Source organism: Bacteroides sp. 3_1_23, from assembly GCF_000162555.1.
Taxonomy (GTDB): domain Bacteria; phylum Bacteroidota; class Bacteroidia; order Bacteroidales; family Bacteroidaceae; genus Bacteroides; species Bacteroides ovatus.
The window spans coordinates 453862-511532 of the sequence record NZ_GG774949.1; the positions used below are offsets into that span (position 1 = coordinate 453862).

The following is a 57671-nucleotide window of genomic DNA, read 5'->3' on the forward strand; positions in this document are numbered from 1 at the left end:
ATTCCAATTATATTGATATATTAATCAACGACTTATAAAATTATTTCTGCGATAATTTGCGTTAATCTGCGTTTTATTATTCATTATGACACACCTCCGTTCTTCTTTTTATATGAAGCTACTTCTACCCGTATCTCTGTATCTATCACTGAATATGTCAATACAAAAATAAAACTCCGGCGATATCAATATAGTATCAGAATGAGTTAAAATAATATTTGTTTCCTTACCACTTTCCGCCTACCTTTGCGACAAAGATCATAACATATAAATCGGTTCAAACCTATAGTATGAAATTACACACTACCGACCTTCTCATCATTTGCGCTTACCTGATCGCTATGATTGTCATCGGACTTATTCTAAAAAAACGAGCTGCCCAAAATATGGACTCCTATTTTCTAGGAGGAAAATCACTGCCTTTTTATATGCTCGGACTGTCCAATGCTTCCGGAATGTTCGACATCACAGGCACGATGCTAATGGTATATTGGGCATTCGCCTACGGATTCAAGAGCCTCTGGATTCCCTGGTTATGGCCGGTATTCAATCAGATATTTCTAATGGTGTATCTGTCCGTGTGGCTCCGCCGTTCCAATGTACTTACCGGAGCGGAATGGATCAAGACGCGTTTCGGAAAAGGTAAAGGGTCCACCCTTTCACATACGATTGTTATCATCTTCGCACTATTGAGTGTCTTAGGTTTTCTAAGTTACGGTTTCATAGGTATTGGCAAGTTTATGGAGATATTCATCCCCTGGGAAGTAGTATCTCCTTACATTCCTTTCAATGTTCCGGCAGAATACGTCCCCCACGTATATGGAATCTTCTTTACCGCCATCGCCACATTCTACGTTATGCTCGGAGGTATGTTGAGTATTGTATGGACAGACGTGGTGCAATTCCTGATTATGACAATAGCAGGTATCGTGATCGTTGTTATCGGAATGCAAATGGTAGCGCCGGATATGATTCACTCCTTCGTTCCCGCCGGATGGGACTCCCCTTTCTTCGGATGGACACTGGACGTTGACTGGAGCAGCCGAATGAACCTCCTGACGGAACGCATGGCGAATGAACCATATAGCCTGATTAGTATCTTCGTCATGATGGCTTTACTCAAAGGTATATTTATGAGTATGGCAGGACCTGCGCCCAACTATGACATGCAGAAAATTCTATCCTGTAAATCCCCTAAAGAAGCGGCTATGATGAGCGGCTCCGTGTCGGTCGTACTGTTAATTCCCCGCTACCTGATGATTATGGGGTTTGCCCTGCTGGCTATCTACTTCTTTAAGGAAGATGGCGGCCTGACACAAATGGAAGTGACACGGACCGATTTTGAGACCATTCTCCCCCACCTAATCACACGTTACGTACCGGCAGGATTGGCAGGAATCTTATTAGCCGGACTACTGGCGGCTTTCATGTCAACCTTTGCATCCACAGTCAATGCCGCACCAGCCTATATCGTGAATGATATTTATTTGAAATATATCAATCCGAAAGCGAGTGTGAAAACACAGATACGCAGCAGCTATATCATTTCTGTTGCAGTGGTAGTTGTCAGCACTATCATCGGATTCTTCCTGAAAGACATCAATGAAATATTCCAATGGATTGTAGGCGCACTCTTCGGAGGATACATCGCAGCCAATGTATTGAAATGGCATTGGTGGCGCTTCAATGGCGAAGGTTACTTCTGGGGAATGACTGCCGGAGTCATAGCAGCCATTGTCATGAAGTTTACCGTTCCCGACGCATGGGTGCTCTACTTCTTCCCGGTACTGTTCGGTATCTCTCTGATAGGATGTATTGCCGGAACGTACAGTGCACCTCCGACAGACGAAGAAACATTAATCAGCTTCTACACCCGTGTACGTCCATGGGGATGGTGGAAACCTATTGAAGAAAAAGCATTGGCCCGTTACCCCCATATACAGCCCAACAAGAACTTCAAAAGAGATGCATTCAACGTGGTTATCGGTATTATCTGGCAATGCAGTCTCACCATCATTCCGATGTATCTCGTTGTCCGCGAACAACTGGGACTATGGAGTTCTATCGCGCTACTTCTGGTTACGACACTGATACTAAGAAAAACCTGGTATAAACCCTTGTGTAAAGAAGAAGTAAGGTATAATGAAGAAATGAAACAACTAAAATAAGGAAAAAAGATTATTAGCTTAACACACTAAAAAACAGAGAACCGATCATGAAAAAACTATCCGTCATACTATTGTCATTGATGCTATGTCTCCCACTATGCGCTCAATTTAAAGGGACAGTCTATATCGACAGCAACCAATCGGGCATATTGGATAAAAGCGATAAGCCGCTGATGGGAGTCATGGTAACAGATGGATTGAATGTGGTAAAAACAGATAAAAAAGGTCGGTTCTCTTTACCCGGATTCGCAAAAACAAGATTTATCACTATTACCACCCCTGCCGGATTCGAAACGCAACAATTCTATTTGCCTACCCAGGAAAACAGAGAAACCTATGACTTCCTGCTGACAGAAAGTGAACGGACTCAATCCAAAGAGCACTCTTTCATCCAAATCACTGATACTGAAGCTACCGGAGGACTAGGCAGATGGGTGACAGATTTAAAAAATTACATCAACAGCGAAAAGCCCGCCTTTCTGATTCACACCGGAGATATTTGTTACGAACCGGGCTTGCAAATGCACAACCGGATAGTAAATGCACAGACCATGGACTGCCCTGTTTACTACTGCATAGGTAATCATGACCTTGTAAAAGGCAACTACGGCGAAGAACTTTATGAATCCATCTACGGTCCGACCTGGTATTCATTTGATATCGGAAATATCCATTATGTAGTCACCCCCATCGACCACGGCGACAACCCGACCGATTACACTCTGCAAGATGTATATAACTGGCTGAAAAATGACCTCTCTTCCATGAAGAAAGATCAGGCCCTGATTATTTTCAATCATGACCTGCTCACCCCCAATGACACTTTCGTATTCAAAGCGGACGATCAGCACGTGCTCGATTTTCGCCCGTTCAACGCCAAAGCCCAAATATACGGGCACATGCATTACAACTATGTGCGCAATCAAAACGGAATCTACACCATTTGTACCGGCACACTGGACAAAGGCGGTATTGACCACTCCCCCTCCTCTTTCCGCGACATTAAAGTAGACGCAAACGACAACATCACTACACAGCTACGATATGCTTTCGTCGCCCCACAAACCACCATCGTTTTTCCAATGAAACAACAAAAAGTGGGGACCAATACTAACAGACAACTTACCATTTCTGTAAATGCATACAATTCGCAAGCAAAGACCCAACAAATCTCATATATATTGACTACTCCGGAAAGTAACGAAGAAGTAGCACAAGGCACTCTCGCACCGCTCACCGACTGGAATTGGACTGCTAATATTTCAATCCCCTCCGATAAAAACGGGAAAGAACTCAAACTGACGGTCACCTCCTCTTTCAATGACGGAAAGAAAGCGACAGACTCCTGTTCATTCATTTATGAGAATGACTTCAAACCATCCATCATTCCCGGAGAGAACTGGAATACCTTGCTCCAAAATGCCGCCCATACCGGAGGAATCAATCATTCCAACCTCCATCTCCCTCTGCAACTGGCTTGGACCTCCAATACCGGAAGCAACATTTTTATGACTTCCCCCCTCATAGCGGACGGTCAAGTATTTACAGCTACCACAGACGATAATGTTTCGCTAAACACCTATATTTGCGCATTCGACCTCAACTCCGGGAAGCCCGTATGGAAATACCGGACAGAAAACTCGATAAAGAACACCATTGCTTATGAAGATGGAATTATTGTAGCACAGGATGCCGCCTGCCATCTATATGCCATTGATGGAAAAACAGGTCAGCTGCTATGGAAACAACGAATCAACCTGGACAGCTATCCATATCTCACCGAGGGACTGACAACAGATAACGGAGTAGTCTACGCCGGAATCGGTGTAGGTTTATCTGCCTATGACCTGAAAACCGGACGCATTCTATGGACCAACAAAGACTGGCGCCAACGTGAAGGCTCCACCACCACATTAACCATTGCCGATGGCGTACTTATCAGTGGAACTCAATGGGGAGGACTATACGGCAACGACATCCATACAGGAAAACAACTTTGGAAACTCTCGGACAACGGGCTCAGCAATCGTGGCACGTCTCCGGTTTACAAAGACGGCAAATTATGGATTATCTCTTCCAAAAGCCTGTTTACCATCGAGCCTAAAACCGGAACTGTACTTCAACAAAAAGATTTATCAATCAATCTGGATGCCACCTCTACCCCTCTGGTCACTGAAAACGAAATCATTTTCGGAACCGTAGAGCGCGGAGTGATGGCACTGGACAAGTCGACCCTTTTCAACAAATGGAAAGCTGAAACATTACCGTCTCTGGTGTACACTGCGCCTTACTCCACCACACCGCAAGCCGGAGTAGAAACCAGCCCTGTCGCTTCGCAAGGAACCGTGTTTATCGGTGCTTCCGACGGCTACCTTTACGCCATCGACCAGTCAACCGGTATCATAAAAGAAAAACTAAATCTTGGAGCACCCATATTCTCAACAGTTGCCGTATCCGGAAATTGTATGATTGTTTGCGATTATTCCGGCAATGTGCATTGTTTTACCCTCGCGCAGTTTTTGCCACCCTACGCGTTGTAATTTAAAGATTATCACGTATCTTTGCCTCCTCAAATCATAAATACGAGATATGGCTATTACAATCAAGAAAGTCTCCACAAAGAGAGAGCTTAAGAAATTTATCCGTTTCAATTACAGAATGTACAAGGGCAACCCTTACTCTGTGCCCGACCTCTATGACGACATGCTCAACACCTTCAACAAGAAGAAAAACGCAGCATTCGAATTCTGTGAAGCAGATTATTTCCTCGCATACCGGGACGATAAAATTGTAGGACGTGTAGCTGCAATTATCAATAATCAAGCGAACGAAAAGTGGGAAAGTAAGAACGTTCGTTTCGGATGGATAGACTTTATCGACGATCCCGAAGTATCGTCCGCACTCATCAAAGCAGTGGAAGACTGGGGAAAAGAACGGGGCATGACTCATATTGCCGGCCCTCTCGGATTTACCGATTTCGATGCGGAAGGAATGCTGATCGAAGGATTCGATCAACTTAGCACCATGGCCACTATCTACAACTACCCGTACTATCCGGTACACATGGAAAAGTTGGGCTTCGAGAAAGACGCCGACTGGGTGGAATACAAAATCTACATACCGGATGCCATTCCCGACAAACATAAGCGTATCTCCGAACTAATCCAACGAAAATACAACCTCAAGATAAAAAAATACTCCTCCGGAAGAAAGATAGCCAAAGACTACGGACAGAAGATTTTCGAACTGATGAATGAAGCATACAGCCCACTCTACGGCTATTCTCCATTGACACAGCGACAGATCGACCAGTACGTAAAAATGTATCTGCCGATCCTCGACTTACGGATGGTTACCCTTATCACTGACGCCAACGATGAACTGGTCTGCGTAGGCATCTCCATGCCCTCACTGGCCGAGGCTTTACAGAAATCAAACGGACGTTTGTTGCCGCTCGGATGGTTCTATCTATTAAAGGCACTATTCATGAAACGCCGTGCCAAAATGCTTGATCTACTACTCGTTGCAGTGAAGCCGGAATATCAGAATAAAGGTGTTAACGCTTTGTTATTTTCCGATTTAATTCCAGTTTATCAAAAATTAGGTTTTATATTTGCAGAAAGCAATCCCGAACTGGAATTGAACGGTAAAGTTCAGGCACAATGGGATTACTTTGAGACTCAACAACATAAGCGCCGCCGTGCGTTCATCAAAGAGATAAAATAAAAAACAGCTATGGAAGAGAACGAATTGATACCTGTAGACAACAACAATGCAGTAGAGTACACTGACGACAACATCCGCCACTTGAGTGACATGGAACATGTACGCACACGCCCCGGTATGTATATCGGAAGGCTGGGCGACGGTGCACATGCCGAAGATGGAATCTATGTCCTCCTGAAAGAAGTAATTGACAACAGTATTGACGAGTTCAAAATGCAAGCCGGTAAGAAAATCGAGATTACCGTTGAAGAAAACCTTCGTGTCAGTGTACGCGACTACGGACGAGGCATCCCGCAAGGAAAACTCATCGAGGCCGTCAGCATGCTGAATACCGGTGGTAAATATGACAGCAAGGCATTTAAGAAAAGTGTCGGGCTGAATGGTGTCGGTGTGAAAGCCGTCAACGCTTTAAGCTCCCGTTTCGAGGTACGCAGTTACCGCGACGGCAAAGTGCGTATCGCCACTTTCTCAAAAGGAAACTTGCTGACCGATGAGACGAAGAATACCGAAGAAGAAAACGGAACTTACATCTTCTTCGAACCGGATAATACACTATTCCTGAATTACTGTTTCAAGCCCGAATTTATTGAGACAATGCTACGTAACTACACGTATCTCAATACGGGGCTTGCTATCATCTATAACGGACACCGTATCTTGTCGCGCAACGGTCTGGTAGACCTTTTGAACGACAACATGACGGCAACCGGACTTTACCCGATCATCCATCTGAAAGGGGAAGATATTGAAATCGCCTTCACACATACAGGGCAGTACGGAGAAGAATATTATTCTTTCGTTAACGGTCAGCATACTACCCAGGGAGGTACTCATCAGAGTGCTTTCAAGGAGCACATCGCCCGCACCATCAAAGAGTTCTTCAACAAGAACATGGACTACACCGATATCCGTAACGGATTGGTTGCCGCCATTGCCGTAAATGTGGAAGAACCGATCTTCGAAAGCCAGACGAAGACCAAGCTGGGTTCTACCAATATGGTTCCCGGTGGCGTAACGGTCAATAAATATGTAGGCGACTTTATCAAACAGGAAGTGGACAACTTCCTGCACAAGAATGCAGACATAGCCGAAGCAATACAACAAAAAATACAAGAATCCGAGAAAGAACGTAAAGCGATTGCAGGGGTAACAAAGCTTGCCCGTGAGCGTGCAAAGAAAGCCAACCTGCACAACCGTAAATTGCGTGACTGCCGCATACACCTCAACGACCCGAAAGGGAAAGGGCTGGAAGAAGACTCCTGCATCTTTATCACCGAGGGAGACTCTGCAAGCGGTTCCATCACCAAAAGTCGTGATGTCAACACCCAAGCAGTATTCAGTCTCCGTGGTAAACCGTTGAACTCTTTCGGACTGACCAAAAAGGTGGTTTACGAGAACGAGGAATTCAACCTGCTTCAAGCAGCCCTGAATATAGAAGATGGTATTGAAGGATTACGCTACAACAAAGTAATCGTAGCAACCGATGCCGATGTGGACGGTATGCATATCCGCCTGTTGCTGATTACTTTCTTCCTGCAATTCTTCCCTGATCTCATCAAGAAAGGACATGTATATATCCTGCAAACGCCTTTATTCCGTGTACGCAACAAGAAAAAGACAAATTACTGCTACAGCGAGGAAGAACGTATCAATGCCATTAATGAGCTAGGACCGAATCCGGAGATCACCCGATTTAAAGGTTTGGGAGAAATCTCACCGGATGAGTTCAAACATTTCATCGGTAAAGATATGCGTCTGGAGCAGGTGACACTGCGCAAAACGGACGCGGTAAAAGAACTACTCGAATTCTACATGGGCAAAAATACCATGGAACGACAGAACTTTATTATAGACAATCTGGTTATAGAAGAAGACTTGGCATCATGAGAAAAGCAATATTCCCGGGTACTTTCGACCCTTTCACCATCGGACATTACTCGGTAGTGGAACGTGCACTTACCTTTATGGACGAAATCGTGATAGGAATCGGCATTAATGAGAACAAGAATACCTACTTCCCCATTGAGAAAAGAGAAGAAATGATTCGGGAACTTTATAAAGACGAACCTCGTATCCAGGTGATGTCCTACGACTGTCTGACAATTGATTTTGCGCAGGAAGTAGAGGCCAGGTTCATTGTCCGCGGTATCCGTACGGTGAAGGATTTCGAGTACGAAGAGACCATTGCAGACATTAACCGCAAACTGGCAGGGATTGAAACCATCCTGCTCTTCACAGAACCGGAACTGACTTGCGTCAGCTCTACAATTGTACGCGAGTTATTAACCTATAATAAAGATATCAGCCTGTTTATTCCCAAAGGAATGAAAATGAATGAATAACACTCGTTAGGGAATAGGCGGTGAGTCAGAAAAGATGATGAAGAAACTAACGATTATACTATCCGTTTGCTTGTGGGCAGTTGCCACACAAGCCCAGAACTTCGGTTCCGAAGCCATGCGAAAGTTACAAATGGCAGAGTTTGCAATCTCCAATTTCTATGTGGACAAAGTAGATGAAGACAAGTTGGTAGAAGAAGCCATCATCAAAATGCTGGCACAACTTGATCCGCACTCTACTTATTCGGATGCAGAGGAAGTGAAGAAGATGAACGAACCACTTCAAGGTAACTTCGAGGGTATCGGAGTGCAATTCCAGATGATAGAAGACACCCTGTTGGTGGTGCAACCTGTCAGCAACGGACCTTCCGAGAAAGTCGGCATCCTTGCCGGTGACCGTATCGTTGCGGTCAATGACAGCGCCATTGCCGGAGTGAAAATGAGTACGGAAGATATTATGAAGCGCCTTCGTGGTCCGAAAGGTTCGAAAGTCAATCTGACAATCGTTCGTCGTGGCGTGCAAGACCCTTTATTGTTTACAGTGAAAAGAGACAAGATACCTATCCTTAGCCTCGATGCCTCCTATATGATTCAACCTAAAACGGGTTATATCCGCATCAACCGTTTTGGAGCAACCACTGCCGAAGAATTCAAAAAAGCAATGACAAGTCTTCAGAAGCAAGGTATGAAGGATATGATTCTCGACCTGCAAGGAAACGGAGGTGGTTATCTCAATGCAGCCATTGACCTTGCTAACGAATTCTTGGGACAAAAGGAGCTAATCGTATATACCGAAGGCCGGACTGCCAAACGTAGTGATTTCTATGCCAAAGGTAACGGAGACTTCCGTAATGGCCGCCTCATCATATTGGTGGACGAGTATACAGCTTCCGCCAGCGAAATTGTCAGCGGTGCGGTACAGGATTGGGACAGAGGAATTATTGTAGGCCGCCGTTCTTTCGGCAAAGGCTTGGTGCAACGTCCTATCGATTTGCCGGATGGTTCCATGATTCGTTTAACCATCGCCCGTTATTATACTCCATCAGGGCGCTCGATTCAGAAACCATACGACAGCACTGTCGATTACAATAAAGACCTGATAGAGCGTTTCAACCACGGTGAACTGATGAATGCCGACAGCATCCATTTCCCGGATTCACTGAAAGTACAAACCAAGAAACTCGGACGTACCGTTTATGGTGGAGGTGGCATCATGCCGGATTATTTCGTGCCTATCGACACGATTCTTTATACGGATTATCACCGTAATCTGGTAGCTAAAGGAGCTGTGATTAAATTCACCATGCAGTTTATTGAAGGACACCGGAAAGAGTTGGCAAACAAATACAAGAAGTTCGAATCGTTTGATGAGAAGTTCGTAGTCGATGATGATATGCTCGCCACTTTAAAGGAAATCGGAGAGAAAGAAGGGGTGAAGTTCAATGAAGAGCAATATCAGAAATCGCTCCCTCTTATCAAAACCCAGCTCAAAGCACTGATAGCCCGTGACCTTTGGGATATGAACGAATATTTCCGGATAATGAATACAACGAATGAAAGTATACAAAAGGCTTTGGAAATACTAAATTCGGACGAGTATCAGAAGAAACTGAAATAGGGTATTCAATAAACAATCATAAAACATCGTCTTTCAGTTTGGTGGACATACATACTCATCATAGTGGACATATAGATACACGATGGTGAGTATATATATCCACCACTCTGTATCTATATGTCCACTAAGCGTTGTGTATCAACCCGTTAACTTTATTATTGAATATATTCGAATGTCACCGTACCGCGAATATCAGAAGAAGAGGCGGCAATGTATGCCTTGAATTTTCCAGGTTCTGCCACCCAAGTACGCTGTTTATCATCAAAGAATTGCAATGCTTCCGGTTTGATTGTAAACTTCACCTCTTTTTCTTCATTCGGAAGAAGTTGTACCTTCCGAAAATCTTTCAATTCCTTAACTGGACGGAGGACACTACACTCCTCATCACCAATGTATAGTTGGATAATCTCTTTCCCTGCTACTTTTCCTGTATTCTTAACCTTTACAGAAACATCTATACTGCCATCAGTATTCATTGTTTGAGCCGATATTACAGGTTTACTATACTCAAAGGTAGTATAACTCATGCCATAACCAAAAGGAAAAAGTGGCTGCACCTTCTTCGTATCATACCAACGATAGCCAACCAGAATATCTTCTTTATATTCTTGACGGATGCTATCGCCCGGATAACTGATTTCCCCAAAGAAATGAGCCGGACAATCCTCCAGTTTCACCGGATAAGAGAAAGGAAGTTTACCACTGGGAGTCACCTCTCCACTCAACACATCAGCCAGCGCCTCCCCACCAACAGAGCCTAAATACCACGACTGGACAATAGAAGGAATCTCCTTTACCCAAGGCATTTCCACCGCATTTCCGCTGACAATCACTGCTACCAGATTTTTATTTACCTTCAACAAGGCTTCTATCAACTCATTCTGCGCAAAAGGAAGTTCGTATGATAAACGGTCTCCACCCTCACAGTCCTGAAAATGATTCTTATTTAGTCCGCCTACAAAAATCACCAAATCCGAATTCATCGCCTTTTCCACCGCATCATTACGCAAAGAATCCACAGTAACCTGCGGAATAACATCCGCCCGTCCATACATCGGGCGACCGCTTGTGTAACCTTGTGCATAAACCACACCGTCACCAAATTTGGCCTTTATACCGTCCAGTGATGAAATCACTTTCTGAACTTTCAACTCTGAAGAGCCACCACCTAACATCAAATTACGGGTAGCATTATCTCCCACCACTAAAATACGTTTGTATTTTCCTTGAGGTACAGGCAATAAGGCAGGTTGTTTCTTACCGGTTCCATTTTTCAACAGGACAATACCCTCTGTTGCAATCTCATAAGCCGTACGATAGTGCTCTTCACTAGTCAGTGTCCCGAACGGTTTCCTGCGATTCATGGCTGTACGGAAAATCAGACGCAACACACGGGCAGCCTTATCATTCACTACTTCCATCGGAATCTTACCTTCCCGAACCATTTTCAGATAAGACTTACCCAAGTAATAATCGTCATAACCGAATTCCGATTCTGAAGTCAAACCATTCGTATAAGATCCCATTTCAATATCCAAGCCATACATGGCAGCTTCATAGGTATCATGCGCAGCTCCCCAATCTGTTATGACACAACCGTCGAAATTCCATTCTCCCTTCAATATATCATTATTCAGCAGTTTATGATGAGTAGCATGAGTTCCGCGCACCTTATTGTACGCTCCCATAATAGACCAAGCCTTCCCTCTTTCCACAGCAGCCTTAAAGGCAGGCAGATATATCTCATACAATGCACGGTCACTTAGCTGCACATCGATATGTCCCCGCCATAATTCCTGATTGTTCAGTGCGTAATGTTTTACGCAGGCGGCTACTCCATTCTTCTGCACTCCCTGAATATAAGGTACACAAAGCTCCGAGGCTAAATAAGGGTCTTCCCCCATATATTCAAAGTTACGCCCGTTGAGCGGAGTACGATAGATATTCACACCCGGTCCCAGCAAAACATCCTTTTCACGATAACGGGCTTCTTCACCGATAGCATATCCATATTTCGCTGCTAATAGCGGATTCCAGCTAGCTGCCAGACAGGTCAGTGCAGGAAAGGCTGTGCAACTATCGTTCGTCCATCCGGCATATCCCCAATCATTCCAGTTAATTTCGGCACGTACGCCGTGAGGTCCGTCACTCATCCAAAGTTCAGGAATACCCAAACGGGGACAGCCAGGGGAGCTAAACTTCCCTTGTGCATAACTAAGACGAGTTTTCTCCTCCACAGTCATACGGTTCAACGCATCCTGTACCCTAACCTCTATCGGTTGTGTATCATCCAGATACACCGGTGTTTGTTCTTTGTCTTGAGCAATCGCCACCATACCTGTCTGAACAGACAGGAAACATATAGTCAATAAAAATGTCTTCATTATTCCAATAATCATTTACAGTTTACAATTCCTCTGCCGAAATCTTTAGTACAGCTTGCCGAAGTCCCTCTGAAGTAGCCGTCAGCTTTGCTTTTCCCGGTTTTCCATCGTTCTGAATGACAACAAGGCATTTTCCATAAAATGCTTTCCTCTTTTCATCCTTAAAGCGTTCCATCGATACCGGGTTTCCGTTGTCTACCCCTGCGATAAAGCCATTACCTTGTACTGTGAAATTCACTAGATTGTCAGCATCAGGGCAAAGATTTCCTTTCTCATCCAACACCTCCACAGTGACAAAACACAAATCTTTTCCATCAGCAGTCAGAATAGAACGATCAGGAGTCAGACGAATCTCTGCGGGTTTTCCGGCTGTGCAGATTTCCTTTTCCGCCACTACCTTACCACTCTCTCGTGCAATGACCTTCACCGTTCCCGGTTCAAACTTCACACGCCAAGCTACATGCAGATTATCAAGGTCTTTACGCTTCACTCCTTGCGACTTTCCATTCACAAACAGTTCCACTTCATCAGCCTGATTATAGTAGCACCACATATCAATCTCCTGTCCCGGAGTCCAGTTCCAGTGCGGGAAAAGGTGCAACACCTGCTTATCCGTCCATTCCGACTGATACAAATAGTAGACATCTTTCGGGAAACCAGCCAGATCTACAATACCAAAGTACGAACTACGCGCAGGCCATCCATAAGGAGTCGGTTCCCCGATATAATCAAATCCCGTCCATACATATTGCCCGCTGATAAAGTCGTTGTCCCTGACTAATTTCAAGCTTTCCTCATGAGTGTTTCCCCAAGGCACATGACAGTTTTCATAAGATGAACAGGCAAATGTGGAATCGGCAAAGGATTTGTCCCAACGCTCGGGCCAGATAAACATCCTGTCGCTGGGCATACGGTAATATCCGCGAGTCATCAACGCTGAATTGCTTTCAGTAATGATAAACGGCTTGTCCGGGAAATTAGCCGGAACATTGGGAATATCCTTGTTATGATAATTATAGCCAATCACATCCAGTACGCCGGAACGGAATAAATGATTGCCGGAATTCGGTTCATTGCATCCGGCAGTGATAGGACGGGCAGGATCAAGCCCTTTTACAAAGCTTACCAGTTTTTTCGTCAGCAAAGAGTTGACACTCTCCTCTCCTTCTTTGGCTAACATTTCAGAAGAATGTCCGAAATTTAAGATCAGATTGGCCTCTTCCAGACTCAACGTATCCGCTTTGGCATCACTCCATTGTTCGAGGACTTCATTACCGATACTCCACATAAAGACAGAAGGATGATTACGGTCACGCAAAATAAAGTCATTCAAATCGCGCTCGTGCCATTCATTGAAGTAACGGGCATAATCATGTGCCGTTTTTTTCTTCCGCCACATATCAAAAGCCTCATCCATCACGATAAATCCCATACGGTCACAAAGATCAAGCAGTTCGGGTGCGGGAGGATTATGGGAACAACGTATGCCGTTACACCCCATTTCTTTCAGAATTTGCAATTGCCGTTCAATGGCACGTGTGTTGACTGCCGCTCCCAAACAGCCCAGGTCATGATGCATACACACACCATTAATTTTTGTCTGCCTGCCATTCAACGTGAATCCTTTCCGGGCATCAAAACTAAATGTGCGAATACCAACAGGAGTAGTATACCTATCCATACATTCTTCGTTTCGCATCACTTTGGTAACCAGTGTATACAGATAAGGAGTATCAATATCCCACAGTTGAGGTTGCTTTACAGTCAGTTGCTGGGTAAAAACAACTTCCTTACCGGCTTCCGCTTTCCCGCTCGACCGGGTTTCAGCAACTTCTCTGCCTTCAGCATCCTGCAAGGAAGAACAGACAGTAACATTTTCGTTCGTATCACTTTCATTCACAAGGGTAGTAGCGAGATTCAGTACAGCCTGTTTTTCGTCAACTGACGAGGTTGTGACATACGTTCCCCATCCACCCACATGTATTGGGCCGGTCTTGCTTAGCCACACATTCCGGTAAATGCCACAACCTGAATACCACCGTGAATTAGGTTGCTCCGCATTATCCACACGTACAGCCAGCACATTCGGTTCATCCCATTTCAGATAAGGAGTCAGGTCATAGCTGAAACTAATATATCCATAAGGACGTACTCCCAATGAAACACCATTGATAAATACCTCCGAGTTCATATATACTCCGTCAAACTCAATGCGAAATATCTTTCCTGCATCCGCTTTGTCTACACTAAAGATTTTGCGATACCAACCGACTCCTCCCGGAAGTGCCCCTCCTCCTGTACCGGAAGGATTTTCCTGACTGAAGTCTCCTTCAATCGCCCAGTCGTGGGGCAAATCCAGTACACGCCAGTCATTGTCGGCAAAACCAGGTTGTGCCGCTTGCAGCCCGTCTCCCAAATGAAAACGCCAGTCTGCATTAAAGTCGGATCGCTCCCGCGGAGATACAAGGGGAGAACTGCTACATGCTCCTAATAACATCAGACAGCCTCCCAATGCCAAGCAGCTCCCCAGTATAAGGCAGCCCCCCAGCATCAAATATTTTAGTTTACCAATCATCATCAACGGATTATCATTCAGCTTACAGTTTCAATGTCTGTTTGCTGCCATTATACTTCACAGTCACCCCTTTCGCATTCAAATCAAACGGTTGGGCTTTTTCCTTATTGACCGTAATTACAGTGAAAGTCCGTTCTTTCAGCATACCCGGAAAATCTCCCTGGCGTTCACCGATCACTAAAGTCTTGGTAGCTTCATCATACTTCATTGGTATCATGGCATACCTCCCTTGTTCATAGTTATAATTCACACCCTCATCTTCGTATAACGTAAACTCTCCATCCGCTCCCTGATAAATATACAAACGGATATGATCCGCCGGTTTTTCATCCGTATACTGAATATCATCTCCGAATGGTACGATAGCACCGGCACGCACATACAACGGAATACGCTCATAAGGAGCTTCTATAACCTTTCTCTCTCCTCCAGCCTGAAATTTGCCTGAATAAAAATCATACCAGCCTTCTGATTGAGGGAAATAAATTTCACGGCTGCGGTCACCATATCGATAAACGGGAGATACCATAAACGAAGGACCGAACATAAACTGGTCACCAATATTATTCACTTCGGCATCCACTGTGAAATCCATAACTAAGGGACGCATGATCGTATAATCATCCAACCAGGTCATACCTGCCAACGAATAAATATACGGCATCATATTATAACGTAACTTGGTATAATACACAACCGACTGATAAGCCGGATGCCCTTCCGACGCAATCTCCCATATTTCACGGAAAGGGTATTGCCCGTGTGCACGATACAAAGGCACAAACGCACCGAATTGATACCAGCGGGCATTCAACTCACGCCATTCTTTATAATCGGCGTTTTCCGTCTTTGTCGCGTTCCATTGTTTCTGTCCTGCCACATAACGATTCTCTACACAAAAACCGCCAATATCCATTGTCCAGTAAGGAATTCCACTCATCGCAAAATTCAACCCTGCAGAAATCTGCGCTTTCATATCTTCCCAACGTGTACCGATATCCCCACTCCATGTAGCCGTAGAATAACGCTGCAATCCGGCAAATCCCGAACGGGTTAATAAGAACACCCGTTTGTTATTATCCACCCCGCGCTGGCCGTCATAAATCGCTTCCGCATTCATCAGTGCATAAGCATTGAAGAATTCTGTTGAGGAACCTAATGCCGTAGGCCCGCACAAAGCCTTCCGATATTCCAGGTCTGTACAGTCACGCACATTCGGTTCGCTGGCATCCATCCACCAGGCATCTATACCCAACGGATAATAATGCTCATACATCTGTTTCCAGAACAATTTCCGTGCATCGGGATCGTATGCATCATAAAAACCATAATGGTAACCGGGACCTACCCAATCTTTCAAGCTATCCCTGACAGACTGCTGATACATCCAGCCATTCTCGTCGAATTCTTTGAAATGTTCAGTAGTAACATAGAACTTAGGCCATACCGAGATCATCATACGACCATGCATAGCATGGATTGAATCGACCATTGCTTTCGGATCCGGAAAACGAGGCTTATCAAACTCGTGACTGCCCCAGGCATTCTCCGGCCAGTGATTCCAATCCAGTACGATATTATCCAACGGAATTTTACGATCACGAAAACCCTTCAGTGCTCCCAACATTTCATCCTGTGTATTATACTTCTCACGACTTTGCCAGAAACCCATTGCCCACTTCGGCATAACGGGAGACTTTCCGGTCAGCGTACGATAACCGCTAATCACATCGTCCATATCTTCACCAGCCATAAAATAATAATCGAGCTGCTTGGTCATTTCACTCCACCACGACTGTTTCCCCTGTTCTTTCGGATCAACGGGTGTCAATGCACGCAGCCCGCAATAAGACTGCCCACCATCAGGCTGCCACTCGATTTTCAACGGCACACGCTTTCCTGCTTCCAAATGAGCAGCAAACTTATAACTATTAGGATTCCATGCAGTACGCCAACGTTCCGGCACTACCAGCTCATTATTCAAATAAACCTTGACATATCCTGCATAATAAAGAATAAACTTAAATTCTCCCGTTTGAGCAGGCTCTATCTCTCCTTCATAAGTGACGTTAGCCCCCATTAACGGCAGTTTCTTCGGAAGATTCTCAATCGTTTTCAGATTCTCGAAATAAATGGAATCTTCCCGACGAACCAGAGTTTCTCCTTTTTTCGGTACATAAGTACCGGTAAGCGCCCCTTCCTGACCTGTCTTATCATAAAGTTTAAAGATACGGTTCAACTGGGAATAATCATTCGGATTACCGAAGCGGCACAACGAATAACTATCCAGTAGTATGCCATAATTTTTATTCGAAACAACAAACGGAACAGATACTTTCGTATTGTATTGGAACAATTCTTCATTCTTGCCCTTATAATTAAATTCATCCGCCTGATGCTGACCTAATCCGTAAAACGCCTCATCTTCGGGAGACTCAAATACCTGACAGATCGTATATCCTTTCGTCCCCTCCACTTCTATCGGAGTAAACTTCTTTCCTCCTCCCTTGTTTTCCTGCAGGATTAACTCTCCGTTTCGATCCGTAAACCACACTTCCCCGGTACTAGCCAGTACGGATGCTTTTACTTCTTCAGTAGACACTATAATCGTATCGCCATTCTGCACAACGGCAAAGGATGTTTGTTTTTCCTGCGGAACAACAATCAAACTTTGCGGATCGGCAAACTTGCTGTCGGCAGTGGCGGAAACACGGATTAACTTATCTCCCATCACTTGAAGGCGAACTAAACGAGGCCCTCCTATTTCTTTCTGTTGTACTTTAACTATCACGCTATCACCTGTCTCCTCGTAGACCTTATTGGAACATGCTCCGAAAAGAAGTCCCGGCAACAGGCAATAGAAAATGTTTTTCATATTCATAATCATACCTACCTTTAGGGTTCAACAATATATTTTCTCATATCGCAAAAGTAAGTACTATAAATGAAAAGTTCCCCTTCTAATGTTTTACAGAAGGGGAACTTTTAAACAGTGACCGGACAATATGTTTTTTTCAGAGGTATCATTTGTTATTTCCCTTCTTTTTCCTGGTAAACGGAGGGCAAAACACCAAATTCATCCTTGAAATAACGACTGAAATATTTGGGGTTATTGAAGCCTACTTCGAAGGCTACTTCGGACACATGAAGCTGGCTTTCACGCAATAATTGCGCTGCCCGTTTCAAGCGGATCACGCGGATAAACTCAATCGGTGTCTTTCCTGTGATCTGAAGCAATTTCTTATACAAATGCACACGACTCATACCCAGCTCCCGGCTAAGTTCCTCTACCGAGAGTTCAGTACGTGACATATTATCTTCCACATACTTGATTGCTTTCTCTATCAACTTCTCATCCAATGAAGTAATCACAATCTCACTAGGCGCAGGATCAATCATTCCCTGGGTGACACGATGATAACGGCTTAGTTCGATCAGTTTACGGATACGCAATACAAGAATAGTCATATTGAAGGGCTTCGTTACATAATCGTCCGCTCCTGTCTGCAGTCCTTCCAGCTTCGCTTCGGTATTCTGCCGTGCTGTCAGCAAAATCACAGGGATATGCGCTGTGCGCTTATCTTGTTTTATCAGGCGACACAACTCATTGCCATCCATTTGGGGCATCATCACATCACTGATAACCAGATCGGGTAATTCTTCCTGCATCATCTCCCATGCTTCCTTACCATTCACAGCCAGTTTGACACGATACTGCAACTCCAGACTATAACGCATAAAGATACGGAAATCTTCATTATCATCTACTATCAGCAACAATGGGAAATTTTTGCGTTCCGTTTCCTCCCTGGCTTCCTCTTTCATCTCCTTATCTTCTTCATCCCCGGCCGACATACCCGTTTCTTCCGGCAACTGCACCTGTGTCTCCACATGTTTTACCGGAAACTGAATAACGAAAACAGACCCCATCCCTATATTATCGAATACCTTCACTTCTCCTTCATGCAAAGTGACAAAATCACGTACCAAACTCAAGCCGATACCATTTCCGGTAGTTTCCTCTACTCCCTTATGACCCGCCTGATAGAAACGTTCGAAGATATGTTCCTTGTCCACATCGCTAATTCCTATTCCGGTGTCGGCAATCTTGATTTCCAATATATCGGGAGTTCCTGCCACATGCTCTATCATCACCGTCACACGCCCTCCTTCGGGAGTAAACTTAAAAGCATTAGAAAGCAAATTCATCACAATCTTTCCTACCTTGTCAGCATCAAAAGCCATCGAGAATGTATCTATACCCGAAAAGAAAGAGAACTGAATGTGTTTCTTATCCGCCATCAACAGGAAAGAGTTGCAAACACTATGCACATACGAAATGATATCTCCTTCCGACAGAGACAACTGATGAGTACTCATTTCTCCTTTACGGAAATCGAGCAGTTGATTAACCAGATGCAACAACCGTTGTGCATTACGATACATCAATTGTAAACGTGTACTCTGCAATTCATCAGTCGTTTCCTTCAGCATGCCTTCCAAAGGAGAAATAATCAAAGTGAGCGGTGTACGCAATTCGTGGCTAACGTTCGTGAAGAAACGGAATTTCATATTATTTATTTCTTCATTCTTCGCCACCTCATTTTCTATTTGCTGAAGATGAAACTTCTCACGTTCACGTTTCAGCATCCGGTAACGCGCCAGGAAGAGCACGATAACCAAACCGACGGTATACAACAAATAAGCCCACCATGACATCCAGAAAGGAGGATTGACTACAATACCCAGCGTGGCTTCCTTTATGCCGACATAACCGTCACTATTGATCGCTTTCACTCTCAAAACGTACTTTCCCGGAGCAAGATTAGTGAAAGTCACATTGTGTACTCCTAACGGCAGGGTTAACCAGTCATTATTGAACCCTTCCAACTTATACATATATTGAGTTTTCTCCGGCAAATTATAGTTATCCGAAGCAAAAGATACACTGAAAATGTTCTGCTTATAATCGAACTCTACATTTTCTACATCGTTCAACTCTTTTTCAATCAACACTCTTCCACCATACGACTGTCCCACTTTCACAGCCTCATCAAACAGCGAAAGACCTGTAAACATCACATTAGGCAGCATTTTATTATAGCGTATATGATCCGGAGCAAAAACATTGACTCCATACAGACCACCAATCGCAATGATTCCATTGTGCAACGTCTTGATAGAACGCTGGTTAAAATCACAGTTCTGCAATCCGTCCTCACTATTGTAAGCCCTGGAATCAAAAAGATAACTCCCTTTTCCATCGGAAGCTACTGTTACCCGAATCACCTTTCTGCTGGTCGATACCCACATATTACGCTCCTGATCTTCCGTAATTGCTGCAATAAAATTTCCTTTAGCTTCTGCAACAAAAGACAGACCAAGAAATACATGGCGTCTCGTATCATACACATTCAATCCCTCACGGGTAGCAATCCATACCAATCCCCGGCTATCCTTATATACATGATTAACCGCATCATTCGATAACTTGACATTACCGCTCTGGCCTTGAATCTTTTTTATTTCTCGAGTACGCATATCCATCATGCCTACTCCCTGATTGGCAGTTCCGAAAAACAATGTATTATTATCTACCCAACACAAAGAGGTTACATTATTCTCCAACAAAGCCGAGTTACTACTGGTATAAGTTTCAAAAGTACCGGACACAGGTTCTAAACATTGCAAACCACCTCCCAATGAAGCAATCCAGATTCTTCCCTTATCATCCTCCACCAATGCCCAGACATTATTACTCGCCAAAGCGTTTCCGACACCCTCCTTATAAGAACGTATCTGGGAACCATTCATACAATACAATCCCCCATTAAATGTCCCGACCCATAATTTACCATCTTTTGACTTCAGCATAGATACAACCGGATTCGGCAACTGTCCTTCGGCATCTCGCCAGAAAGGTTCAGCCTTTCCTGTAGAGCGATTCCACAAAAGAATCCCATGGTCATTTGTTCCTAGCCACAGCCTGTTTTCATCCGCCTGTTCTATGCAAGTTATATCTCCCCATTCATACATATTGAATTTAAAGATACTTTCACTATAATAAGATACTCCTTTCTTATAAGTGCCTACCCACATGATACCATCCCTATCAGCATATAAGTCATAAATGGTATTATGAGGTAAACTCCGTCCATTGTCATCGTGGGCAACAAGAGAAGTTACTTTCCCCGTTTCCTTCTCAAGCACGTCTATACCGTCATAATCTTTTCCAACCCAAATCCTGCCTTCTATATCCTGTGCCACCGCATGAATAATTACGTCCGGACGTGACGACCAAATAGCGGTCAAATCTGTCCGCCAACTTTTTGTTCCACAATCATACGCCCAGATTCCCATAAGACTGTATGCCCAGATACAATTGTCTCTGTCTACAAAGAGCGAAAACTCTATTGTCTTTCCTGCCGGAATATATTTTTTTATTTCATCAGACTTCCATTTTATTGCCAATGTGGCACGATCCAGACAGACAAGCAGTCCTGTATTATAAATCAACAAAAGTCCGTCACTACACTCCGCTATTTGTGTCACTCCATGCTCCGGCAATGAATGTTCCACATACGAAAAAAAAAGTCTCTTCCCACCTTCCTTATAACGGTAGCATCCTTCACCTGCCACACTAAGGCATGTATTCCCTTCCCGGTCTACAAAGACCTGTTCCGGAACTCCTCCTGACTCGAGATTCTTCATGAATCCGGTAACATCGGTGATAAAACAATCCTGTTCTTTATCAAACAACACATAGCCTCGGCCCGTATTTACCCAAAACCGTCCATCAGGCATTTCCACAATATCAGTGATATAATTATCCGGTAAAGATCCCGGATCATTCTCGGCATGCTGGTAAATCTTAAAAGTATATCCATCATAGCGGTTCAGTCCGGTAGTCGTACCAAACCACATGAATCCATCACGATCTTTACAAATAGTGTTTACAGAGTTATTAGACAGCCCATCCGATACTTCCAGATGCTTAAACTGATAGGATTGCGCAACCACCATCCACGAAGAGAGAAGTAAAACAAACAATAAAAGGTTCTTTCTTATCATGTTTTTCAGATTTGTACAAAGAAAATAAAATATTACCAAACAGCCAAGAAAAAGAGCCTGCGAAAGCCTTTACTCATCGGTAATTTAGAAAAAAGTGAAGGGGCTACAAAAAAACAAACGGTCTGAACAGAGATTCCCGCCCAGACCGTCCTTATGTTTTATTAATACTCAATAGAAACAACAGAGCAACTCTAATCCGGACTATTCTGTCGCGAGTCCCTCTATCAGACCGTTATACTCCAAATTGTCATAAATGTCCAACGTATTGCGATTCAAAATACCGTCCCCACGATCCCAATAGAATGGAACCAGTCCATGAGCACGCGCCTGGCGTACTACACATCTGTCGAACGCCGCACGCGACAAGTCATGTCCTCTTTGGGCTTCTTCATCCGACAGTTGACGACGGATAGCCGCAAACTCACCGATGAGTACCGGAATATTCTGTTCTACAAACCGGGTCTTCAGTTTCTGAAATTGAGCTTTCATATATTCCTCTCCGCCAATATTGTCCCAACGACCTTCGTAATTGCCAACAGCATACCCGCGATTCTCTTCTCCCCAGAAATAGAAAGCCTTTCCCCAACTCTCATCTTTCTCCATGCCGCAGAACTGCCACGAACTGTAATAATGTACTTCAACAATCATACGTCCGTCCGTCGGATCTTCGGGCAATCGGTCCATCCATCGAATAGTCTTGTCAATATCCGTAGCAGGTCCCTGTACTATGAGATTACGATACACATTTTTCCCTCCTGTAGCACGAACGGCATCTACAAATGTCTGTTCATACTGTAGCAGTACTGTCATATCATCGACATCCTCAACATTCGGTTCGTTGCAGCCAGCAAAAATCAGACGCTCGTCATAGTTTCTGAAGAAAGTAGCAATCTGTTGCCACAAAGCTCGTTGTTTTTGGTCTACAGCTTTATTATATCCGTTTGGAATATCATTCTCCAACCAACCTCCGTCCCAATGAATATTAAGAATAGCATACAGTTCGTTATCCACACAATAGTCTACCACTTCCTTCACACGGTTGAGCCATGACGCCTGTATTTCATAGCTACCATCACTTACCAAATAATCATTCCAGGCACAAGGAATACGTACCGCACTGAATCCAAGCTCCTTTATCTTGGTAATCATGGCTTTGGTAGTAGCCGGATTTCCCCAGGCGGTTTCTCCACCGACAGCTTCCAGCGAATTACCCAGATTCCATCCAATCGCAATTTCCTTCATCAATTCCATCGCATTCTTCTCCATGCCTGTCATATCTGCTTCTGGTATCGAAGAAACCTGTTGAATCACGGTAACCGATTCTATAATGTCATTCAGCATGAATGTGATAACGGCTGTACGAGCTTCATTACCAACGTTAGGATCGGCGGTAAATGTCTCCACCTTTTCAGTCAGAGCACGTGAAGAATTATGATGAAGCCATCCGGCATCAACCGTTATCTCATAATCTCCGGATGCCTGTATCTTAATAGAAAAGTTTTCCCCTTCACCGGCAACAGTCACTTCGTGTGTTTCCGCTACTAAAAGGTCACTGGCGAGCTGATTCACCTGTACCACCTCATTCATTTCACTTCCTGTCACCTTAATCGTAGTCGAACGGGATTCCGTATCAGGATTGGCAGTTACACTGACTAGATACTTGCCAGTCTTTTTCGAGTCCGATTCCTGCCGGGTGATGCTGCACCACTCCGGCGAATCCGACACTACTTCATAAGACACGTTTGATTGTATATAGAGTAAAGTCTCGCTTTGGCTCTTACCGAAAGTCAATTCTTGCTTTGAGATTGTAATGAAAGGAGTTCCCGCTACTTCATCTTCCGTACAGGAAATAAGCAAAATACCTGCCAGACAGAAAACATAATACGTCCAAAGACAACAAATCTTATTCATACTCATTCAATTACAAGATTTTTAAAGTATCTATAGTAACGTTCACTTTATCCGGTTCTGCAATGTCACTGAACATATCAATGATATCAATCACGAATACGATTACACCGTTATAGGCCGCTTCCGGTTTAATGTTGATAGTATAAGTACCGTTGCCTTTCACCTTTACATCACTCGTGCCTGAATAACTAGGCCACCAACCACTTGCCGTACACATCAGACCTGCATTATATTCCTTGGTGGCCGCATCGCCACTCAATCCGCTAATAGTAAAAGTCAGCTCCATTGAATAGTCGAACACAATGCTTGCCGGATCAACCGGAGATGCAGATGCAGTCTGACCATATTGATTGTACAGTTCGATACGAAAATTATTCTTATCGTTCTCCAGATGTCCCCACACCAATTTATGGTTGTCAACAGTAATAGTGGTTGCCTCCGGTTCGGAGCTTCCTCCGGCATTGGGCACAAAGTGATAAGCCTGATATTCATCTTTTTCAGAGCTGCGCGCACCAAGCCACATACCTATCACCGATCCTCCTGCACTCTCGATGCGGAGGATGCGAAGCTGGTTGTTAGCATCTGCTCCAAACATAATATCACCGCCACCGATGTGACAGGCAGGCAAGGCTGAACTGAAGGTGTAAATGCCTTTTTTATCCAAACTATAGGTTCCGTCCGAAGAAGTACCATCAGGCAGAACAAGAGAATAGGTCATTGTACTTGAATTCAAAGTCAACGCAAGTTTTTCCAATCCGCTGACCGGAGTTGCCCACTCGGGATAGTTACCGGCTGTAAAGTTATTCATTAAGCTACCATCCAGGTTTGCCCAGTCGAACGGAACATCAGGCGACATCGTCCATTTGATTTCGGTAGTCACGACTTCCGATACCATGTCTTCCCATCCGTCAGGCAATGCAGGTTCCGGATCTGGCCTATCTTCAGGCACATAATTGTCGGCATATTCTTTCGAAACAAAGTTCCATACCAGCCACCAGGGTCCTTCGCTATTGTCACGCATCACCCCGATACGCATGTGATTCTCATCCAGTTCGAGCAACTTCAGATTCCGGTTCCAATTCGTACTTCTGTCCGACCATGAGGGCGTGTGCAACAGTTCACAGTCGGTAAACGTGATGGTATGATCGTCTACATTGAGCATAAATGTACCTACGGCTGTGCTCTGTGAAGAAGAATTATAAACTGTCACGTTCGCTCCGCCGGTCAGACCGAAAGTCATCGTACTCTCCCAAATGGCATCATCTCCCGAATGACCAACGCCCGGATCCCAGTTGGCACTCCAGTTGTTCCACTCTACGGTCGTGCTTGGATCAGCATAAGTCACTTCACCCGCAGCAAATCCATACGAACCGTTATCGAAAATCCAAACCTTCTCATTGTTGACTCCTCCCGACAAATAAGTCCATAAGGCATCATTCACAAATTCGGCACAGAAGCTGTCGATGGTAAACTTAGCAGCGGGACCATACACTATTCCGGCTCGTGTCTGTACACCGAACTTCACGCTATACTCTCCCTCAAACGGTATCTGCAACTTAACTTCCGCACTCTGACTCCGTCCTTGCGGATGTTCCCAACATACCTGATAATTTGAAGGCATCAGACTTTTCAGATAAACAATATTCGGATTCACCGCATCATGTGTGATCGAAAAAGCAATTCCTTCGGCCAGGTCATCCGAAACGATATCCTGACTTCCCAATTCATAAGTTTCGGGAGTACATGCCGACAACAATGTGACGAGCGTTGCCAGCAATGCTATATATAATTTTGATACAATCTTATTCATAACTTCCATTTTTTAATACCAACCTACATTCTGTTTCAAAACGCCATTCGAAAGTATAATCTGATTATTCGGAATTTGAGAAAAACCTCGCTTGCCGATAATATTCGAAGCTGTAATGCTTACATCCTCGGGATTTCCCCCGCTGACAACCGACGTAGTACCTGCAATCTGCGAAGCGGCATAATCCACACCCTGACGCAGCAGATCCCAGTAACGCTGTCCTTCAAAAGCAAACTCCAGCATACGCTCTTTTATTATATTTTCTTTTGTGACCGCAACTTCCCGATAATCATTTGAAACCGACAAGTTTCCCTCACCATCATTCAATGTATAAGCACGCTGGCGTACCTGATTGAAATATGCCTGTGCGTTCGGACTTCCTAATTCAGCAGCCATTAACAACACATCAGCATAGCGCATCACAATGAAATCCTGATATTGTGAAATCTGGAAATCGCCTTCACCTAAACCAGAAATTTCATCAGTAATCGACCATGCACCAGACTTTTCATCTTTAACCCATTTCGACATCGGAGTATATTTCTTTACCGTATATCCGGTGTATTCACGTTGATCGGCATACGATTTTGCATATTCCGAATCATCGGTGATACCTTCACTATCCAAATTGATGATAGAAGCTTCACGACGTGCATCACCCGTACCATAGACAGTCCACATTTTAGGATTGACCGTGCATCCTCCCCATCCTCTTCCGTAAGGTGCATGATTCAGATAACTACGTATCCCCATGTAGACCAGCCAGCGGTTTCCATCATTATTTCCATCATAATCTTGCGTATAATTAAATTTCTGTGCCAATACCACCTCCATATTACCTTTTCCGGCATAGGTCTTAGTCTGTGTATAATCACCTGTCGCCGCATTTCGGCTCCATGAAGTGGAAGCAGCCGGCCACAAGTTTTTGAATTCTCCAACCAGCCCGTAGCCTTCAGTTTCTGCTACAGAGATAAAATTTTCCAGTCCCTGCAATACCGAAGCTTTGGTGACACCTTCTACCTGAGGTTCTTTGCCGTAATAGCCTGTATAAAACAAGTAAACGCGAGCTAACAGCGCTTCAGCAGCAAACTTGGTTATATGACCGTCATTCGAAGCAGCCGCACTTTTAGGATATGCGCCTGCCGGAATATTATCCGCAGCAAATTTAAGATCGCTGAAGATAAGATTGTACACCTCTTCCGGGTTGGCTTGTGCACGGTTCTCATTCACAGGTTCGGTGAATAAGGGAATATTTTCCCAAAGACGGACCATATCGAAATAGCACAAGGCACGTAAGGCACGACATTCACCCATATAAGTATTTCTCGTCTGGTCACTTGTCCAGGATATCTGACCTTCATGAGCCAGAAGTTCATTGCATCGATACACTGCCGCATAATAGTTAGTCCATTCCGTTTCCAACAAGTTCATATCGGAAGGAGACTGAGTGGCATCGAAGCGATCTATCACCTGATAGTTACGAGCGTCAGTATTTCCCATACCGGCAAAACACTCGTCCGCCATGACTTGCGAAGCAAAATAAAAGGCACATGCCTGACTGGACGTAGTACACTGCCAGCCATCATAACAACCTATCAATGCTCGCCACGCATCACTCTCCGTCCTGTAGAAATTGCCGGTAGTAGATTCTTTTTTCGATTCTACATCCAAAAAGCCTGCCGTACATGCCGTAAGTGACATCACAGCTAGTACCATTCCCACTATATATAATTTCATATTATTCATATTCTCTGATTTTTTTAAGGTTATAAATTAGAACTTCAGATTGACACCAACGAGGAATGTACGCGGACGAGGATAATACCCCAGGTCGATACCCGATACCCAGTCGGAGGTTCCGTAACCAATTTCGGGATCCATACCATCGTATTTGGTGAAAGTAAACGCATTCTGTACCTGAACATACAAACGGGCCTGACTGATAACTTTGAGTTTAATCAGCTTGGCAAAATCGTAGCCCAAGGTGATGTTGCTGATACGCAGATAGTCACCGTCTTGCAGGTAGAGGTCGGAAAATTGCCAGTTGATATTAGTGTCCGTCACACGAGGCATCCGGTTGGAAGTTCCTTCTCCGGTCCAGCGATTCAGGATGGCAGTCGTATAGTTAGCCTTGCTATTGGCATGATTACGGTACGATTGCACAATCTGATTGCCAGCGGCTCCATAGGCTACCAATGAGAAATCAAAGTTTTTGTAGTTAAATCCGACATTGAATCCGTAAGTAAAATCAGGAGTACCATTGCCCAAATCCACCTTATCGTTATCGTCGATAATTCCATCCTGATTCTGGTCTACATAGATAACGTCACCCGCTTGTGCGTCGGCCTGCAGGATGCCATGCTTTCCGTCGGCATTCCAGTTGGCAATCTGTTCTTTGTTCTGGAAGATACCGGCAGTTTCGTATCCCCAAAAGTAACCGATAGCATGACCGTTTTGTGCCCGGTAGAACTCCGGTGTATTATCATACAACATATTGATTTTGCCGTGAATGATACCATCTTCAGTAGGAATATTCCCTACCTTATTCTTGTTATATGCACCGTTCACACCAATATTATAATTGAAGTCCTTACCTGCCCGGTCATTCCAGGTTAAAGCCAGTTCAATACCTGTATTCTTCACATCGCCGCCGTTGATAAAAGGTGCACCCGTTCCTGCCGTAGCCAGAATAGGAGCTTCCACCAGCCAATCTTTGGTTGTCTTGATATAGAAATCGGCGGTCAAACTCAAACGGCTTTTTAAGAAACGTGCATCAATACCTATATTAGTCTGTTCCGAAGTCTCCCAAGTTACACTCTCATTGGCCAGACGGCTGGGATATGCACCCCAGTAACCAGACTGTGCCGGAGCACCATCGGCTGTTCCGAAAATGTAATGGGTATTGGAAGAGGTGATAGGAGCCGTATACTGGTAATTATCGATATTCTGATTGCCGACTTGCCCCCAACTTGCACGCAACTTCAGATAATCAAGCCAATTTTGAGTATTCTGCATGAACTTTTCATTTGAGAGAGTCCATCCTGCAGATATAGATGGAAATACACCGTAACGGTTGCCACGTGCAAACTTCGATGAGCCATCAGCACGCAAGGTAGCATTCAGCATATAGGTTTCCTTCCAGTTCCATCCAAAACGTCCAAAGTAAGAAACAGAGCGACTTTCATCATGCGGATATCCATCGACAGACATTCCGTCGTCGGCGCTCGAAGCTGTACCATTACCTACATAGGCATGATCCCAATCGTCAAAGCCTTCTCTCAATGCTCCGGTTTTGGCCTGCAGATAAGTACCAGAATAGCGATATACTTCCATTCCGACTAAAGCATTGAATGCATGTTTGGCGCATGTCCAGTCATAAGCAGCCGTATTAGTCCAGGTCATTCCTAAAGAATGATTCATATTTTGGGTGGCTGATGTACGGGTCGTATTATAAGTATAAATTGAGAATTGATAAAGCGGATTGAAACTACGGTATTCCGAAGAACCGTACACTGCTCCGAATACGCTTCTCAACTTCAAGTTCCTGACCGGTTGCAGTTCGGCATATACATTGCCGGAGAATGTGGCCGTCTTGTTCTCGTTGTTGCTGTTGGTCATCATTGAACCGTAAGGATTGCCGTCACCGTTATACCAATCGGAGTTCGATGTATCGTTATAAGAAGAATCATAAGCATTATTATCGCTATAGATTGGAGCAAGCGGCGAAGTGGCAAATGCACCGCGCAAAGTATTGCTATATTGGTCGGATACTGAAATGCCATTGTTCATTTTGTAGACGAAGCTGACCTGCTCGCCCACTTTCAGCAAATCCGAATCCTTGAATATCTTATGCTCGGAATTGATGCGGAAATTGTAACGTTCATAGTTCGAAACGTCCTTACCGCCCACTATTCCTTCCTGACTCATATACCCCAACGATAAGGCATAAGTGGAAGTCTGCGAACCTCCGGTGATACCCAATGTATAACTCTGCGTTCTGGTATTATCTTTAAACATCGAGTCTATCCAGTCCGTGTCGTGTACATTTCCATTAGCATCATAAATACTCCGAAATGAACTCCAATCATAAGGTGTATTTCCGGAATTAACAGCCTGCTCGTCCATAATGGTCATGTATTCTTTTGCGTTCAGCATATTTATCTTCCGGGCCACTGTCTGTACACCGTAATAGGCATCAAAGGAAATTTGCGCCTTTCCTTCCTTGCCCGATTTTGTGGTAATCAACACTACACCATTGGCAGCCTGAGCACCATAAATAGCTGCCGAAGCTGCATCCTTTAATATATCGATACTTTCTATATCGGCAGGATTCAAGGTGGAAATATCACCGCCCACACCATCAATAAGATACAGTGGACTAGAATTTCCGACAGTACCCAGACCACGAATACTGACTTTCATGTCCGAGCCCGGCTGGCCGGAAGTAGAAGAGATATTCACCCCAGGTGTCTGTCCTTGCATCCCCTGCAAAGGGCTATTGGTATTCATCTTGGCAAGACTCTCACCCTTCACCTGCACCGTTGCACCGGTCACCAGTTTCTTTTTCTGCACACCATAACCCACCACCACTACTTCATCAAGAATTTCGGTATCTTCCTTTAATATTACATTGAGCGATTTCTGATCCGTCACAACGATTTCCTGCGTAACGTATCCTATATAAGAGAAGACTAAAGTCTGTCCGGACACCACATTCAGCTTGAAGTTTCCATCCATATCGGTGATTGTTCCATTGGCTGTCTCCTTCACCAAGACACTAACCCCCACCAAAGGCAACTCATCAGTGCCCGAGATAACTACACCACTGACAGTTGAAGTTTGCGAAGGAACAGCCTTCACAGACATTATCGGCAAACACAACAGAATGATTACCGCAAAGCTAAAGAGATGCACAAATGTGCATTTTAAAGAAAAGTGTTTACTCATGGTATATTGTTTAATAGTTAATTTAAAACACATGATATAAAAGAGGTAGTCAATAACCCCAGCATAAATATGACTCGTTTAATACCCGATGGACTAAATAATCCATCATTGAATGACTGTTTTTCCATATTCTTCATATACTATTAGATTAAATTTAAAATCGTTAACCTCGTCTCATCAAAACATATTTTGTTTCTACGCCACAAAATTATGTATTCGGCATGTAACTTCACCTCTGTAATGTTATTCATATAGGGAGCGTTTTGGAAACGATGGGGTGAATTTGTTTTATAAAGGGGATTCATTTGTTTTCTCCCTGTTTCCCTTTATACTTAAAACACTCAAAATCAGCATACATCTTTGATTCCTTAGAAACCGATACAGCGTAAAGTCCCAAGACAACTCCGGTAAATCCACCTGCTGTTTCAGTACTTAGATAACGCGTGTTCATCTTACCCAGGTCATAATATATTCCATTCACTTTATAACCGAAATAATAGAAATTGATATCCGACTTCACCACCAATTCCACTTCACCATCCGCCGGCAGAGAAACTTCTTTGGCACAATGGGTAATCTCTCCTAGTTTATATCGCAAGCCAACAGAACGTTTCCGATCTTTATCCTGGCGGACAAATAAATCGTAGTGAGAATGAAACTCCATAAAGACGGAAATTCCCGCTTCATCATTCGCTCCGGCTTTCTGCAAGACTACCGGAACGGATGCTTCCATATCAAAATGCTCTTGCCGCAAGGCGACAAAGGTAGGGCTTTTCCAGTCGCTTAACGTAACGGGGGTCGCTATCAAACGAAGTTTTCCATCTTTGGTAAAAGTATAATTCTTCGCTTCGGGATTTTGCAGATGAATCCATTCGGGAGAAAGTCGTCCTTCTTTAAAGTCTATTCGTTCCGGTCTGCCTTTCATTTCCTGTTGAGGCAGGGTAGGCACGTCCATCTTCAAAGAAATGGTTCCGTTACCATTGACTACAGGCCAAGCGTCCTTATCCCACCGCACCGGAGCCAGATAAGTTTCACGACCTAACGTATGATGCATACCCGGCATCACTCTGTACGCCAGACAAACCATCCACCAGGAACCATCAGTACCTTCCACTAGGTCGGCATGTCCGGTTCCCTGAATCGGACTGGATTGTCCCGACTCGTTGGCATGAGTCAGAATAGGATTTGCCGGATTTCCCTGATAAGGGCCGTCTATGTAACGGCTGCGGGCAATGGTTACTTTATGTCCCAATTCCGTACCGCCCTCCGAAATCAGCAGATAGTACCAGCCGTCTTTCTTATAAATGTGCGGACCTTCGGCATATCTGCCTCCGGTGCCGTTCCATATTCTTTTGGAAGAAGAAAGCTGTTTGCCTGTCATGGGATCAATCTCACACAGGTTGATGTACCCATCCGGATTGCTGACCATAAAACATTTGCCGTCTTCAAAATAAAGCGAAGGATCGATGCCTCCTTGCTCCAACCAAACTGGTTCGGACCATTCGCCATGGGGATCGGTGGTATGCACCAAAAAGTTTCCCTTGCCGGAGACATTGGTAGTAATCATATAGAATATTCCATCGTTGTAGCGGATGGTAGGAGCAAAAATACCGCTTCCCGAATTGGCATCAGCCAGATTGAGTTGGGACGGACGGGTCAGACAGTTTCCTATCTGCTCCCAATGCACAAGGTCTTTACTGTGAAACAAAGGCACTCCGGGAAAATATTGAAAACTGCTGTTGACCAGGTAATAATCATCCCCTGCCTTACAAACACTCGGATCAGGATGGAAACCGGAGATTACAGGGTTATTGTACCCCTGTGCCGATACCTCGCATACGGAACAAAGTAAGATGGAAATAAGAAATAAAGCGTTTCGCATATTATATAATTTAAGAGTTAAACATCTTCTGTCAGCCGACAGTACAAAAGTAGATGTTTTTCACCAGAGAAATACGGTATTTCGTTCACACCCGGTCTGCCAAATGTTTTACTCATACGCACAGAATGTATCTTATTGGGGCATGATTTGTATTCAATTGCATTTCGCCCTTTCGGGTGATTGCAAATCTTCCTACATTTGTAATAGGATTTAAGTCTTACTCTAAAAATATCAACTCATGAAAAGCATTAAGAAAATGGTATTAGTATCAGCCTTTGCCGGTACTTGTCTTGCGCCCCATGCACAGACAACCTCTCCTGCCATCCCGGCTGATCCGGCTATTGAAGCTAACATCCGGGAATGGCTTCAGAAAATGACTCTCGAACAAAAGATCGGTCAGATGTGTGAAATCACCATTGATGTGGTTTCTGATCTTGAAACCAGTCGCAAAAAGGGGTTCTGCCTTAGCGAGGCAATGCTCGACACTGTTATCGGCAAATATAAAGTAGGCTCCCTGTTGAATGTTCCTTTAGGGGTAGCACAAAAAAAGGAGAAGTGGGCGGAAGCTATCAAACAGATACAGGAAAAATCGATGAAGGAGATCGGTATTCCCTGCATCTATGGGGTAGATCAGATTCATGGAACGACTTACACATTGGACGGAACGATGTTTCCGCAAGGCATCAACATGGGAGCCACCTTCAACCGCGAGCTAACGAGAAGAGGTGCCGAAATCTCCGCTTATGAAACGAAAGCAGGCTGCATCCCCTGGACGTTCGCCCCGGTAGTCGACTTAGGCCGCGACCCGCGCTGGGCACGTATGTGGGAGAACTATGGTGAAGATTGTTATGTAAACGCAGAAATGGGTGTATCGGCCGTGAAAGGTTTTCAGGGAGAAGACCCGAACCGTATCGGAGAATACAATGTAGCTGCGTGCATGAAGCATTATATGGGTTACGGTGTACCTGTTTCCGGTAAAGACCGTACTCCATCTTCCATCTCACGCAGTGATATGCGTGAAAAACATTTCGCTCCTTTCCTTGCCGCTGTACGTCAGGGTGCATTGAGCGTAATGGTAAACTCCGGCGTTGACAACGGACTGCCTTTTCACGCCAACCGTGAGTTGCTGACCGAATGGCTGAAAGAAGACTTGAACTGGGACGGACTGATTGTTACAGACTGGGCGGACATTAACAATCTCTGTACCCGGGATCACATCGCTGCCACCAAGAAAGAGGCTGTCAAGATTGCCATCAATGCTGGTATCGACATGTCGATGGTTCCTTATGAAGTGAGTTTCTGCGATTATCTGAAAGAGTTGGTTGAAGAAGGAGAGGTATCTATGGAGCGTATCGATGATGCAGTAGCCCGTGTGTTGCGTCTGAAATATCGTCTGGGATTATTTGACCATCCATATTGGGACATTAAGAAGTATGACAAGTTCGGTTCTAAGGAATTTGCAGCTGTTGCCCTGCAGGCTGCCGAGGAATCGGAAGTGTTGCTAAAGAATGACGGAAATATCCTGCCGATAGCGAAAGGCAAAAAGATTCTGCTGACCGGTCCGAACGCAAACTCGATGCGTTGTCTGAACGGCGGATGGTCGTATAGCTGGCAGGGACACGTTGCCGATGAATATGCGCAGGCATATCATACCATCTACGAGGCTTTGTGTGAGAAATACGGAAAAGAGAATATTATCTACGAACCGGGAGTGACCTATGCTCCTTACAAGAACGATAATTGGTGGGAAGAAAACAAACCGGAAATTGAAAAACCGGTGGCAGCGGCAGCACAAGCGGATATTATCATCGCCTGCATCGGCGAAAACTCTTATTGCGAAACTCCCGGTAACCTGACGGATCTTACCTTATCAGAAAACCAGCGCAATCTGGTAAAAGCTCTGGCCGCTACGGGCAAACCTATTGTCCTGGTTCTGAATCAGGGACGTCCGCGTATTATCAACGATATAGAACCTTTGGCAAAAGCTGTTGTCAACATCATGCTGCCAAGCAATTACGGTGGCGACGCACTTGCTAACTTATTGGCCGGTGATGCCAACTTCAGTGGAAAAATGCCGTTCACCTATCCCCGACTTATCAACGCTTTGGCAACTTATGACTACAAGCCTTGCGAAAACATGGGGCAAATGGGAGGTAACTACAATTATGATTCGGTGATGGATATTCAATGGCCATTCGGTTTCGGATTAAGCTATACGAATTATAAGTACAGCAATTTAAAAGTAAATAAACCGACTTTTAATGCTGACGACGAACTGATATTCACGGTTGACGTAACCAACACGGGCAAAGTTGCCGGAAAAGAGAGTGTGTTATTGTTCTCTAAGGACTTAGTGGCAAGCAGCACACCGGACAATATCCGTTTACGAAACTTCGAAAAGGTTTCTCTGGAACCGGGAGAAACAAAGACGGTTACGCTGAAACTGAAAGGAAGCGACTTGGCATTTGTGGGATATGACGGTAAGTGGAGACTGGAAAAAGGAGATTTCAAGATTAAATGCGGTGACCAATGGATGGATATTGTATGCGATCAGACAAAAGTATGGAATACTCCGAATAAGAATACGGCCCACAAATAAACCTCTTTTTAGATATTTCTATAGAAACATCTTCATATCGAATCTTCTTCTCATATACAAATACACATTCCTCTATCACCTATCATTTTGCTGACATCAGCAAAATGGTATTCCTGACAATAAATGAGAGATACCCTGCGACGAGGTATCTCTCATTGCCTATATCATCCATCAATAAGACCTAAATTCAATTATTCTTATTAATCAAATTGATTACTACCTTCACCATCACGTCCTTTTCTTCCGTCCGGCTTTCGCAATCATTAACGTAAGTGCTACAAACGTATTGTTGGTCATTATCGCTACCCACATGTGCGAATTTTGCACACGTGATATCACGCTCCAACTCTCCTTCCCGATATACATTATTTATATGTCTACCGATGACAGTTCTATCCTTCTGGAATAAGTCTGCCATTTGCGCCTGCGTCAGCCACACCGTCTCATTCTCCAACTTTACATCAATGGAAGTTTTCCCATCCTTTGTCTGATAAATGACAATATTTCCTCTATTGTCCATAAAAGACCTCCTTGTTTATGCATTGCGTCCGTCCATTACCTTCGTAGTAATGGACGGACACACAAATGTACAACTTTCAAAAAGAAATAAAAATACAAAGCCGTTTTTAATTATTTGCTCTGAAGCGTTATAATAGAACGTGCCGGAATCTGAACAATCTTTCCACTTTTCACTGTCCCCACCGGAAGCAAATCTTCCCCTTCTTTATCTGAAGTACGATAAATCTGCCATTGTGCATTTCCTACTTTTCCTTCATGAATAGAAAACTCTTTTTCTTCATTGGCATAATTAATCACTACCATCACATACGTTCCGTCTACATTCTTATAAGCAGAACACATCAATCCCTGCTGATCGGTGTCGCCATCAGGAATCAAAGCGTCTGTTTGATCGAAAGCCGAAACGGACAACCGGACTGCCCCCGGACGAATAAAACGACTATAATTACCTAAAGCCCACATCAGTTTGGAGTCTTCCACTCTGCCATCCAGGAAGTTATCATCCGTAGTATATTCGCGAATCAATCCATCCTTATAATCACCACCAATAGCACGCCACCATTGCCAGCTTTCAGCTTTGGCATACACAATATCGTGATGAATGATACGTGCCACATAGAGTGCTGTTTTCATCGTATGGTCGAAACCATTTCCACCACCAATTTCTTCATCATTGCCCATGATGCAGGTTTCTGTTTGCCAGAAACCAACTTGATGTTTATCTAATGTATCCCGTAGCTGGCAGCGGATATTACGTAATTCACTTAACGGGGTCGTTGTCCAATAACTATGACCGAGCATCAGGCGAGGAACATTCGGAGTATCTCCCAAATACGTATCCACACTATCCGGACAGAAGAAAGCCTGAATCTGATACCCCCGTTGCCAATCCGTTTCGTGAGTGCGGAACATACAACGATAATCGGAAGACTCATTAACCATAATCTGTGTATCCATGTTCCGGTCTACAAACTCTTTGCTCAACAGACGAACCGTGCGAGCTATTTCCCTATTCGTTGCCGGACAACCTTCCTGCTTCGGACCGACCCAGTTCCAGTGTCCATCCGGTTCATTGAAAGGACAGATATAGTTGAACTTGATGCCATCGTGTTGTTCTACTCCCTGCACTACATCTGCCAGAAAACGAGCGTACTTTTCATAACAATCCAGTTTCAGGTTCGCCGTACCTCCACGTCCGGTGTTGGTAGCCAATCCGTTCTGTGTGTAATATACGGGAGGCGAATTCAAGAAAGCCAGAAATTTGTTGACTCCCCGTTCTTTTGCCAGTTTCAGGAAATTGCGTTGCCCTTGTTGTTTGTTCCAGTCGTATGTTCCGTCGGGATTCAGGAAACATTCGGCACGCATCCAGGGAGAGGCAATCTGACTGTTCTCTCCTTGCTCCGTGCTACCTGCTCCGACATTGAAACGCCAGAGTGACAGGCCGATACCTTTCGGCTGTCCGTTGGCGTCGTTCTCCGTGCTGAACAGCCAGTCGGCTATTTGGTTTTGTTTCTCCTGTGGCCAAAGCCCGATGAATTGCATACTCCAGGCATCGGAAGCACTGAAGTATGCCATCGTCTGACAGGGTTGGTCTGTTTCTATCTGATAACGTATTTCGGGGGCAGGTTGGGAACATCCACCTGCCACACCGGCTATTGAGAAGAAGCCTAAAGCGGCTAAAATCTTTTTACCTTTCATCCTATTCATCTAAAATCTTTAATTATTCAAATCACACAATACAGTTCTAAAAACATACAAACAATCTATTGAAATCCGAAAAGATATAACTAACGGGTGGGTATTACTTGTTTAATGCTACCATCTTCATTAAATTCCATACGATCTATGCATACTTCACGATGAACACCGGGATCACTCTTCAGATAATTCTTATTAATGCGATGATAAACAATATACCACTTATCAGTACCGGGAACCTGTAATATGGAATTATGAGCAGGGCCATATATTTCCTTCTCCGGGTTTTGAATCAATACGACAGGGCTCTTAGCTACTTTAATCGGCCCCAAAGGTGATGTCGAAGTGCCATAAGCTACATGATAATTAGGAGAGCCGGTATCGTCTACCGACCACATGAAATAGTAAAGCCCGTTACGATAAAACACATAAGCAGCCTCACGATACGCATAATCCTGTAGCGTTCCTCCTTCGGGAGTCATCACTGTGATAGTTTCTTTCTTAATTGAAATCATATCATCATTAAGCTCTGCACCTGCCATATAACCGTTTCCCCAATACAAATATGACTTCCCCGAAGCTGGATCGGTGAACACGTCCACATCAATCTGTTGCCCGTGTCCTGTAGGCGAATCCGTTATAATAGGATGTCCCAAGTCAACAAACGGTCCGGCAGGCGAATCACTTGTAGCCACTCCGATCTGCTTTCCTCCTCCTGTCTTAGGATTTCCACTGTAATAAAAGAAATATTTATATTGATCTCCTACTAACTTTTCCTCTATACATGGTGCCCACGCATTACCATCCGCCCAAGGCACTTGGTCTGACTTTAAATCCAGCATGACTCCTTCATCCTTCCAATTTTTCAAGTCGACGGACGAAAAAACAGTAAAATACCAACCACCCCATCCAGGCTGACCGTCTGTAGTAGAATAAATGTAGTATTTCTTTGTCTTATTAGAATACAAGATTTCAGGATCGGCATGAAAACCCGGCAAGACAGGATTCCCTGATTGTGCGAAAGCAGGAAATGTCACCGCTAACAGCAGACCGAACGCAATTAGAGTTTGTTTAATCGTTACTATCATTATTTTCATTCATTAGATAAAGGGGGAAATATCAGGTTGCGATACTTCCCCCTCAAGTATTATATTCTTGATACTATTTATTTCAATGCTACCTTAATAGACTGACTATAGCAATATTCTGATGATTTGTCCGATTTGACTCCCACACGGGCGTAAAGATACGACTCGTTTACCAAACCACTCGGGATTTCAATTTCAGCTGTGTTTTCCTGATCGAGTGAAACAGCATTACCCAACTTCAACTCTGCTTCTTTCTGCTTCTCATCCGTCAGAATACCTGTACCTAGATAGATACCTACGTTTTCCATATTGGCATTGGCAACCACTTTGTTAATGGTGAAACGTGCTGTAATCTTGTTACCGTTTTTAGCAAAAGACACGTTTCTGACAAAGAAATACGGCGTCACAGGAATATCCTGCACAGTGTTTCCTTTTACGCTAATATAGATCGTATCATTAGAAGGTCTTTCCCAAGGTGCATTACCCATACGCACCAATTTGTAATCACCATTGAAAAGCGACACGGAATAACTTCCATCTTGGGCAATATACACCGGAATAGAACCTTTCAGAGCATAACCATCCTGAAACAAAGCAAATTCGGAACTTCCGCTTCTAACCCCTACTGCCTCACCATCATAAATAGCTTTTCCGGTTAATGTGGCTTTAGGTTCCTCAAAGTTGTCGTAGCTGCAACTGCTTACTGCCAACAAACAACATATCATAATAAAGAAAGGTATAATCTTTTTCATAATCTCTTATTTTTTATTGGAATGGATTCTTAACAATCGTCGGATTGTTATTAATTACATCATCAGCAATGAATGAATAATAGTTGGACTGCTGGAAGGTTCTTGCCACCTTGAAACGTTCGGATCTGGTCTTTACGAAAATGTACTTGTCCTGATCCTGTGTTCCCGGTTTTGCCACTGCAATACGATAAGGATATAAACCATATACGATAGCTTTATCATTATCAGTATTTCCGTTCCAGGTAATATCAGCTATTCTCCATCGTTTCATATCAAAATAACGGTGATCTTCGAAAGCCAGTTCCACACGACGTTCGTTCTGAATCTTTTCTATTGTCAGGCTTGTCAAGCTGTTGGCCGGGAAACCGGCACGCTGACGCAAGCGGTTGATGTAGGGTAAAGCTGTCGGTTCGTCATTCAATTCGAAAGCAGCTTCGGCGGCATTCAAATAGATTTCACCCAAACGGAACCAAGGCCACCAGTTTTCAGCGTAGTTACGGAGAGTGTAACCGGATGCCTCACTGATAAACTTACGGATATAGAATCCGGTGTTGCTCACATTAGGACTATTGGTTTGAGGTCCGTCCTGACCGACAAAAGTTTTATTATCTTCATAAAAACTTCCCAATTTCGAGTCTGTCAGCAAGTCATAAGAACCGGTCTTATCGTTCCAAACTGCTACTCCTGCCTGAATATCCACATCCTGATTTCTGAACTTGGAACCCGGATAGATAATCGTACCATACAAACGTGCATCCTTATTGGCAAAAATATCGCTTGGAGTGTCATATACTACATAATCATCACCATTCTTATAATGTAACGTTCCCGGAGTTCCATCCAAATAATCGAAAGCCTCTACCAATCCTAGTGACGGGCCGATGCAAGAAGAGTTGTCGTTATCCTCTCTTAAATGATGAACTACATTATCATAACCGAAGCTATGCACCTTCAGAGGATTCTTATAATCTTTCACCCAAATTGCTTCCTTATTCAGGGTCTTGTCCATAAGCATCTTGTAGAAGTTCACCCCTTTATCTGACTCCTTCTCATAAAGTTCATATCCACCTTTTGTGATAATCTCTTGCGAAGCTGTCAATGATTTGCGATAGTAATCATCTGCCATATCGGACGGAATACCCACTTCTCCACCGGAAGTCACAATATTAGGAGTTTTCAGCGCGTTGTACTTAGCGATAGAACCGGCATACAACATAGCGCGACTTTCTAACGCTAACGCTGTGTAATAGTTGGCACGAGTCTGACTGCCTTTATTACCCAATTGCGACTTAATCGCTTCACATTCACTATATACAAAATCATATATTTCGTGTTCCTTTGCACGTGGATTGCGTAAATAAGCAGGGTCTCCGCTAAAGTCATACTCCAAAGTCGTTGTAATCAATGGTACACCACCCATACGTCTTACAAGCTCAAAATAAACGTAGGCGCGGATAAAACGGAACTCTGCCTTGAACTGAAGTTTCTCATCTGCCGAAATATCGGTTCCATACTTATCGATATTCTCAATAGACATATTGATGTCACGTATCAGTCCGTAATCCCACCAGCGTCCGTAATCGTTTCCATAACGCAGCTCGTTACGATAATTCTGGTCCAATGTACCACAATACATCGCATCGTCTGTTTCACACATACCACCGGTGTTAAAATCACCGTGCAACTGCGGAATACGATTATAAAGATTGGCCAACTGCGATTTAATCATGTTCGGATCATTCCATACCAACTCATTAGTAAGAATGTTTTTGGGTTCTCTTTCGAACCAACTGTCACCACAACTCGACAACATGGAAGTGATGGCAGCTCCCATCAGAAGTATTTTTATAGATTTGCTTTTCATGATCACTTTCGTTTTTAGTATGTAATATTAAATCCAAGGAGGAATGTACGTTGTTGCGGATATACCACTGCAGCTGCGGCGGTAATTTCAGGATCGACTCCAAACTTACCCACATTGTCGAACGAACACAAGTTAGAAACATTCGCATAAACACGTACCTTCTGTGCACGGATCGGTCTCAACAGTTGAGCCGGCAGGCTGTAACCCACTTCCAGGTTCTTGATACGCAGATAGCGTACGTTGTGCAACCAAAAGTCACTATTCTTATTGTTATAGCTGAATTCACCTTTACGGATGGCCGGATAACGTCCCGGTATCCATTCACTATCCGGATCATACAAGTCGGCACGATGCCAACGGTCTTCCAACAAATAAACCGGAGAGTTTCCGTTGCCATGATACGCATTGGCCAACTCATAGTTCTGTCTCCATCCTTGCATAGCACCACCGGAAAGGTCGATATTCAAGTCAATGCCCTTCCACTGCAAACCAATATTACCACCAAATGACATGATAGGTGCCCAGCCTTCAGGATAACCGATAGGACGCTCATCCATACCATTGATGATGCCATCACCATTCACATCTTTATAGATAAAGTCACCGGGAAGCAGGGTGCGGTTATTATTTCCATCCAGGTTTACCGGATAATTACGAATTTCTTCTTCCGACTGGAATTGTCCGATAACCTGATACCCCCAATAAATACCTCCCCAACGGCCTTCCGCCGAATTGCGGTATTCGTCCCAAGAGTTATTAAAACGCGGTTTGTAAGTCTCAATACTTTTGTAACGTGAGAAAGTAAAGTTACCACTTACAGTATAGTTCAAATCACCGATATGGTCGGTCCATGTAACCATACCCTCCGCACCGATATAAGCTTGTTTATTCAAATTTTCGTTAGGTAACGAATAGCCTACTTCGCTCGGAAGCAATACATCATAGCGAGCAGCCGGCACACCGGTAATATCCTTACGGAAAGCATCGGCTGTGATCTTCAAACGATTATTGAACATAGTCAAATCAAAACCGATATTCGATGTCGTATTCTTAGTCCAGGACAAATTTGTAATAGGCAATCCTCTTTGATTCAGTCCGGTAACCAGTTCACCATCCAATACAGCGTTACCATTATTCCAGGTATAACCACTCAAGTAATCGAACAACTTTACATCTTTTTCTGTACCTGTCTGACCGATAGAAGCACGAATCTTCAAATCATCTACAACTGGTCTCAACTTTTCAAAGAATTTCTCTTCCGAGATTCTCCAACCGATAGATACACCCGGGAAGAATCCCCAACGATTATTCGCTGCATAAAGATAAGAACCATCATAACGAGCCAGTAATTCGACCAGATATTTATGAGCAAAATCGTAATTGATACGGCCAATCCATCCGGCACGTGCCTCGTAGCTCCATTCATCACCGAAACTGTTAAGTTCATCGAACTGCAATAGCGGCAAATAGTCGGTAGAAGGTTCTGTTCCATAAGTCTTCTTAGTCCAATCGTAATCGGAGGCTTCATAACCCAAAACAGCCGAAATATTATGGTTCTTAATCTGTTTGGCATAATTCAATTGTAACTGCATATAACACGCAGGAACGCTACGGTCAATTTGACTTCTCCAACGTCCTACGGCAGGAGTTCCATTATAAGTATCTTTCTCCTTATCGTAGGTATAAATCTGATAAGCATATTGATAACCGTCAAAACGACTGTTAGTGTAATTGTACGAGAAAGTAGCCTTTGCAGTCAAACCAAATGAGAAATCATACTGCGCATAAGCATTGATATTGGCGTTACGAGTCAGATTATCTTTATAGCCGGCAATATCACGGCTAAAAGCTGCCGGATTGTAACCATTCTCATGTACATTATTGATATACTCCGGATTATCATTAGCATAAGGACTTTCAATCGGTTGCATTTTGAACATAGACAAAATAGCCGAATAATATCCATCACCGCCAGGCAAACCTACATCTTCGGTCTTTTCGTATTTACCGCTGATCTGTGCACCGATCGTAAAACGATCTGTAATCTTTGTATCAATATTCAACTGAAGGTTAGTACGTTCATATTTGAAGTCACGCATCATGGCATCCTGTCCGGTATGAGCAACAGAAAGGTAGTAGTTAGTCTTTTCAGAGCCACCCGTCACATTAGCATTGATGTGATACTGCGGCACATTTTTTCTCATCACCATATCATAATAGTCATAACTCTTATATCCCGGTTCCGTACCAGCTTCCCATTTCGCCAGTTCTTCGGGGCTATATAGCTTGCTTGGATCTTCTCCTCTGTTTTGCGCTGCTTCAGCCAACCCTCTTACATATTGTCCCGCATTTGCCAATTTCGGGAAACGGGTCAGGTTTTGCCAGCCATAATATCCATTTACATTGATACTTACCTTATCATTCTTTTTACCTTTCTTGGTAGTTACCAAAACCACACCATTTGATGCACGCAAACCGTAAATAGCAGCAGAAGCATCCTTCAAAACTGTGATACTTTCAATATCTTCAATGTTTAGAGCATTAAAGACATCACTACCGGAAACATCCGATGCCTGCAACCAGTCACGACTATTCATACCTCCATAAGGAATACCATCAATTACAAACAGCGGACTACCCATATTACGAATTTCGAGATTAATTCCCCTACCCGGACGCGCATCCACAGCACGTGTAGACACACCTGCTATTTTACCGGACAACGCTCCGGCAGTAGTAGTAGAAACAGAACGTGTCAACGCATCAGACTTGACATCACTGATTGCTCCGGTCAAACTTTTCTTGGTTTGTGTACCATAACCTACCACTACAACTTCATCCAAAGTTTCGGTATCTTCCTCAAGAACAATCTGAAGACGTGCCTTTTCGCCAATCTTCACTTCTTTTGTCTTATAACCAATAAACGAGACTGCCAATGTTCCATTCTTATCATCTACATTGATTGTAAAATTACCATCGATGTCTGTAATTGTCCCATTAGAAGTTCCCTTTACAGTTACATTGGCACCAATGATATCCTCTCCCCTTACATCAGCTACATGTCCTGTAACTTGTGTTTGTGCAAATGCAACAGCAGACAGAAACAGCTGTATGATACATATGCATAAGATTCTTAAATACCTCATAAATTAGAATTTAAAGATTAAACATTTTTTGTTGTTTTTTCGAACACAAATATACGTCATTGATATAGACTGAATAAACAAAAATCATGCAGAAGAGCTACACAAATCATGCAATGAACGATTTACATACTCTAAATAAAATATTTATTCCTATTTTTGGACTTGTAATTGAAACAAATAAGCACGAGTTATGAAAAAACACATTGCTTCTATTCTATTTTTATTCTTGTTATCAACTTTTCAGTTGATAGCCCAGTCTCATTCCGTAAAAAGATTGGGGATAGAGCAAGGATTATCAAATAATTATGTAGTCAGCATTACACAGGATAAACAAGGCTTCTTGTGGTTTGCCACAGAAGAAGGACTTAATAAGTTTGACGGTACCCGCTTTACTACTTACTATAAAAATGATTTGGCACAGAATAATCAGGGAATTACCGGCAACGAGCTTAACCGGGTGTATGCAGACACCAAACGTCCTATTATTTGGATAGCCACTCAACGAGACGGACTAAATGCATATAATTATAATGAGCAAACATTTACCGCTTATCAACATAACCCGGAAAATCCACATAGTCTGATTACGAATGACGTAACAGACATTTCTCCTTCCACTCAACATGATGATGGTTTATGGATTAGTACCTATTATAGAGGTATAGAATACCTTGATATCACCAGCGGACAATTCACTCATTATAATAAAAGTACAGTTCCCGGTCTACCTTGCGACCAGACATGGACAGTATTGGACGGAGGTGATGGAAATTTGTATATCGGGCATGTCGGAAGCGGGTTCAGTATTTTTTCTCCAAAAGACAAGAGCGTAAAAAACTTCCGGAACGAAGCCGGAAACCCAATGAGTTTGCCCGGTAATGATGTGTTTTGTATTATAAAAGATGTAAATGGAAATATCTGGTTAGGGACAAATAACGGATTGGCTCTATATGATGCTGCTAATGAAAACTTCATAACGTTCAAAAACAACAAGAATGACAAGTATGCTACTTTATGCAGCCGTATATTATCCATCCGCCAACTGAAAGATAATAGGCTTTGGATTGCTTCAGAACTCAATGGCATTGCCATATTAAACCTTAAACAAAGTATGTTCCTTTCGCCAGAGGAGATTTCTCTTGAATATATACAGGAGGGTGCTGATAGCCGAAGTCTTTCTAATGCAAGTGCCCGATGCATATTCCAGGATTCTTTTGATAATATCTGGATAGGGACATGGGGAGGAGGAATCAACTTTATCAGCAGTAAACCACCTTTGTTCACCACATTGAGCTATTCCCCTATTCCAAACAATGAGAACGGTTTGAACAACAAAGTAGCCAGTAGCCTCTGTATGGACAGACAAGGACGGGTTTGGATCGGAACAGATGGTGGAGGAATCAATGTATTTGAAGGAGAGAAACGTATCGCTATCTATAAAAAAGAGAGTGGAAATATTCCTTCGAATTTTATATTAGCTTCTTTGCAGGATTCAAAAGGTAATTTATGGTTTGGTTCCTACCAAGGGGGAATCAGCTATTATGATAACCGGAATAAAAAATTCCGTTCCATCTCTCTTATGGGGCAATCTAATCTGGATGTCCGTACGATCTATGAAGACACCCAGCACAACATTTGGGTAGGATACAGTGGAGGGATTGTTATATTGAACCCTCTTACAATGGAGATTATCCGACATTACAATACAGAAAACAGCGAACTACAAAGTGACTTTATACGCTCCATAGCTCAAGATGAAAAAGGGCGTTTCTGGATTGGGACTTTCGGAGACGGACTTGGTATATACACCCCGGACTTACAAAAAATCAAAATGTTCACTCAAAGGGATGGTTTCTGTTCCAATACTGTCAACCAGATCATACAAGATAAACAAAAAAGAATGTGGATAGGAACAGGAGAGGGATTGGTTTGTTTCCTGTCTACCGATGAACTGAATTATAAGACTTATCAACGGAAAGACGGCCTGATCAATACAAATATCTGCGCTATAGCAGAAGACAAAAAAGGAAATATCTGGTTTAGTAACAACAAAGGTATCAGCTGTTATGTTACAAGCAAAGACTGTTTTTACAATTATAGTCACTCTGATGATGTACCGGCAGGAAGTTTCTCAAGCAGTTGTGTTACACAAAACAAGAACGGATGGATTTATTTCGGTTCTATCAATGGAGTATGCTGTTTCAATCCCGATATCACCATGAACGAACAACCAGCTCCGGCAGCAGTTATTACGGAAATGAAAATACTCGGACGATTGAGCAACCTGGAAAACAATGACATGATTATCAATTTATCCAAAGGACAGAATGTAGAACTAAGTCATGCGCAAAATAGCTTTGGACTTACATTTAACGTACAAAACTACTCACTAGTCAACCAAGTGGAATATGTTTATATGCTGAAAGGGCTTGAAAACTCATGGTACACCGTCAATGAGAACAACAGCGTCACTTTCCGAAACATTCCTCCGGGAAAATATGAATTCCTCATCAAAGCAAGGGTACATAATCAGGAATGGCCCGAAGAAGCTACTTCACTTACCATCCGTGTCAATCCCCCTCTTTGGCTGACATGGTGGGCAAAGCTTATCTATATTTTGGTATCTATCAGCATCATTTATCTTATCCTGCATGCATATAAAAAGAAGCTGGATTTGGAAAGCCTCTATACTTTGGAAAAGAAAAACCATGAGCAGGAACAGGAATTGAATCAAGAACGTCTGCGGTTCTATACTAATATTACCCATGAGCTGCGTACGCCGTTGACCTTAATCCTCGGTCCTCTGGAAGATATGCAAAAAGAGACCTCACTTCCGGCAAAACAAGCCCAGAAGTTATCTGTCATCCATCAGAGTGCACTACGGCTGCTCAACTTGATTAATCAAATACTGGAATTCCGGAAGACAGAGACACAAAACAAGAAATTGTGTGTCAGCAAAGGCAATATCGCTCCTCTGATCTATGAGATAGGGCTTAAATACAAAGAACTAAATCAAAAGACCAAGATTGATTTTCAGATTCAGATAGAGAAAGAAGAAATGCTCCTTTTCTTTGATAAGGAAATCATTACCATCGTTTTGGACAACCTGATTTCCAATGCGATCAAATATACGGAACAGGGATGCGTCACTCTAAGTTTGTATCAGACAATGCGTAATGAAGTAGCTTATACAGAGATAAAAGTAAGTGATACAGGATATGGAATTTCTGCTGAAGCCCTGCCACATATTTTTGACCGTTATTATCAGGAAAGCGGCAAGCATCAGGCATCCGGCACAGGCATTGGTTTGGCTTTGGTGAAGAATCTGGTCACCCTGCATGAAGGAGAAATCCGGGCAGAAAGCATACAAAACGAAGGAAGCTCTTTCTATATCAGCCTATTGACGGATAATATCTATCCCAATGCCTTACACGCAGATTCTACAGAACAGATTCAAGAAGATACGAATCAGGAAGCAAGTCTTGAGTATCCACAAGAAGCCACTTTGGATACCGGAAAACCAATCCTGTTGATTGTAGAAGACAATGAAGAGATACAGAAATATATATCCGAATCCTTCGCTGATTCGTTCGAAGTACTCACAGCCTACAATGGAGAAGAAGGGAAGCAACAAGCTCTTAGCCGCATCCCGGATATTGTAGTCAGCGATATTATGATGCCTGTCATGGACGGTATCACTCTCTGCCGACAATTGAAAGAAGACGTACGGACCAGTCATATCCCTATCATTCTATTGACAGCTAAAGACTCTCTGCAAGATAAAGAAGAAGGATATGAGGTAGGAGCCGATTCTTATCTGACAAAGCCTTTCAGTGCTTCTCTGCTGCGTAGTCGTATCAATAATCTGCTGGAATCAAGAAAGAAACTGATAGCTCAATTCCAGACACAATCCGTTCCGAGCAATCAGGCAGATTTAAAAGAAAAACGTATCGTAATCGCCGAAGCTCTAAGCAAGCTGGATAATGAATTTATTGAAAAAATCACCCTTTTAATCGAAGAAAACCTCTCTTCGGAGAAGATTGATATTACCTATCTTTCAGACAAGATGTGTATGAGCGGTTCCACCCTCTACCGGAAAATGAAAGCACTGACAGGATTATCGACCAACGAATATATCCGGAAAGTGAAAATGCAGAATGCAGAACGTTTATTGCTTGAAGGTAAGTTCAACATCTCTGAAATCGCCTATAAAGTAGGAATGAACAGTACGGGATATTTCCGCCAATGCTTTAAAGAGGAATTTGGCGTCTCGCCTTCGGATTACCTGAAACAGATTATACAATCTTGAGAAAGGAAGATGTATCAGAAGTAGAATTTACTTTCATGTTGCTCTATCATTCAGAACAATAATGAAAAATCCCTTCTGATACCTCCCAATAGGAAACTCTGCGACCTGTAGGGGAGGTCATTTTCTTAATTCCTCAACCATCGCTTTGAGCAATGATTTAGAATCATCCAGCGGCAAATCTGTGGCTAAATCCCAACTCATCATGCCTTTCAGTCCTTGCTCCATCGCATAACGGGTCTTAGTGCGGATATTGTCCTGTCCGTCAAACACATATTTCTCTCCCTTATATATTACTTCATTTTGTGCAGGTTCCGTAATCAGTCCCTCTTGTACAAAACTGAAATAAGCCTCTGTCTTCTTCGAATTATCCTTTGTCACACCATAGAAAGGAACTCCTGCCACCAGTTTTTCCTTCGGAATGCCATACTCCAATACCATCTGTATATCCGAACAATATTTCTCTATCGGAAAGCGAACCGGTGAAGGACCATAGCACTGAAGTGAAATAAAATCAACAGCTTCAATAGCTTCCTTACTAATCTGATAACAAACAGGATGCAGAGATACACTGAAAAGATACTTGTTTCCCAACACTTCCCGCATCTTCAGAATAGCCAAACTATAATCTTTATATTCTTTCTCATTTTCTGCCCACTCAAAATCAAGATCAATGCCATCCAGTTTATTCTTTTCCAGTACAGTCTTTATGTTCTTTGCAAACGTCGTACGAGCGGCCTCATCGGCCACCATCGCTTTCCATTCGCCACTGGAAGCTCCCAAACGTATTTTCACTTTTGTACCTTTTACTTTTGCACGAACCGATTTAATCAAACCTTCCCAAGTGGTCACCCCTTTTCCCTGAAATGCACGCGGATTCTCGAATGACAATGATCCGTCTTTATTAGGATGAACATTCAAGAAAATAAGGTCGTCACTTGCCCGCAAGCTTTCTGTAGAGATACGACCACGGTTGTAAAAATTACCCCGCACATAAGAACTGACCATATAGTCTTGCTGTGCAAACAATGATAATCCAACAAACAAAAAAAAGAAGAATACAATTTTTCTTAGCATTAGCATAATGATTGATAATTAAAACGTTTAGATTGCAAAAATACGCATATCAAAAGCAAACAGATGTTCAAAAACAACTATAATACTTCCAAAAATCAACATAAAGTTTTCTATTCAGAAATTTAAAACAGATAAATATTGAATTCTCTAACATCATCCAAAGGGATAAGAATAATATTTGCAGGTTTCTACTAAAACATAAATAAAAGAAAGAGTTCCATTTTCCGCAAAAAAAGCCTATCTTTGTTCCGTTAAGATAATAAATCACGCATAAAACTCATGCCAGGAGATTCATTTTGCATACAATATACCAACTGTACGGGATGTCCAAAAAATGTTGAGAATATCCTTGTATATAGAAACTTACCTAAAGGAGAGCATATCCCCAAGGATAAGTGTACACAGAATTGTATGCTTTTTATGATAAAGGGCGAATTACTTATCAATAGCGAAGAGCATCCCGGAATAACGTTACGCGAGAGACAAATTGTTTTGCAGGCTATTGGCTCCAAGGTCGAAATACTGGCACTGACAGATGTTGAATACGTTGTCTACTGGTTCAACGAACTGCCTTTGCTCTGCGAAGACCGATATAAGGAAATGATGGAACAGGCGGAAGCTCCTTTAACCTACACTCCACTGATTATGAGTGAAAGGCTTTACCACCTTGTCACCAGTATGCCCGAATTCCTCGCTGAAGAAAACCCTTGCAGCAAGTATATCGACTTAAAATGCAAAGAACTGGTTTTCTTGATTACCAACTTCTATCCGCTGCCCCAACTGGGTTCATTCTTCTATCCGATCAGCACTTATACGGAAAGTTTCCACTATTTCGTCATGCAGAATTACAGCAACGTGAAGAACGTGGAAGAATTTGCGCATCTGGGAGGATATACGACCACTACTTTCCGCCGACTTTTCAAAAACCTCTATGGTGTGCCCGTATACGAATGGATACTGGAAAAGAAACGGGAAGGAATCCTGGAAGACCTACAGCACACCAAAATGCGAATCACTGAAATTTGTAACAGATACGGATTCGACTCCCTGTCGCATTTCGCCCACTTTTGTAAAGACTCTTTCGGAGATACCCCACGCGCTTTACGCAAGAAAGCAGCCGGCGGTGAGAAAATCGGGAAAGTACAATAAACAGCCTCATCCTACTAATGTGCCAATCAGTTGCACCATGCGTACATACTGGCTGGCATATTGACGCATTGATCCATTATTAAAGAATTATTTCTTTAATTCCTTGCTCAATCAATCTATTTCCCCTATTTTTGCAGTCTGTAAGAGGTGTAAAACGTCGAAATTTTAGTTCTAACAATTAAATAATTTAAATTCAATCATTTATGTGGTTAAGTAATTCATCTGTAGGAAGGAAAGTGGTGATGAGCGTTACCGGTATCGCCCTTGTCCTGTTTCTAACATTTCACATGGCGATGAACTTGGTTGCAATCATCTCGGCTGATGGTTACAACATGATTTGTGAGTTCCTGGGAGCAAACTGGTATGCGTTAGTGGCTACCGCAGGACTAGCCGCTCTTTTTGTGATTCACATCATCTACGCATTCTGGCTGACAATGCAGAATCGCAAAGCGCGTGGTAGCGAACGCTATGCAGTGGTTGACAAACCAAAAACTGTAGAATGGGCATCTCAAAACATGTTGGTGCTGGGTCTGATCGTTATCGTAGGTCTTGGTTTGCACCTCTTCAACTTCTGGGCAAAAATGCAGTTGCCGGAACTGATGCACAACATGGGCATGCACGCTGATACACTGACGCTGGCTTATGCCGCTAACGGTGCTTATCACATCCAGCAGACTTTCTCTAGCCCGGTTTACGTAGTTCTTTACCTCGTTTGGCTGTTTGCTTTGTGGTTCCACCTGACTCACGGTTTCTGGAGCTCTATGCAATCACTGGGATGGAACAACAAAGTATGGATCAATCGTTGGAAATGTATTTCTAACATCTATTCTACGATTGTTGTACTCGGTTTCGCACTGGTAGTAGTGGTATTCTTCGTGAAAACACTGATTTGTGGCGGTGCTTGCTAAATAGTAAATTGTAAATGATTAAATTGTAAATAATATTATGATCAAGATAGATTCAAAAATTCCAGAAGGCCCGGTGGCTGAGAAATGGACCAACTATAAAGCTCACCAGAAATTGGTGAACCCCGCTAATAAACGTCGTTTGGACATCATCGTTGTGGGTACGGGTCTGGCAGGTGCTTCTGCCGCTGCTTCACTTGGTGAAATGGGTTTCAGAGTATTCAATTTCTGTATTCAGGATTCTCCCCGTCGTGCACACTCTATCGCTGCACAGGGTGGTATCAATGCTGCAAAGAATTATCAAAATGACGGTGACTCCGTTTACCGTCTGTTCTACGATACTGTAAAAGGTGGTGACTATCGTGCCCGTGAAGCTAACGTATATCGTCTAGCTGAAGTGTCTAACGCTATCATCGACCAATGTGTAGCACAAGGTGTTCCTTTCGCTCGCGAATATGGTGGTACACTGGACAACCGTTCTTTCGGTGGTGCACAGGTATCCCGTACTTTCTACGCTAAAGGCCAGACTGGTCAGCAGTTGTTGCTGGGTGCTTACTCTGCATTGAGCCGTCAGGTAAACGTAGGTACTGTAAAACTGTACACTCGTTATGAAATGCAAGATGTGGTGATCGTTGACGGACGTGCCCGCGGTATCATCGCTAAAAATCTTGTAACAGGTGAACTGGAACGCTTCGCCGCTCACGCAGTAGTTATCGCTACCGGTGGTTATGGTAACGCTTACTTCTTGTCTACCAACGCTATGGGTTGTAACTGTACAGCTGCTATCTCTTGCTACCGCAAGGGTGCTGTATTCGCTAACCCTGCATACGTTCAGATTCACCCGACTTGTATCCCGGTACACGGTGACAAGCAGTCTAAACTGACTTTGATGTCTGAATCTCTCCGTAACGACGGTCGTATCTGGGTTCCGAAGAAAAAAGAAGATGCTGTGAAACTTCAGAAAGGCGAAATCAAAGGAAGTGATATTCCTGAAGAAGACCGCGACTATTACTTGGAACGCCGCTATCCAGCATTCGGTAACCTGGTTCCGCGTGACGTTGCCAGCCGTGCCGCTAAAGAACGTTGCGACGCAGGTTTCGGTGTAAACAACACAGGTTTGGCCGTATTCCTCGACTTCTCTGAAGCTATCAACCGTTTGGGTATCGACGTTGTTCTTCAACGTTATGGTAACCTCTTCGATATGTACGAAGAAATCACTGACGTTAATCCGGGCGAACTGGCTAAAGAAATCAGTGGTGTGAAATATTATAACCCGATGATGATTTATCCGGCTATCCACTATACAATGGGTGGTATCTGGGTAGACTACGAACTGCAAACCACTATCAAGGGTCTGTTCGCTATCGGTGAATGTAACTTCTCCGACCACGGTGCAAACCGCCTCGGTGCTTCTGCATTGATGCAAGGTTTGGCTGACGGTTACTTCGTATTGCCTTACACTATCCAGAACTATCTGGCAGATCAGATCACTGTTCCTCGTTTCTCTACCGATCTTCCTGAATTTGCTGAAGCTGAAAAAGCAGTTCAAGCTAAGATCGACAAGTTCATGAGCATCCAGGGTAAAGAATCTGTTGATTCTATCCACAAGAAACTGGGTCATGTCATGTGGGAATATGTAGGTATGGGACGTACGGCAGAAGGCCTGAAGAAAGGTATCGCCGAACTGAAAGAAATCCGCAAGGAATTCGAAACGAACTTGTTTATCCCCGGTTCTAAGGAAGGTATGAACGTAGAGCTTGACAAAGCAATCCGTCTGTACGACTTCATCACTATGGGTGAGCTTGTTGCTTACGACGCATTGAACCGTAACGAAAGTTGTGGTGGTCACTTCCGTGAAGAATACCAGACTGAAGAAGGAGAAGCAAAACGTGATGACGAAAACTTCTTCTATGTAGCATGCTGGGAATATCAAGGTGACGATGAAAAGGCTCCGGTATTGCACAAAGAACCGCTGGTATACGAAGCTATCAAGGTTCAGACTCGTAACTACAAGAGCTAATCGGTGAAGTTAAACATTTAAAAGAATTAGAAGAAAATGGATAAAAATATATCATTTACACTGAAGGTATGGCGCCAAGCTGGTCCGAAAGCTAAAGGTGCTTTTGAAACCTACCAAATGAAAGATATCCCCGGTGATACTTCCTTCCTCGAAATGCTGGATATTCTGAACGAACAGCTCATCAGCGAAAGAAAAGAACCGGTAGTATTCGATCATGACTGCCGCGAAGGTATCTGCGGTATGTGTTCTCTTTACATCAACGGACACCCGCACGGTCCTGCAACAGGTGCTACTACTTGCCAGATCTATATGCGTCGTTTCAACGACGGTGATACCATCACTGTTGAACCTTGGCGTTCGGCTGGTTTCCCTGTCATCAAAGACTTGATGGTAGACCGTACTGCATACGACAAGATTATGCAAGCTGGTGGTTATGTAAGCGTACGCACAGGTGCTCCGCAGGATGCTAACGCTATCCTGATCGCGAAACCTATCGCTGACGAAGCTATGGATGCTGCTTCTTGTATCGGTTGCGGTGCTTGTGTAGCTGCATGTAAGAATGGTTCTGCTATGTTGTTCGTTTCTGCAAAAGTTAGCCAGTTGAACTTGTTGCCGCAAGGTAAACCGGAAGCTTTGCGCCGTGCAAAAGCTATGTTGTCAAAGATGGATGAACTGGGATTCGGTAACTGTACAAACACTCGTGCTTGTGAAGCTGAATGTCCGAAAAATATTTCTATCAGCAACATCGCTCGCTTGAACCGCGACTTCATCATCGCAAAATTAAAAGACTAGAAATTGCTAGATTTCAATAGCGAGAGCTTAATTTGATTAATGACAGAATCCCCTGCCGGCTAGTCCGACAGGGGATTTCTTTATGTATGAGTAGATCACAATTATTATTAATACGGATCAGTAACATGAACTTTTAATTCATAAGTTTCACCGATTTCACCTTATAGCCAGAACTGTTATGAATGAGAGAATTACGGGTGAAAGCGAGGATTGAAATAAGGTAAAATCATTCGTTATCGCTTTCACCTGTCTTATTAAAATATCCCTTGAGCTAAAACAATTATCATTATAGCTAATCCGGATATGCTTATAGCAAATCCGCTTTCAGGTGTTAATGAGTGAACTGTGCGGATGTAATACTTTGGCCGCCAGGTCTTAACACCTTAGTTCTCATGTGTTAATACTTGAGTTATTGCATCTATATATCCAGCATCTTGGAGCTATATGTCCAACACCTTGGATATATAGCTCCAACAGTCGGTATGAATAAACTCAATAGGTGAAACCGGGAAAGTTCAGTTTCACCTGAATTTCTCCCTTGCTTTCACCCGCTGTTACCTTATTCATCGGCATTTAGAGAATTGGGTGAAACCGGTGAACCGCAATTATTTTACATAGTTGCATTTATGAAATGTCTTGCCTACGTAAATTACGTGGAGAGGCACCAAAAGATTTCTTGCAGAAATTAGAAAAATGGGGTAAAGATTCAAAGCCATATTTATAGCATATCTCCGAAATGCCACATTTAGAGTTGTTCAAGTCGTCCAGAATGCCCTCTTTACGTCTCGCCAGCATCCATTCATAAACAGGTTCATGAAAGACGTTATTGAAGATACGACGGAATGTACTAAGAGTATATCCGCCTAATTGAGCGAGTTCTTCTACTGTCTTTACTTTCTTATAGTTTTGAATAACGAAGTATTGGAAACTGTTTACATATTTAGAGAGTGGATGCACCAAGCTTGAAAGATCATAATCGGAATAATAATATCCCAATACAAATGCCAATTCTTTCCGTTTCAGAGACAGCAAGTCCCGGCAGACTTTATCTCCTTTCAAATAAGTAATAGACCCATTGAGGAAATATTGCAGTCTGGAATTATTTTTAATGGAGTATAAATAAGTGGAGGAGATACTTCCTTCATGATATGATTGAAACGGAAATCACAAAACAGTTCGGGCTGGATAAAACGATAATAAATGCACTCACATTCAGTCATAGCAAGCATCTCAAACATAGAACCAATAGCCTGAAGGATAAATTCACCTTCCTTAAGCATTGTCCCCGCATATTCCTTACTATTGACCAGTATTTCTCCCTTCATCAAAAAAAGGATAAGATTTTCTTCACACTTTTGAGCCGGTTTATGAAAACCACGCTGATAAATCACATGAGTAATGGCATTACTCACCGCTTTTGGACATATTTGACAATCCCAGGTTCCTTGACAAATAGATGGCATACGCTGACTGTGTTTGTTTTTGTTTATGCTGCCAGCAAAAATATATGAAATCTTTCATATTGCCATAAAAAAAGAGAGAAAAGTGAAAAAGAGGTTAGGTAAGAGAAAAAAGGTATCCACTACAAAAATGTAAGTAACATATAGAATTAAAATTCCCAGTCTTTTTCTGGAGAAACTAGGCTATATTTTCTATCATAATTCCAAAACACAAGAAGAACCGATGTAACATACAAATTACATCGGTTCCATAGATTTAATCTTGTGTTAGTCAACAGTTGGAGTTACAGGATCTTCAGCATCCCAACCAGTAACAGTTGCAGTGATACCAACTTCTTGAGCACCAATAGGCAATGTTAGTTTATATAGTATTTTCTTTCCAAACGCCCATGCAGCAGTACTTGTCAAAGATACTTCCTTACTATTTTCAGCAATCTTACTTCCATCTTTCTCTACGGTATATTCTATAGATATTTTTGCATCAGTAAGAGCTTGCGGTATTAACATCAACGCATTACCTGCTTTTACAGCTGTCTTATCATCTGAAAAAGCCCCAAGTTCATATGCATAAGAGACACTTGTCTCTGTACCTGCAGTCCAAGTCCCTGCGTTAACACCTGCATATGTAAATGTTCCACTTCCCTTAATTCCAGTCAATTCCACTTTAGATATAGTATAGGTATAACCAGCCTCTTTTGTCACCTCGATATTTACTTGAGTCAATGCATGTTTAAAAGTTAAAGAAACATCTGTTGCTGCTTCATTTGTCTTCTTTTGAGCATTTGCCACAGATGCAATCACTAAGTCCTTTTGAAGGGCAGCTGTATTTCCCACTGTATAAGTAAACTTAGGATATCCTTTATCAGTAGTACCATTCGGAGCTGTATATGTAACTCCGTCTTTGGGAGAGTATGCAAAGAATTGCAGATTTTCTGCAAGAGGCCAATAATATGGACCTCCAGATACCGTCCATTTAGAATCCGAATAAGTAGCAGAACCATTTATCCATGGTGTCGAAAGAGTCACCGCAGCACTCATCTCCTCTGCCTTCGTATTATACGCATAAACCTGAAAGCCAGAACTCTTTAAACCGTCTGTATCCAGTTCAGTAGCTCTAGTTACCGCCGTATTAAAATTAATTTCGGCCTTCTGTGAAGGGGCTTCAAACTCTTCATTCTGTGAGCAACCCGTAATTGCCAAAGCAGCTGTTACTGCCAATAAAATCTTCTTCATAACTGTATTTTTTTAAGTTTATAATATTGTTATATTTTGTTTATAGCATCTATTTCATTTCACGGGTAACTCAACATTATCTTCGGGTCCCCATCCATCAACATTACCACCCATTCCTCCACCTCCATCAGGATTCGGTGGTGTTTCCGGCTTATCAACTTCAATCTTATCATCAGGCGGTAACTCAATCTCCGGTGGTGGGGTTGGTTTTCCATCTTCCCCTGTTCCAGCATTTTCAAGTGTACCTATTATTTCAGTAACATCAATTGTTGCTTCCTGAACTGTATTATCTGTTCTAATAAATTTCAATATTAATATTATAGCATCTTTCTCACTAGAAGTCTCCCTCTCTGATATTGACATTCGCGTCGGCATTGTCATTTCCTTTACTTGTTTGAAAGCGGTGAAAGATGCCGTTACCTTATTGTCTCCCTTCTTTACCTCAAAGTAGATAGGTTGTGAGCTACACACTCCACGACCTTTGCCTATACAGTAACAATCGGATAATCCATCAATGCTCCCTACCACTGTTGCAACATACTCCAAACCTTTAGCCTCTACTGCAAAAGAATATTTCTTCACCACAGATTTCATCTTCCAGTCTAAATGAAGCACTTCTTCATTCTTGTCTA

30 protein-coding genes and 1 pseudogene (1 of these 31 running past the window's edge) are annotated in these 57671 nt (G+C 43.2%); 12 read left to right on the forward strand and 19 right to left on the reverse strand.

Annotation, left to right across the window (positions count from 1 at the left end; genetic code table 11):
* Positions 1–290 precede the first annotated feature (290 nt).
* Genes HMPREF9010_RS22245 through HMPREF9010_RS22220 form a run of 6 tightly spaced genes read left to right on the forward strand, consistent with a single transcriptional unit; the run spans position 291 to position 9851 of the window.
* Entirely contained in the window at positions 291–2168 is a 1878-nt protein-coding gene (locus tag HMPREF9010_RS22245; RefSeq protein ID WP_008646655.1) for a sodium:solute symporter family protein, read from the forward strand.
* A 47-nt stretch (positions 2169–2215) separates the two neighbouring features.
* The gene (locus HMPREF9010_RS22240; RefSeq protein ID WP_032852415.1) at positions 2216–4708 is read left to right on the forward strand and encodes a PQQ-binding-like beta-propeller repeat protein; all 2493 of its coding nucleotides are present in this window, start codon (positions 2216–2218) and stop codon (positions 4706–4708) included.
* A 49-nt stretch (positions 4709–4757) separates the two neighbouring features.
* On the forward strand, positions 4758–5894 hold the full coding sequence (locus tag HMPREF9010_RS22235; protein ID WP_008646659.1) for a GNAT family N-acetyltransferase: 1137 nt from the start codon (positions 4758–4760) through the stop codon (positions 5892–5894).
* 9 nt (positions 5895–5903) lie between these two features.
* Positions 5904–7781 carry a DNA topoisomerase IV subunit B gene (locus tag HMPREF9010_RS22230; protein ID WP_004302623.1) on the forward strand — a complete coding sequence of 626 codons (1878 nt, stop codon included), beginning with the start codon at positions 5904–5906 and terminating at the stop codon, positions 7779–7781.
* The gene (coaD, locus tag HMPREF9010_RS22225; RefSeq protein ID WP_008646663.1) at positions 7778–8236 is read left to right on the forward strand and encodes a pantetheine-phosphate adenylyltransferase; all 459 of its coding nucleotides are present in this window, start codon (positions 7778–7780) and stop codon (positions 8234–8236) included. The genes HMPREF9010_RS22230 and coaD overlap by 4 nt, the downstream gene beginning before the upstream one ends.
* A gap of 37 nt (positions 8237–8273) precedes the next feature.
* Positions 8274–9851, forward strand: coding sequence for a S41 family peptidase (locus HMPREF9010_RS22220; protein WP_032852570.1), 1578 nt, complete (start codon positions 8274–8276; stop codon positions 9849–9851).
* Positions 9852–10006: 155 nt separating this feature from the next.
* On the opposite strand, the gene HMPREF9010_RS22215 is transcribed toward HMPREF9010_RS22220, so the two are convergent.
* The 9 genes from HMPREF9010_RS22215 to HMPREF9010_RS22175 all read right to left on the reverse strand — a co-directional run bounded on the left by HMPREF9010_RS22215 (position 10007) and on the right by HMPREF9010_RS22175 (position 32431).
* Positions 10007–12235, reverse strand: coding sequence for a glycoside hydrolase family 3 C-terminal domain-containing protein (locus tag HMPREF9010_RS22215; protein ID WP_083792329.1), 2229 nt, complete (start codon positions 12233–12235; stop codon positions 10007–10009).
* A gap of 22 nt (positions 12236–12257) precedes the next feature.
* Positions 12258–14813, reverse strand: a complete 2556-nt coding sequence (locus tag HMPREF9010_RS22210; RefSeq protein WP_008646669.1) for a beta-galactosidase BoGH2A — start codon at positions 14811–14813, stop codon at positions 12258–12260.
* A gap of 19 nt (positions 14814–14832) precedes the next feature.
* A complete protein-coding gene (locus HMPREF9010_RS22205; RefSeq protein ID WP_008646671.1) occupies positions 14833–17697 on the reverse strand; it encodes an alpha-xylosidase BoGH31A in 2865 nt (954 codons plus the stop codon).
* 143 nt (positions 17698–17840) lie between these two features.
* Complete coding sequence (locus HMPREF9010_RS22200) at positions 17841–21881, reverse strand: two-component regulator propeller domain-containing protein (RefSeq protein WP_008646673.1); 4041 nt, start codon at positions 21879–21881, stop codon at positions 17841–17843.
* A 201-nt stretch (positions 21882–22082) separates the two neighbouring features.
* Positions 22083–23792, reverse strand: a complete 1710-nt coding sequence (locus HMPREF9010_RS22195; RefSeq protein WP_008646674.1) for a cellulase family glycosylhydrolase — start codon at positions 23790–23792, stop codon at positions 22083–22085.
* A 10-nt stretch (positions 23793–23802) separates the two neighbouring features.
* Positions 23803–25602: a hypothetical protein gene (locus HMPREF9010_RS22190; protein ID WP_120078992.1), complete on the reverse strand. Its 1800-nt coding sequence runs from the start codon at positions 25600–25602 to the stop codon at positions 23803–23805.
* Between the two features lie 12 nt (positions 25603–25614).
* The gene (locus HMPREF9010_RS22185; RefSeq protein WP_008646681.1) at positions 25615–27348 is read right to left on the reverse strand and encodes a RagB/SusD family nutrient uptake outer membrane protein; all 1734 of its coding nucleotides are present in this window, start codon (positions 27346–27348) and stop codon (positions 25615–25617) included.
* A gap of 27 nt (positions 27349–27375) precedes the next feature.
* A complete protein-coding gene (locus HMPREF9010_RS22180; protein ID WP_032852416.1) occupies positions 27376–30549 on the reverse strand; it encodes a SusC/RagA family TonB-linked outer membrane protein in 3174 nt (1057 codons plus the stop codon).
* A 301-nt stretch (positions 30550–30850) separates the two neighbouring features.
* Complete coding sequence (locus HMPREF9010_RS22175; protein ID WP_008646683.1) at positions 30851–32431, reverse strand: glycoside hydrolase family 43 protein; 1581 nt, start codon at positions 32429–32431, stop codon at positions 30851–30853.
* A 238-nt stretch (positions 32432–32669) separates the two neighbouring features.
* Between HMPREF9010_RS22175 and HMPREF9010_RS22170 the strand changes: the two genes are divergently transcribed.
* Positions 32670–35030, forward strand: coding sequence for a glycoside hydrolase family 3 protein (locus HMPREF9010_RS22170; protein ID WP_008646684.1), 2361 nt, complete (start codon positions 32670–32672; stop codon positions 35028–35030).
* Positions 35031–35217: 187 nt separating this feature from the next.
* Here the strand turns inward: HMPREF9010_RS22170 and HMPREF9010_RS22165 are convergent, their stop codons facing one another.
* The 6 genes from HMPREF9010_RS22165 to HMPREF9010_RS22140 form a co-directional block, all read right to left on the reverse strand.
* Positions 35218–35550: a toxin Fic gene (locus tag HMPREF9010_RS22165; RefSeq protein ID WP_008646685.1), complete on the reverse strand. Its 333-nt coding sequence runs from the start codon at positions 35548–35550 to the stop codon at positions 35218–35220.
* Positions 35551–35660: 110 nt separating this feature from the next.
* Positions 35661–37256 (reverse strand): glycoside hydrolase family 30 protein, encoded by a 1596-nt coding sequence (locus tag HMPREF9010_RS22160; protein WP_008646686.1) that lies wholly within the window; start codon positions 37254–37256, stop codon positions 35661–35663.
* 80 nt (positions 37257–37336) lie between these two features.
* Positions 37337–38344 carry a family 43 glycosylhydrolase gene (locus HMPREF9010_RS22155; RefSeq protein ID WP_008646688.1) on the reverse strand — a complete coding sequence of 336 codons (1008 nt, stop codon included), beginning with the start codon at positions 38342–38344 and terminating at the stop codon, positions 37337–37339.
* 68 nt (positions 38345–38412) lie between these two features.
* On the reverse strand, positions 38413–39087 hold the full coding sequence (locus tag HMPREF9010_RS22150; protein WP_008642297.1) for a DUF3823 domain-containing protein: 675 nt from the start codon (positions 39085–39087) through the stop codon (positions 38413–38415).
* 13 nt (positions 39088–39100) lie between these two features.
* Positions 39101–40951, reverse strand: a complete 1851-nt coding sequence (locus HMPREF9010_RS22145; RefSeq protein WP_008646689.1) for a RagB/SusD family nutrient uptake outer membrane protein — start codon at positions 40949–40951, stop codon at positions 39101–39103.
* 14 nt (positions 40952–40965) lie between these two features.
* Positions 40966–44097 carry a SusC/RagA family TonB-linked outer membrane protein gene (locus HMPREF9010_RS22140; RefSeq protein WP_008646691.1) on the reverse strand — a complete coding sequence of 1044 codons (3132 nt, stop codon included), beginning with the start codon at positions 44095–44097 and terminating at the stop codon, positions 40966–40968.
* Between the two features lie 190 nt (positions 44098–44287).
* On the opposite strand from HMPREF9010_RS22140, the gene HMPREF9010_RS22135 reads away from it, so the two are divergent.
* The gene (locus HMPREF9010_RS22135) at positions 44288–48406 is read left to right on the forward strand and encodes a hybrid sensor histidine kinase/response regulator transcription factor (RefSeq protein WP_008646692.1); all 4119 of its coding nucleotides are present in this window, start codon (positions 44288–44290) and stop codon (positions 48404–48406) included.
* A 117-nt stretch (positions 48407–48523) separates the two neighbouring features.
* Here HMPREF9010_RS22135 and HMPREF9010_RS22130 read toward each other — a convergent pair whose 3' ends face one another.
* Positions 48524–49486, reverse strand: coding sequence for a glycoside hydrolase family 18 protein (locus HMPREF9010_RS22130; protein ID WP_008646693.1), 963 nt, complete (start codon positions 49484–49486; stop codon positions 48524–48526).
* Positions 49487–49759: 273 nt separating this feature from the next.
* On the opposite strand from HMPREF9010_RS22130, the gene HMPREF9010_RS22125 reads away from it, so the two are divergent.
* The 4 genes from HMPREF9010_RS22125 (at position 49760) to HMPREF9010_RS22110 (ending at position 54346) form a co-directional block, all read left to right on the forward strand.
* Positions 49760–50629 carry a helix-turn-helix domain-containing protein gene (locus HMPREF9010_RS22125; RefSeq protein WP_004298479.1) on the forward strand — a complete coding sequence of 290 codons (870 nt, stop codon included), beginning with the start codon at positions 49760–49762 and terminating at the stop codon, positions 50627–50629.
* A gap of 203 nt (positions 50630–50832) precedes the next feature.
* The gene (locus HMPREF9010_RS22120; RefSeq protein ID WP_004298481.1) at positions 50833–51537 is read left to right on the forward strand and encodes a succinate dehydrogenase/fumarate reductase cytochrome b subunit; all 705 of its coding nucleotides are present in this window, start codon (positions 50833–50835) and stop codon (positions 51535–51537) included.
* Between the two features lie 37 nt (positions 51538–51574).
* Positions 51575–53554: a fumarate reductase/succinate dehydrogenase flavoprotein subunit gene (locus HMPREF9010_RS22115; protein ID WP_004298483.1), complete on the forward strand. Its 1980-nt coding sequence runs from the start codon at positions 51575–51577 to the stop codon at positions 53552–53554.
* A gap of 36 nt (positions 53555–53590) precedes the next feature.
* Entirely contained in the window at positions 53591–54346 is a 756-nt protein-coding gene (locus tag HMPREF9010_RS22110) for a succinate dehydrogenase/fumarate reductase iron-sulfur subunit (protein ID WP_004298485.1), read from the forward strand.
* 624 nt (positions 54347–54970) lie between these two features.
* On the opposite strand, the pseudogene HMPREF9010_RS22105 reads toward HMPREF9010_RS22110, so the two are convergent.
* The 3 genes and pseudogenes from HMPREF9010_RS22105 to HMPREF9010_RS22095 form a co-directional block, all read right to left on the reverse strand.
* Positions 54971–55809: pseudogene (locus HMPREF9010_RS22105) on the reverse strand (helix-turn-helix domain-containing protein).
* Between the two features lie 264 nt (positions 55810–56073).
* Entirely contained in the window at positions 56074–57039 is a 966-nt protein-coding gene (locus HMPREF9010_RS22100; protein ID WP_008646696.1) for a fimbrillin family protein, read from the reverse strand.
* Positions 57040–57093: 54 nt separating this feature from the next.
* A protein-coding gene (locus HMPREF9010_RS22095; protein WP_232284306.1) for a DUF5119 domain-containing protein crosses the window boundary here: on the reverse strand, positions 57094–57671 show its 3' portion. The gene runs 430 nt beyond the window's last position; the window shows 578 of its 1008 coding nt (coding positions 431–1008); its start codon lies off the right edge, out of view; its stop codon occupies positions 57094–57096.

Bases quoted from the DNA above. Each gene is read 5' to 3' on its own strand.
- HMPREF9010_RS22245 (WP_008646655.1), top strand. From the start codon at position 291: ATGAAATTACACACTACCGACCTTCTCATCATTTGCGCTTACCTGATC.
- HMPREF9010_RS22240 (WP_032852415.1), top strand. From the start codon at position 2,216: ATGAAAAAACTATCCGTCATACTATTGTCATTGATGCTATGTCTCCCA.
- HMPREF9010_RS22235 (WP_008646659.1), top strand. From the start codon at position 4,758: ATGGCTATTACAATCAAGAAAGTCTCCACAAAGAGAGAGCTTAAGAAA.
- HMPREF9010_RS22230 (WP_004302623.1), top strand. From the start codon at position 5,904: ATGGAAGAGAACGAATTGATACCTGTAGACAACAACAATGCAGTAGAG.
- coaD (WP_008646663.1), top strand. From the start codon at position 7,778: ATGAGAAAAGCAATATTCCCGGGTACTTTCGACCCTTTCACCATCGGA.
- HMPREF9010_RS22220 (WP_032852570.1), top strand. From the start codon at position 8,274: ATGAAGAAACTAACGATTATACTATCCGTTTGCTTGTGGGCAGTTGCC.
- HMPREF9010_RS22215 (WP_083792329.1), bottom strand. From the start codon at position 12,235: ATGAAGACATTTTTATTGACTATATGTTTCCTGTCTGTTCAGACAGGT.
- HMPREF9010_RS22210 (WP_008646669.1), bottom strand. From the start codon at position 14,813: ATGATGATTGGTAAACTAAAATATTTGATGCTGGGGGGCTGCCTTATA.
- HMPREF9010_RS22205 (WP_008646671.1), bottom strand. From the start codon at position 17,697: ATGATTATGAATATGAAAAACATTTTCTATTGCCTGTTGCCGGGACTT.
- HMPREF9010_RS22200 (WP_008646673.1), bottom strand. From the start codon at position 21,881: ATGATAAGAAAGAACCTTTTATTGTTTGTTTTACTTCTCTCTTCGTGG.
- HMPREF9010_RS22195 (WP_008646674.1), bottom strand. From the start codon at position 23,792: ATGAATAAGATTTGTTGTCTTTGGACGTATTATGTTTTCTGTCTGGCA.
- HMPREF9010_RS22190 (WP_120078992.1), bottom strand. From the start codon at position 25,602: ATGAATAAGATTGTATCAAAATTATATATAGCATTGCTGGCAACGCTC.
- HMPREF9010_RS22185 (WP_008646681.1), bottom strand. From the start codon at position 27,348: ATGAATAATATGAAATTATATATAGTGGGAATGGTACTAGCTGTGATG.
- HMPREF9010_RS22180 (WP_032852416.1), bottom strand. From the start codon at position 30,549: ATGAGTAAACACTTTTCTTTAAAATGCACATTTGTGCATCTCTTTAGC.
- HMPREF9010_RS22175 (WP_008646683.1), bottom strand. From the start codon at position 32,431: ATGCGAAACGCTTTATTTCTTATTTCCATCTTACTTTGTTCCGTATGC.
- HMPREF9010_RS22170 (WP_008646684.1), top strand. From the start codon at position 32,670: ATGAAAAGCATTAAGAAAATGGTATTAGTATCAGCCTTTGCCGGTACT.
- HMPREF9010_RS22165 (WP_008646685.1), bottom strand. From the start codon at position 35,550: ATGGACAATAGAGGAAATATTGTCATTTATCAGACAAAGGATGGGAAA.
- HMPREF9010_RS22160 (WP_008646686.1), bottom strand. From the start codon at position 37,256: ATGAATAGGATGAAAGGTAAAAAGATTTTAGCCGCTTTAGGCTTCTTC.
- HMPREF9010_RS22155 (WP_008646688.1), bottom strand. From the start codon at position 38,344: ATGAAAATAATGATAGTAACGATTAAACAAACTCTAATTGCGTTCGGT.
- HMPREF9010_RS22150 (WP_008642297.1), bottom strand. From the start codon at position 39,087: ATGAAAAAGATTATACCTTTCTTTATTATGATATGTTGTTTGTTGGCA.
- HMPREF9010_RS22145 (WP_008646689.1), bottom strand. From the start codon at position 40,951: ATGAAAAGCAAATCTATAAAAATACTTCTGATGGGAGCTGCCATCACT.
- HMPREF9010_RS22140 (WP_008646691.1), bottom strand. From the start codon at position 44,097: ATGAGGTATTTAAGAATCTTATGCATATGTATCATACAGCTGTTTCTG.
- HMPREF9010_RS22135 (WP_008646692.1), top strand. From the start codon at position 44,288: ATGAAAAAACACATTGCTTCTATTCTATTTTTATTCTTGTTATCAACT.
- HMPREF9010_RS22130 (WP_008646693.1), bottom strand. From the start codon at position 49,486: ATGCTAATGCTAAGAAAAATTGTATTCTTCTTTTTTTTGTTTGTTGGA.
- HMPREF9010_RS22125 (WP_004298479.1), top strand. From the start codon at position 49,760: ATGCCAGGAGATTCATTTTGCATACAATATACCAACTGTACGGGATGT.
- HMPREF9010_RS22120 (WP_004298481.1), top strand. From the start codon at position 50,833: ATGTGGTTAAGTAATTCATCTGTAGGAAGGAAAGTGGTGATGAGCGTT.
- HMPREF9010_RS22115 (WP_004298483.1), top strand. From the start codon at position 51,575: ATGATCAAGATAGATTCAAAAATTCCAGAAGGCCCGGTGGCTGAGAAA.
- HMPREF9010_RS22110 (WP_004298485.1), top strand. From the start codon at position 53,591: ATGGATAAAAATATATCATTTACACTGAAGGTATGGCGCCAAGCTGGT.
- HMPREF9010_RS22100 (WP_008646696.1), bottom strand. From the start codon at position 57,039: ATGAAGAAGATTTTATTGGCAGTAACAGCTGCTTTGGCAATTACGGGT.